Consider the following 57,671-nt stretch of genomic DNA (forward strand, 5'->3'; position numbering starts at 1 on the left):
CGCCCATGTATTCACGGGAAGTCGCGGCGTTCTGGATGCACAGCACGTCCAGACCCTGGTACTGACGGTCGATGCAGTAGTTGGCGCCGACGCATTGTTTGATCTGGTCAACCTGGCCCATTTTGATCTTGGCGATCAGATGAGGGTCGGCGATGTGGGCGCGGGTCATGCCGACCATGTCGACGTAACCACCTTCCAGAATGCGGGTCGCCTGGTTCGGGTCCTTGATGTTCTGCGCGTGCAGCACCGGTGCCTTCACCACTTCCTTGATACCGGCGGCCAGATGCAGGAACGGCTCCGGTGGATAACTCATGTTCGGAATAACGTTGGCCAGGGTGTTGTGGGTGTCGCAACCCGAACCCACCACGCCGATGAAGTCGATCATGCCGGTGTCGTCGTAGTACTTGGCGATCTGCTTCATGTCTTCGTGGGACAAGCCGTCCGGGTGGAATTCGTCACCGCACAGACGGATGCCGACGCAGAAATCCGGGCCGACTTCAGCCCGCACAGCCTTCAGCACTTCCAGGCCGAAACGCATGCGGTTCTCGAAGCTGCCGCCCCATTCGTCGGTACGCTTGTTGACTCGCGGGCTCCAGAATTGGTCGATCATGTGCTGGTGCACCGCCGACAGTTCAACGCCGTCCAGGCCACCGGCCTTGGCGCGGCCAGCTGCGGTGGCATAGTTGCCGATTACCCGCCAGATTTCTTCCGGCTCAATGGTTTTGCAGGTCGCGCGGTGCACCGGTTCACGGATGCCCGACGGCGACAGCAGGGTTGGCCAATGCTCGCCATCCCAGCGGGAGCGACGGCCCATGTGGGTTATCTGGATCATGATCTTGGCGCCATGCTTGTGCATGGCATCGGCCAGGTTCTGAAAGTGCGGAATGATCCGGTCGTCGGCCAGGTTGACCGACTTCCACCAGCCTTGCGGGCTGTCGATGGCCACGCTGGAGGAACCGCCGCAAATCGCCAGGCCGATCCCGCCCTTGGCTTTCTCTTCGTAATACTTGACGTACCGGTCGGTGGTCATGCCGCCGTCGGTGGCATAGACCTCGGCGTGCGCGGTGCTGAGCACGCGGTTGCGGATGGTCAGTTTGCCGATCTGGATCGGCTGGAACATTGCTTCGAAAGCCATGGCGGGTTCCTCGACTTACAACGGCTTGACGGTGAACAAACCGTCGTCGTGGCCTTCTTCGGAGCCACCGTAGACTTGTTCGGCAACGGTGCGAATCTTGCTGCCGCGGGCGTGCAGAATCTGGTCCATCGCGCCGGCGAACCAGCCCGTGAACATGTAGTCGACCTTGCGCCCGACCTTGCCGTAGACGTAGACGAATGCCGAGTGTTCGAGCTTGACGCTGGCGGTGCCTTTGTCGAGGTCGATATCCTGGATCTTGAACAGGCCCCAGCCGCGTTGCGACAGGCGCTTCATGTAGTGTTCGAACACCGCGACGCCTTCCAGGCCGTGGCATTCCGCTTCTTTTTCACACCAGTGCCAGGCGGACTTGTAGCCGGCCTTGTAGAGGATTTCAGCGTAGGCGTCAGCGCCCAGCACTTCCTCGATGCCCATGTGGTTGTTGACGAAGAAATGACGTGGCACGTACAGCATCGGCAGGGCGTCGGAGGTCCAGACACCGGTTTCGCTGTCGACTTCGATTGGCAATTGCGGGGCGATCTTGGCCATGGAAACTTAACTCCAGAAAATTCGTGGTGTGTTTTGCGTAGCAGCTGCCGAGGTACGAGGCTGCGTTGCGTGTCCGTAGGACCGCCCTCGGGGGCCGCTTCGCAGCCCGACGCAGCCTCGTACCTCGGCAGCTGCTACAAGGGATCGTTGTTCAAAGTGGGCTTATTCGCCCCAGACGTCTTTCAAGACGTTGACCCAGTTCTCGCCCATGATCTTGCGGACCACGCGCTCGGAATGGCCACGCTTGAGCAGCGTCTCGGTCAGGTTCGGGAACTCGCCGACGGTGCGGATGCCCAGCGGGTTGATGATCTTGCCGAAGCTGGTCAGACGACGGGCGTAGCCCTTGTCGTGGGTCAGGTATTCGAAGAAGTCCTGGCCATGACCCTGGGTGAAGTCGGTACCGATGCCGATGGCGTCTTCACCAACGATGTTCATGGTGTATTCGATGGCTTCGGCGTAATCGTCGATGGTCGAATCGATGCCCTTGGCCAGGAACGGCGCGAACATGGTCACACCGACGAAACCGCCGTGATCGGCAATGAATTTCAGCTCTTCATCGGATTTGTTGCGCGGGTGAATTTTCAGACCCGACGGCAGGCAATGGGAGTAGCAGACCGGCTTCTTCGATTCGAGAATGACTTCTTCCGAAGTTTTCGAGCCAACGTGGGACAGGTCGCACATGACGCCGACACGGTTCATCTCGGCGACGATCTCACGACCGAAGCCCGACAGGCCGCCATCGCGCTCGTAGCAGCCGGTGCCTACCAGATTCTGGGTGTTGTAGCACATCTGTACGATACCGACGCCCAGCTGCTTGAAGACTTCGACATAGCCGATCTGGTCTTCAAAAGCGTGAGCATTCTGGAAACCGAAGAGGATGCCGGTCTTGCCCTGCTCCTTGGCTTTGCGGATATCGGCGGTGGTGCGCACCGGAATCACCAGGTCGCTGTTCTCGCGGATCAGCTTCTGGCTGGCGGCGATGTTGTTGACGGTGGCCTGGAAGCCCTCCCACACCGACACGGTGCAGTTGGCTGCGGTCAAACCGCCCTTGCGCATGTCTTCAAACAGCTCACGGTTCCACTTGGCAATAATCAGCCCGTCGATAACGATGCTGTCGGCGTGCAATTCGGCTGGGCTCATCAGGCTGTCCCCTATTAGCGATTCATGCGCCGAATCATGTGCCGGCGCTTTGGGGCCAGCATATGCCTGAGGGACGGGGCAGCCGGGTGCAAAAACGACAGGGGGTTTGCCGAAAGCGTCAATCCGCGACAAAGGGTCGTCGATGGGGGTGATCGCCCTCCTGTTCAAGGGCCGCCGCATGAGCCAGAATTCGCCGCATTACTGAATAAGCACTGAAAAAAGGGGCTGTGGCGCAATGAGAACGATCTTCCTGGCTTTGGCACTAATAGCGACCGGCGTACACGCGGCTGAAGAGTCCGACGACAACCCCTGCGACAAAGTCGAAAACGACGTCCAGACCCTGGAATGCTCGGTCTTCAGCAAAACCACCGCCGAGCAATTGCTCAAAGAAAACTACCAGGGCCTGAACGAGCGCATGCAAACGGCCTATGGCAAGAACCCGGCCCAACTGGCCGACATCACCGCCAAGCTGAAGGTTGCTCAACAGCAATGGTTGAAGACACGGGATGCCGATTGCGCAGTTGAAGCGTTTCCAGCGACGAGCGGTAGCAAGGCGTTCACCATTGCGCAGAATGATTGCGTGGCAAGAATGAGTGATGAGCGGTCGGAGTTTTTGGAGTCGATATTGCAGGAGTGATCCTGCGCCGATCAGCTTGAGCTGTAAGCTGCACGCCATCAGCCTGTTAAGGAATTCCAATGAACATCTGCGGCATCGAAATCAAAGGCAGCGAAGCGATCATCGCCGTGGCCACTCTCGACGGTCAGGCCCTGAGCCACGTCGCCTTGACCACCAAGAAAATCGCCCTGGACGATGACGACGAAGCCGCGAACGTCAAAGTCTTTGCCGCTCAGGTGGCGTCGTTTGTACGCGAGAATTCCATCGACCGGATTGCAATCAAGAAGCGCAGCAAGAAAGGCGAATTCGCGGGTGGGCCAACCACGTTCAAGATCGAAGGGGTTTTTCAGTTGCTGGAGAATTGCGAGGTCACGCTGCTGTCGCCGCAAACCATCAATGCGCAGAACAAGAAGTTCGACTTTGAACTGCCGGCGACGCTGAACAAGTATCAGCATGAGGCTTACAAAGCGGCTTGTTCAGCATTGATGAAGAAGTAGCCTCCAGTCAACGCAGATCAACTGTGGGAGCGAGCCTGCTCGCGATGGCGGTGTGTCAGCCAGCATCAATATTGAATGTGCCGGCCTCTTCGCGAGCAGGCTCGCTCCCACAGGGGTCCATGGTGCTGTCGAAATCTGCGTTTAGACCAACTCCCGCCCATCCCCCAACCGCCGCCGGTCCTCACGCGGGCACCGCTCAAACTTCGCCCGGTAACTGCGGGTGAAATACGACGGTGATTCAAACCCGCACGCAATACTCACTTCCAGCACACTCATGTCCGTCTGTCGCAGCAACTGCCGCGCCTTCTCCAGTCGCAAGCGCAGGTAGAAGTTGCTCGGGGTGTCGTGCAAATGCAGACGAAACAAACGCTCAAGCTGGCGCCGCGTCACTTTGATCGATTCTGCCAATTGCAGCGTGCTCAGCGGCGGTTCGCTGTGCTGCTCCATTTCACCAATCACCTGCACCAACTTCTTGTTGTTGATGCCATAACGCGTGGCGACTTCCATGCGCTGGTGGTCTTTGCGTGGGCGGATGCGGCCGAGCACGAATTGTTCGCTGACCTGGATCGCCAGTTCCGGCCCGTGGGCCTGGGCGATGAGGTCGAGCATCAGGTCGATGGAAGCGGTGCCGCCGGCAGAGGTGATGCGGCGGCGGTCGATCTCGAACAGCTCCTGGGTGACGCTGAGCTGTGGGTAAGACTCCTTGAAGGCGTCGATGGCTTCCCAGTGCAAGGTCAGGCGATGGCCGTCGAGCAGGCCGGATTCAGCGAGGATGAAGCTGCCCGTGTCGATGGCGCCGAGGGTCACGCCCTCGTTGTCCAGCCGGCGCAGCCAGTGTTCCAGCGCCGGGGTGGCGAACTTCAGCGGCTCGAACCCGGCGACGACCAATAAGGTTGCGCCTTTCTTCAGCGGTTCGAGCGCCGCGTCGGCGTTGACCGACATGCCGTTGCTGGCCAGCACCGCCCCGCCATCGGCGCTTAGCACATGCCAACGATACAGTTCGCCGCGAAAGCGATTGGCGACCCGTAGCGGCTCGATGGCCGAAATGAAACCGATGGCCGAGAAACCCGGCATCAACATGAAGTAGAAATCCTGGGACATGGAGCGCCCTCGGTTGACGGGTAGCGTGTGGACGTTGATACGCCAGTTGCAACCAGCATTCAAGAGGACAGGTCGCTACAGTGCAAGAGCTGGTCGCCGCCGTGCGCTTTATACCGCGTATAGCTGCGTAACTTGGCATCACCGGCGCACGAAGACGCCCGGACCCACAATAATGAACTGCCGAGGAACCCGAGATGAAACGACTGATCAGCAGCTATGTTCTTGCACTCAGCGGTACCGCTTTCCTGAGCGCCAGTGTCATGGCAGCCGAACCCGCGTCCTGCCAGAACGTGCGCATGGGCGTAGTCAACTGGACTGACGTAATCGCCACCAGCGCAATGACCCAGGTCCTGCTCGATGGCCTCGGCTACAACACCAAACAAACCAGCGCGTCCCAGCAAATCATTTTCGCCGGGATCCGCGATCAGCGCCTGGACCTGTTCCTCGGCTACTGGAACCCGCTGATGACTCAGACCATCACGCCATTCGTGACTGGCAACCAGGTCAAAGTGCTTCAGGCACCCAGCCTCAAAGACGCCCGCGCCACCCTCGCCGTACCGACTTACCTCGCCGACAAAGGCCTGAAAACCTTCGCCGACATCGCCAAATTCGAAAAAGAACTGGGCGGCAAGATCTACGGCATTGAGCCGGGTTCGGGCGCCAACACCCAGATCAAGGCAATGATCGCCAAGAACCAGTTTGGCCTCGGCAAGTTCCAGTTGGTCGAGTCCAGCGAAGCCGGCATGCTCGCGGCGGTGGATCGTGCCGTTCGACGCAACGAAGCGGTGGTGTTCTTCGGTTGGGCGCCGCACCCGATGAATGTCAACGTGAAGATGACGTACCTCACCGGCAGCGACGACGCCCTCGGCCCGAACGAAGGCATGGCCACGGTCTGGACCGTCACATCGCCGAACTACGCGCAGCAATGCCCGAACATTGGCCGGTTGCTGAGCAACCTGACCTACACCGCCGAAGACGAGAGCCGGATGATGCAGCCGCTGCTGGATCACAAGGACGCACTCGCGTCGGCCAGGCAATGGCTCCAGGATCATCCGCAAGACAAGCAACGCTGGCTCGAAGGCGTGACCACCTTCGATGGCAAACCGGCTGCTGACAATCTGAAACTGACCAGTAAATAAACCTCGACTGAATCACCGATTCGCAGCCCGTAACGGGCTGCGAACAGACTCATCACGCCTGCAAGGAACCGCCTCATGAACCACGACGTCATCATCACCTGCGCACTCACCGGTGCTGGCGACACGACCGCCAAGAGCCCACACGTGCCGGTCACCCCGAAACAAATCGCCGCTGCCGCCGTGGAAGCCGCCAAGGCCGGCGCCACCGTAGTCCACTGCCACGTGCGTAACCCCGAAACCGGCAAGTTCAGCCGCGACGTGGCGCTGTACCGCGAAGTGATGGAGCGCATCCGCGAGGCGGACGTCGACATCATCGTCAACCTCACCGCCGGCATGGGTGGCGACCTGGAAATCGGCGCGGGCGAGAATCCGATGGAGTTCGGCCCGAACACCGACCTGGTCGGCCCGTTGACCCGCCTGGCCCATGTCGAAGCGTTGCTGCCGGAAATCTGCACCCTCGATTGCGGCACCCTGAACTTCGGCGATGGCGACACCATTTACGTCTCCACCCCGGCCCAGCTGCGCGCTGGCGCCAAACGCATTCAAGAGCTGGGCGTGAAGGCCGAACTGGAGATTTTCGACACCGGTCACCTGTGGTTCGCCAAACAGATGATCAAGGAAGGCCTGCTCGATGACCCGCTGTTCCAGCTCTGCCTGGGCATCCCGTGGGGCGCGCCGGCCGACACCACCACCATGAAAGCCATGGTCGACAACTTGCCAGCCAACGCGGTATGGGCCGGCTTCGGCATCGGTCGCATGCAGATGCCGATGGCGGCGCAAGCGGTGCTGCTGGGCGGCAACGTGCGGGTTGGCCTGGAAGACAATATCTGGTTGGACAAAGGCGTGCTGGCGACCAATGGCCAACTGGTCGAACGCGCCTCGGAAATCCTCAGCCGTCTCGGCGCCCGCGTTCTGACACCGGCTGAAGGTCGGGCAAAAATGGGCCTGACCAAGCGCGGTTAAACCCACACATAACCCTGTAGGAGCGAGCTCGCTCGCGAAAAAGGTACAGCCGACGCCACTCAGCGCCTGGAATACCCTCGCGAGCAAGCTCGCTCCTACAGGGATTACCGAATTCCTTTAGGACGTCGCCATGACTTTCATCACCGAAATCAAAACCTTCGCCGCCCTGGGCAGCGGTGTCATCGGCAGTGGCTGGGTATCCCGCGCCCTCGCCCACGGCCTCGATGTCGTGGCCTGGGACCCGGCGCCAGGCGCCGAAGCCGCGCTGCGCAAACGCGTCGCCAATGCCTGGGGCGCGCTGGAAAAACAAGGGCTGGCGCCTGGCGCTTCGCAGGATCGGCTGCGCTTTGTCGCGACCATTGAAGAATGCGTTCGCGATGCCGACTTCATTCAGGAAAGCGCTCCGGAACGCCTCGATCTGAAACTTGAGCTGCACGCCAAAATCAGCGCGGCGGCCAAGCCCGATGCACTCATCGGTTCCAGCACTTCCGGGCTGTTGCCGAGTGAGTTTTACGAGAGTTCGACGCACCCGGAACGCTGTGTGGTCGGGCACCCGTTCAACCCGGTTTATCTGCTGCCCTTGGTGGAAGTGGTGGGTGGCAAGAACACCGCCCCGGAAGCCATTCAAGCGGCGATTAAAGTTTACGAATCCCTGGGCATGCGCCCGCTGCATGTGCGCAAAGAAGTGCCGGGGTTTATCGCCGACCGTTTGCTCGAAGCGCTGTGGCGTGAGGCGCTGCACCTGGTCAACGACGGTGTGGCGACGACCGGTGAAATCGACGACGCGATTCGTTTTGGCGCGGGCCTGCGCTGGTCGTTCATGGGTACGTTCTTGACCTACACCCTGGCGGGTGGCGATGCGGGCATGCGCCACTTCATGGCGCAATTTGGACCGGCATTGCAACTGCCGTGGACTTATCTGCCAGCGCCGGAGCTGACCGACAAGTTGATTGATGATGTGGTGGATGGCACCAGCGATCAGCTGGGCAAACACAGCATTTCTGCACTGGAACGCTATCGTGATGATTGTTTGCTGGCGGTGCTGGAGGCGGTGAAAACCACCAAAGAGAAGCATGGGATGGCCTTCAGCGAGTAATGAGTCAACAGGTCTGGCCCCATCGCGAGCAAGCTCACTCCCACAAGTTTTGCGCGGTCCCTGTGGGAGCGAGCTTGCTCGCGATGACGGCAGCCCAGTCACTACACATCATGGATCCTCATCATGCCCACCCTCACCACCTACCAAACCAAAATCATCCCCGACTGGGTCGACTACAACGGCCACCTGCGCGACGCCTTCTATCTGCTGATTTTCAGCTACGCTACCGACGCGTTGATGGACCGGCTGGGCATGGACAGCAACAACCGCGAAGCCAGCGGCAACTCACTGTTCACCCTCGAACTGCACCTCAACTACCTCCACGAAGTGAAACTCGACGCGGATGTAGAAGTGCACACCCAAATCATCGCTCACGACAGCAAACGCCTGCACCTCTATCACAGCCTGCACGTGCCGGGCGACGACAAGGAACTGGCGGGCAATGAACAAATGCTGTTGCACGTCGACCTCGCCGGCCCGCGATCCGCGCCGTTCAGCGAAGACACCTTGAGCAAGCTCCAGGCCATCGTTGCCGAGCAAGCCGACCTGCCCCTCCCCGACTACATTGGCCGAGTGATTGCGTTACCTTCAAAAAAATAAAAAGGAGATCGTCATGAACACCGCTGCCGCTTTCGCCGACTTCCGTACTTATCCGTTGATCAGCGCACTGACAGGCGTGCAGGCGCTGGCGGATCGCGTACTGGTGACGTGGGCCGACCATCGCATCAGCCCCTTTCATCATCAATGGCTGCGGGACAACTGCCCGTGTCCGTCGTGCGTCTACACCGTGACCCGCGAACAGGTACTGGAAATTGTCGACGTCCCGGAAAATCTGATGACGACACAGACCAGAGTCGATAGTGAAGGTTGCCTGTGCGTTCAGTGGCAGGACGGTCACCTCAGCCGCTTCGACCCGGGCTGGCTGCGCGCCCACGCCTATGACGACGAGTCCCGCGCCGAACGTCGCGCGGGCAAACCAAAAGCCAGTCTCTGGAACAGCGATTTAACGCTGCCAGTGTTCGAATACCAGGCGCTGATGAACGATGCCGAGGCCTTGTTGCAATGGCTGCTGGCGGTGCGCGATATCGGCTTGACCCAAGTCCGTGGCGTGCCCACCGAGCCCGGCTCGCTGAAGCTGATCGCCCAGCGCATTTCCTTTATCCGCGAGAGCAATTTCGGCGTGCTGTTCAATGTGCAATCCAAGGCCGACGCCGACAGCAACGCCTACACCGCGTTCAACCTGCCATTGCACAGCGACCTGCCGACTCGGGAGTTGCAACCGGGGCTGCAATTTCTGCATTGCCTGGTCAATGACGCCGACGGTGGCGAGAGTATTTTCGTCGACGGTTTTGCCATCGCCGAGGCCTTGCGCCGGGAAGACCCCGAGGCGTTTCAAGCCTTGTGTGAAATCCCCGTGGAATTCCGCAACAAGGACCGCCACAGCGACTACCGTTGCCTGGCGCCGATCATCGCGCTGGATGCTGTGGGGCAGGTCTCGGAAATCCGCATGGCGAACTTCTTGCGCGGCCCGTTCGATGCCTCAGTGGAACAAATGCCCAGGCTGTATCGCGCTTATCGTCGCTTTATTGCCATGACCCGCGAGGCGCGATTCCGGGTGATGACCCGCCTCAACCCCGGCGAATTGTGGTGCTTCGACAACCGCCGCACCCTCCACGCCCGCAACGCCTTCGACCCCGCCAGCGGTGCCCGGCACTTCCAGGGTTGCTATGTTGATCGTGATGAATTGCTGTCGCGTATTTTGGTTTTGCAAAGGTAAACCGCGTCATCGTTCATCGCGAGCAAGCTCGCTCCCACAGGGTTTACGTGACCCAATGTGGGAGCGAGCTTGCTCGCGATGGCATCAGCCCAAACACCACACTCCTTCCTGATTCACAGGCAAAAAAAACCCCGATCAAGCCGTGACAGGATCGGGGCAGAAGGTACTGTTGAGGAGCCGATGCGCGAGGGTGACCAAACCTTCGTGAAGCCAGCTGAATCCAGTGTGCCCACTCTCTCCTCTCTCAAGTTAGTCGAAAACGACCTGTTCATAGGTATAGCGGCCATTGCGACAAATCGCCCTTGCCGCCACCCCGCACCCCTACCAGAATCGAGCCACGACACCGTTCCCTGAAGAAGGATTGCGTCATGATGTACGCCGATTTGATAGACCAGGAAGACCTGTTGGGCCAGCTTAAGGCGTTGGGATTTGCAGTGCCCCCTGGCGCCACCGCTGAGCAGGCCTGCGAATGCGCGGTACGGGGTTTGAACAACGAACGGGCGATGGAACTGCGGACCATGGTGAAGCAGATGTACACCAGCAGTGCGACCATCCTGCCGGCCGTGCGCCAGGCCATTGATAGGCAGTTGTTGCCGGCATTGGCGGAGTATCAGCAGAGCCGTAGCGCCTGATAAATCGCCTTCGCGAGCAGGCTCGCTCCCACAGGGAATCGCATACCCCTGTGGGAGCGAGCCTGCTCGCGAATGGAGCGCCTCGGTTTAAAGCCTTACGCTAGCGAAAGTCGACTCATTGCGCGCCTGACTCAGCGCCGACAACGGCCCGGACAACGGCGACAGCACCAGTGCTTGCGGCAGCGGCATCATCGCCACTTGTTGAGTGGTGTTGGAACCTACGCGCTCGTCACGCGGCGGAATGCCGAAGTATTCGCGGTAGCACTTGGAGAAGTGCGGCGTAGAAACAAAGCCACACACCGACGCCACTTCGATGATCGACATCGGCGTTTGCTTGAGCAGTTGCCGGGCGCGGATCAAGCGCAGTTTCAGGTAGTAACGGGACGGCGAGCAATGCAGGTATTTCTGGAACAGCCGCTCCAGCTGACGACGGGACACGGCGACGTACACCGCCAGTTCGTCGAGGTCGATCGGCTCTTCGAGGTTGGCCTCCATCAGCGCCACGATTTCCTGCAATTTCGGCTGGTTGGTGCCAAGCATGTGCTTGAGCGGCACACGCTGGTGATCCTGCTCGTTGCGGATGCGCTCGTAGACGAACATTTCCGAAATCGCGGCGGACAGTTCACGGCCGTGATCGCGGCTGATCAAGTGCAGCATCATGTCGAGCGGCGCGGTGCCACCGGAGCTGGTGAAACGGTTTCGGTCGAGGGTAAACAGCCGGGTGCTCATGGCCACACGCGGGAACGCTTCCTGCATCGAGGCCAGGCATTCCCAGTGTACGCTGCAATCGAAACCGTCCAGCAGGCCGGCACAGGCCAGGGCCCAGCTGCCAGTGCAGACCGCGCCGAGACGGCGGGATTGGCGCGCCTGGCTTTGCAGCCATGAAACGTGTTCGCGAGTAACCGTGCGCTGGATACCGATACCGCCACAGACAATCACGGTGTCCAGGGGCGGGGCTTTGTGCATGGAGCAGTCGGGAGTGATCTGCAGGCCGTCACTGGCCCAGACCTGACCGCCATCGACGGTGAGTGTGGTCCAGCGATACAGCTCGCGGCCGGACAATTGGTTGGCCATACGCAGGGGTTCGACTGCGGAGGCCAGAGAAATCAGCGTGAAATTGTCCAGCAGCAAAAAGCCGATGGATTGAGGCGCACGGTTCTGGGGTTGGGCCCCGGAGTTGAACGACGTCATCGCGGTATCTCCTCACACAAAGCGGGTGATGGCCTCAGGCGGAGGCTCTTGTTATTGCCATCGTTCTCGCGTGGGAGACGGGCTTTGTTATGACAGAGCAATTGCCATGCCTAAATTGAATGCGCGTTCAATAACTCCTGAAAACGACGTCGCGGCGCGTCTATATAAGCCGCGTCGAGAGGGGGAGTTATCAGTAGCAGGAAGGGCAGCAAGCGCTCTGTCCCGTTGCGTGTGAGCAAATCGGTAGCACTTGTGGGAACAGGGCTGCGAAGCCCTTGAAAGAGTGTCACCGCAAGCACGGGTGACGGACGGTCAGGGCTCGGTTGGATCCCTGACCCGCGGGTTAGTCGCTTACCTGTGAGCGACGCGCCAAAACGTGGCGTGTTTTGAATCGGGTGTTCATTTAGCGCGCAGTTTTGACTGGTCTGACGCTATCGCGAGCAGGCTCGCTCCCACAGGTGACCGAGTACTTTCAGGAGAACCGAGTCAAATGTGGGAGCGAGCTTGCTCGCGATGGGCTCAACTCGGTCTCAGCACTCAACCGCGCTGACAGCCAACCCACCCCGCGATGTCTCTTTATATTTGTCGTGCATGTCGGCACCGGTATCGCGCATGGTGCGGATCACCCGATCCAGCGAGATAAAGTGCTGGCCATCACCCCGTAGCGCCATCTGCGCCGCATTGATCGCTTTCACTGCCGCAATCGCATTGCGCTCGATGCAGGGCACTTGCACCAACCCGCCTACCGGGTCGCAGGTCAGACCGAGGTTGTGTTCCAGGCCGATCTCCGCCGCGTTGCACAATTGCTCCGGTGTGGCGCCGAGGATCTCCGCCAATCCGGCCGCCGCCATGGCGCAGGCCGAACCGACTTCGCCCTGGCAACCGACTTCGGCACCGGAGATCGAGGCGTTTTTCTTGCACAGGATCCCGACCGCCGCCGCACTGAGGAAATAGTCGACGACATTAGCGTCGGTGACTGCTTCGCTGAACTTCATAAAGTAGTGCAACACCGCTGGAATGATCCCGGCCGCGCCGTTGGTCGGTGCCGTTACCATGCGCCCGCCGGCGGCGTTTTCCTCGTTGACCGCCAAGGCGAACAGGTTGACCCATTCCATGGCGCTCAGCGTCGAGCCAATCACATTAGGCTTACCAAGCTCCTGCAGGCTGCGGTGCAACTTGGCCGCACGGCGGCGCACATTCAGGCCGCCGGGCAGGATGCCTTCATGTTTCAGGCCCTGGTCGACGCAATCCTGCATGGCGCGCCAAAGTTTCATCAGGCCGCTGCGAATCTCCTCCTCACTGCGCCAGACCCGCTCGTTAGCCATCATCAATTCAGACACGCGCAGGTTGTGCTGCTTGCAGAGGCTGAGCAGTTCGGCCGCACTGGAAAAATCGTAAGGCAACTCGGTGCGATCCAGATCGAGCACGCCGCTGGACGCTTGCGCCTCATCGACGACAAAACCGCCGCCGATGGAGTAGTAAGTGTCGCGATGCAACTCACCGTCCTCACCTTCGACAATCAGGGTCATGGCATTGGGATGGAACGGCAGGTTTTCGTCGATCAGGCGCATGTCGCGAGCCCAGATGAACGGGACCGACAAACGCCCATCGAGCAACAGCATGTGGGTTTCACGCAGGGTTTCGATACGCAGGCCGATTTGCGACGGGTCGATCGCATCCGGCCACTCGCCCATCAGGCCCATGATCACCGCGTTGTCGCTGCCGTGACCGATGCCGGTGGCCGACAACGAACCATACAGCTGAACTTCGATGCGCCGCACTTGCTCCAAAAGACCCTGTTCACGCAAACCTTGCACAAACAGCGCCGCGGCGCGCATGGGCCCTACGGTGTGCGAACTGGAAGGGCCGATGCCGATTTTGAACAGGTCGAAAACGCTGATAGCCATTACTGCCGAACTCCTGGATGTGCCAACTCCAGACGCAAAAGCGCCCAGTGACGGAGCTGCTACGCTCAAGCTGCAATCCGCCGATATGGCTGCATCATCAGTCTTTTACCGTGTCGTTCGACGTCTCACACCGACGTACTCTTGTCCACAAACGCCGCGGGCGTTTCACGCAGCGTTTTCGCCGTTTTTTTGCGGCTCAGAGGGGGAAATGGGGCTGAAAAAATCTGTATACGACGTCACCGACACTGGATGCGACCCTCCCTGTACTGGTTACGACGCACCCTGTAGGCGTCAGATTTTCACTGGTACATGATCGTATCGACTCGATTGCAAGGCGCCGTGGTAGAGCTGTCTCCAAAACGCCGTCCAACCGCAACTCATAAGTGCGGTGGTCCAGTCGGAACACTGCCAAAAAAAACACCAAGGAGTCCACCCATGAAAGGTTCCCCGTCGTTGTTGTTGGCCGCCATGCTGAGTCTGCCGTTACTGGCTCAAGCTGCAGAACCCGCTCAGTGCAGCACCGTAAACTTCTCTGATGTCGGCTGGACTGACATTACTGCAACAACCGCCACCACCAGCGTTGTGCTCGACGCCCTGGGCTACAAGACCAAAACCACGATGATTTCCGTGCCGGTGACCTACAAGTCCCTGGCCGACGGCAAGAATATGGACGTCTTCCTGGGTAACTGGATGCCGACCATGGAAAACGACATCAAGGCTTACCGTGATGCCGGCACCGTGGACGTCGTACGTACCAACCTCACTGGCGCCAAATACACCCTCGCCGTACCGCAAGCGCTGTACGACAAAGGGCTGCATGATTTCGCCGACATTGCCAAATTCAAAAAAGAACTCGACGGCAAGATCTACGGCATCGAGCCGGGTAACGACGGTAACCGTCTGATCCAGACCATGATTGACAAGAACGCCTTCGGTCTCAAAGACGCCGGCTTCAAAGTCGTCGAGTCCAGCGAAGCGGGCATGCTGTCGCAAGTCGACCGCGCTCAGAAACGCGATACCGCCGTGGTGTTCCTCGGCTGGGCACCGCATCCGATGAACAAGCGCTTCAAAATCCAGTACCTGACTGGGGGTGACGATTTCTTCGGTCCGGACTTCGGTGCCGCGACCGTTGCGACCAACACTCGCAAGGGGTATACCCAAGAGTGCAGCAACGTTGGTCAACTGCTGAAAAACCTGGAATTCACCGTCGACATGGAAAGCTCGCTGATGGGCAACATCCTGGACGACAAGATGAAGCCTGACGCGGCCGCCAAGGCCTGGCTCAAAAAGAACCCACAGGTGCTCGATACCTGGCTCGCTGGCGTGACCACCATTGACGGTAAACCAGGCCTGGAGGCCGTTAAAGCCAAGCTCGCGAAGTAATCGCTTACGCCGGGCGAGCTCGCTCCTCGCTCGCCCGGGCTGTTAATTTCCTTGCATGCGGACGTTCACTACCATGCTGATTGATCAGAAAATACCCTTAGGCCAGTACATCGCGAGCTTCGTTGAATGGTTGACGCAACACGGCGCCAGCACCTTCGACGCAATCGCCGTGACACTGGAAACGATGATCCACGGCGTGACTTTTGCGCTGACCTGGTTCAACCCGCTGGCATTGATCGGCCTCATCGCGCTACTGGCACATTTCATTCAACGCAAATGGGGCCTGACCGTTTTCGTCATCGCCTCCTTCCTGCTGATCCTCAATCTGGGGTACTGGCAGGAAACCATGGAAACCCTCGCCCAGGTGCTGTTTGCTACCTTTGTCTGCGTGATCATCGGCGTGCCATTGGGCATCGTCGCCGCGCACAAACCGATGTTCTACACACTGATGCGTCCGGTGCTCGATCTGATGCAGACCGTGCCGACCTTCGTGTACCTCATTCCTACCCTGACCCTCTTCGGGCTGGGTGTGGTCCCAGGTCTGATCTCGACGGTAGTGTTCGCGATTGCCGCGCCTATCCGCCTGACCTACCTGGGTATCCGCGATGTGCCCGCAGAATTGATGGACGCCGGTAAAGCCTTTGGCTGTTCGCGCCGTCAACTGCTCTCACGTATCGAACTGCCCCACGCCATGCCAAGCATCGCGGCCGGTATTACCCAGTGCATCATGCTGTCGTTGTCGATGGTGGTGATCGCGGCACTGGTGGGCGCCGACGGCCTGGGCAAACCCGTGGTCAACGCACTGAACACTGCTGATATCGCCCTGGGCTTCGAAGCTGGCCTGGCGATCGTACTGCTGGCGATCATGCTCGACCGTATCTGCAAACAACCCGACGCCAAAGTAGGGGGTGACGCATGAGCATTATTCGGTTCGAAGACGTCGACGTAATATTCTCGAAAGACCCGCGCGAGGCGCTCAAGCTCCTCGATCAGGGCATGACCCGCGACCAGATCCTGAAAAAGACCGGGCAGATCGTCGGCGTTGAAAAAGCCAGCCTGGACATCGAAAAAGGCGAAATCTGCGTGCTGATGGGCCTGTCCGGCTCCGGAAAATCCAGCCTGCTGCGCTGCATCAACGGCCTCAACACCGTCAGCCGTGGCAAGTTGTTCGTCGAGCATGAAGGCAAGCAGATCGATATCGCTTCCTGCACCCCGGCAGAACTGAAAATGATGCGCACCAAGCGCATCGCGATGGTGTTCCAGAAGTTCGCCCTGATGCCTTGGCTGACCGTGCGCGAGAACATCAGTTTCGGTCTGGAAATGCAGGGTCGCCCTGAGAAAGAGCGGCGCAAACTGGTGGACGACAAGCTTGAGCTGGTGGGCTTGGCCCAGTGGCGCAACAAGAAACCCGACGAGCTCTCCGGCGGTATGCAGCAACGTGTGGGCCTGGCCCGTGCGCTGGCGATGGACGCCGACATCCTGCTGATGGATGAACCGTTCTCGGCCCTCGACCCGCTGATCCGCCAAGGCCTGCAAGACGAACTGCTGGAGCTGCAAAGCAAGCTCAACAAGACCATCGTTTTCGTCAGTCACGACCTCGATGAGGCGCTGAAACTCGGCAGCCGCATCGCAATCATGAAAGACGGCCGCATCGTTCAGTACAGCGTGCCGGAAGAGATCGTGCTGAACCCTGCAGACGACTACGTGCGGACCTTCGTGGCCCACACCAATCCGCTGAACGTGCTGTGCGGTCGCAGCCTGATGCGCACGCTGGACAACTGTAAACGCATCAACGGTTCGGTGTGCCTCGATCCCGGTGGCGATTCGTGGCTGGACCTGGCCGAAGGCAACACCATCAAAGGCGCACGCCAGAACGGCGCAAGTCTGGACCTGCAGAACTGGGTGCCAGGGCAAGCGGTTGAAGGTCTGGGTCGTCGACCAACGCTGGTGGACTCGAACATCGGCATGCGCGATGCGCTGCAGATTCGATATCACACCGGCAATAAACTGGTGCTGCACGACAACAACAACAAAGTGGTCGGGATACTCGGGGACAGCGAGCTCTATCACGCATTGCTCGGCAAGAATCTGGGCTAAGACAGCAGACACAAAAACGCCGCGAGAGGATCGCGGCGTTTTTGTTAGTGCGCAGAACTTAATGTGGGAGCGAGCTTGCTCGCGATAGCGGTGGTTCAGTCAACATTGATGCTGACTGCTATGCCCTCATCGCGAGCAAGCTCGCTCCCACAGGGGTATGTCTCAGCTATAGACACGGCCAAGGAGCTGCCGATGGCTTTCAAACTGATCGAGCACATCTCGGGTGATCTGGTCCTGAGTGAAGCCCATCAAGTCGTAGTCCTGGCTGCCGTTGTGCAAGTACACCTCGGCGCGGTAGTAGCGTGCGCGGGGTTCATCAACACTTTCAGCCGACACCGTTTCGCTCGCCGCGGCCAGATAACCATCCAGGCTCACTTCGTAGACAAAAGGGTTGCCCTCTTCCCTGTCGATCCGCACGCCCATGCAACGCTTCGATTTACCCAGCAACGTTTGCACGTCCAGACCCTGGGCACGCAATTGCGCCGCCGCCGCTTCCAGCGCCGGGCTGACTTGCTTGTCCATAAATCGCTGAACAATCGACTGATTCGGCTGCAGGTCCAATTGAGTCAAACGCTCGCTGAAACCACGACGACCGCGCGCGGCCAACTCCGCCTGCTCCTGTTCGATCTGCACGTCCTGGCGCATGGCCTTGTGCAAGCCGAACATGAAGAACACCAGCACCACCGAGAATGGCAGGCCCGCCAGTACCACCATGGTTTGCATGGCTTCGAAGTTACCGGCGAACAGCAGGCCGATGGTGACCAGCGTGATCACCGCCGACCAGAAGATCCGCAGCCAATGCGGGGCATCTTCGTCGACGTTACCGCCCTTGCACGAAAGGTTGGCCATCATCACCGCGCCAGAGTCCGCCGGGGTCAGGAACAGCACGAAACCGACAAAGATCGACACGCCGATCACCACTTTCGACGCCGGGTAATGCTCAAGCAATTGGTAGATCGCCATGGACGGCTGTTCGAGTGCCGTCTTCCCAAGCTCCACCGCCCCATGGTTCATCACCAGGTCCAGCGCCGAGTTACCGAAGATCGACAGCCACGCCAGGGTGAAGCCCAGTGGAATCAGCAGCACACCGGCGACCAGTTCACGCACGGTACGACCACGGGAAATACGCGCGATGAACATGCCCACGAATGGCGCCCAGGAAATCCACCAGGCCCAGTAGAACAGAGTCCACAGGCCCAGCCAGCGGTCGGACTTCTCACTGTCGCCTTCGTACACATAGAGGTCGAACGTCTTCAGCACCACGCCATTGAGGTAGTCACCGACGTTCTGCACAAAGCCGTTGAGCAGGTGCAACGTCGGGCCGAACAGCAGCACGAATATCAACAGGCCGCTGAACAACACGATGTTCAGGTTGGACAGACGGCGAATGCCGTTTTCCACGCCAGACACGGCAGCGATGGTCGCCACCGTGCTCATCACGATAATCACGATCAGCAGGTTGGTGTTGCTGTGTTGCATACCGAACAGGTTTTCCAGCCCGGAAGACACTTGCAGCGAACCAATCCCCAGGTTCGTTACCAGCCCCAGCAGGGTCACGAACATGCCGAAGCCGTCCACCGCATGACCCGCCGCGCCTTTGACCCAACGCTCGCCGACCAGCGGATACAGCGCCGAGCGCAACGCCAGCGGCTGGTTGTGACGGTAGGCAAAATAAGCAACGGCCAGGCCGACCAGTGCGTAGATCGCCCAGCCATGCAGGCCCCAGTGCAGGAATGTCAGCTGCACCGCCTGACGCGCGGCCATGTTGCTGGCCGAGACGCCTTCCGGCGGATTGAAGTAATGGTCCAGCGGCTCGGAAGCACCGAAGTACAGCAGCGAGATGCCGATACCCGACGAGAACAGCATCCCCGCCCAGGCGCCGTAGCTGAAGTCCGGGGTATCGTCCTTGCTGCCCAGTTTGAGCTTGCCGTAGGACGAAAACGCCAGGCCGACCACGAAGACAAGGTAAGCGGCGATCACCACCATGTAGTACCAGCCGAAGCTGCGGGACAACCAGGCCTGGGCAATTCCGAGCAATCTGCCAGCCTCTTGCGGGGCAATGATCAGAATGGCGGTCAGCAACAGAATCAGCGCGGTAGAGGTGTAGAACACCCAACCGTTGACCGTCACCTTATCGGGTGGGGTCTTTATAAGAGAGGCAGAACTCATGGCACAGAGGCTCCGGGCAGTGCGGGAGAAGAACACAAGGCAAGGCATTACCCGACCAATCGGTTAGTGGGCAGCCGACCGGTGGGTGATATAAAGACACCCCGAAAAAAGCCCGAATCCCCAGGGACGCCAGCGCGTATGGGCTTCGAGCCGTTTCAGATGTCGGTTTATCGTCATTTACACGTAGGAAAACACTGTAAACAGCGACGATTTGTCGCAGATCTTATTCTTTGTTTATTGAACGTTCAATCAAAACAAAATAGACTGGCCTTCAACCCGGTAGCCGTTTGACGTCTGCCGGTAGGCCTAAGGAGATGTGCAAGATGCCCAAGGTCGGTATGCAACCCATCCGCCGCCAGCAGTTGATCGAAGCCACATTGCAGGCCGTTGATCAGGTCGGAATGGGGGACGCCAGCATTGCGCTGATCGCCCGTTTGGCCGGTGTCTCGAATGGCATCATCAGTCACTATTTTCAGGACAAGAACGGCCTGATCGCTGCTACGGCGCAGTACCTGATGAGTGTCCTCAGCGAGAACGTCACCGCACGCCGTCAGGCGCTGGAGGACAACAGCCCAAGGGCCCACCTCCAGGTGATTATCGAAGGCAACTTCGACGCCAGCCAGGTCAATGGCCCGGCAATGAAAACCTGGTTGGCCTTCTGGGCCACCAGCATGCATCACCCGTCTTTGCACAGGTTGCAGCGGATCAACGATCACCGTCTGTATTCCAACCTGTGCTGCCAGTTCCGCCGCGTATTGCCGCTTGATCAAGCGCGCAGTGCAGCCCGGGGCCTGGCAGCCCTCATCGACGGTTTGTGGTTGCGCGGCGCGTTGTCGGGAGATGCTTTCGACACCGAGCAAGCGCACCGGATCGCTTACGAATACATGGATTTCCAACTGGCCAAGCAGGTGAGTTAGAGCACACATAACCGCTCAACCCCTGAACCGCCACTGACCAGCGCGCCCAAGCGACACGGCACGCCCAGTGGTTACCGCCAACCCACTTATGCTCTTGCGAGGACTATATGGCCCGTTTCGAACTGCAAAAACTCTACATCGATGGCGGCTACAGCGACGCCAGCAGCGACGCCACCTTCGAAGCCATCAACCCGGCTAACGGTGAAGTCCTCGCAACAGTACAGCGTGCGTCCAAGGACGACGTCGAGCGCGCGGTGGTCAGCGCCGAAAAGGGCCAGAAAATCTGGGCGGCAATGACGGCCATGGAGCGTTCGCGCATCCTGCGTCGTGCCGTGGACATCCTGCGCGAGCGCAATGATGAACTGGCCGCCCTGGAAACCCTGGACACCGGCAAGGCGTACTCCGAAACCCGCTACGTTGACATCGTCACCGGCGCTGACGTGCTGGAATACTACGCAGGCCTGATTCCCGCCATCGAAGGCGAACAGATCCCGCTGCGCACCACGTCGTTCGTCTACACCCGTCGCGAGCCGCTGGGCATCGTGGCCGGTATCGGCGCGTGGAACTACCCGATCCAGATCGCCCTGTGGAAATCCGCACCCGCCCTGGCGGCCGGTAACGCGATGATCTTCAAACCAAGCGAAGTCACGTCCCTGACCACGCTGAAACTGGCCGAGATCTACACCGAAGCCGGCGTTCCGGCGGGCGTGTTCAACGTACTGACCGGCAGCGGCCGTGAAGTCGGCACCTGGCTGACCGAGCACCCACGCATCGAAAAAGTCTCCTTTACCGGCGGCACCGATACCGGCAAGAAGGTCATGGCCAGCGCGTCCGCCTCGTCGCTGAAAGATGTGACCATGGAACTGGGCGGCAAATCCCCGCTGATCATTTTCGACGACGCCGACCTCGATCGCGCCGCCGACACCGCGATGATGGCCAACTTCTACAGCTCCGGCCAGGTCTGCACCAACGGCACTCGCGTGTTCATCCCGAGCCACCTGAAAGCCGCGTTCGAAGCCAAGATCGTTGAGCGCGTTGCGCGCATCCGCATCGGCAACCCGGAAGACGAAAACACCAACTTCGGCCCGCTGGTCAGCTTTGCCCACATGGAAAGCGTGCTGGGTTACATCGCCAAAGGCAAGGAAGAAGGCGCTCGCGTGCTGTGCGGCGGTAAACGCCTGACCGACGGCGAGTTCGCCAAAGGCGCGTTCGTGGCACCGACCGTGTTCACCGACTGCACCGACGAGATGACCATCGTCCGCGAAGAAATCTTCGGCCCGGTCATGAGCATCCTGACCTACGAAACCGAAGACGAAGTGATCCGTCGTGCCAACGACACCGACTTTGGTCTGGCCGCAGGCGTCGTCACCAAGGACCTGAACCGCGCTCACCGCGTGATTCATCAACTGGAAGCCGGTATCTGCTGGATCAACGCCTGGGGCGAGTCCGACGCCAAGATGCCGGTCGGCGGCTACAAGCAGTCGGGCGTGGGTCGTGAGAACGGCATCAGCTCGCTGAACAACTTCACACGCATCAAATCGGTACAGGTCGAACTGGGCGATTACGCCTCGGTTTTCTAAGCCTCGGCTGTTAATCCCCCGTAGCAGCTGCCGAGGCACGAGGCTGCGTTGCGTGTCCGCAGGACCGCCCTCAGGGGGTCGCTGCGCGACCCAACGCAGCCTCGTGCCTCGGCAGCTGCTACAGGTGACCTGACCAACTTCAAAGAGGGTGCATTCAATGTCCCAAGTATTCGATTACATCATCATCGGTGCCGGCTCGGCCGGTAACACCCTGGCGACCCGTCTGACTGAAGATGAAGGCGTCACCGTCCTGCTGCTCGAAGCCGGCGGCCCGGACTACCGTTTCGACTTCCGCACACAAATGCCGGCCGCCCTGGCGTTCCCGCTGCAAGGTCGTCGCTACAACTGGGCGTACGAAACCGATCCAGAACCACACATGGACGGTCGCCGGATGGAATGCGGTCGCGGCAAAGGCCTGGGTGGCTCTTCGCTGATCAACGGCATGTGCTACATCCGTGGCAATGCGATGGACTACGACAACTGGGCCAAACTGCCGGGTCTTGAAGACTGGGACTACCTGAACTGCCTGCCCTATTTCCGCAAAGCCGAAACCCGTGACATCGGCCCGAACGACTACCACGGTGGCGACGGTCCGGTCAGCGTGACCACGCCCAAAGCCGGCAACAACCCACTGTTCCACGCCATGGTTGAAGCCGGCGTACAGGCCGGTTACCCCGCTACCTCCGACCTCAACGGTTATCAACAAGAAGGCTTCGGCCCGATGGACCGTACCGTTACGCCGAAGGGCCGTCGCGCCAGTACCGCTCGCGGTTACCTGGACGTCGCCAAGAAGCGCTCGACCCTGACCATCGTCACCCACGCCCTGACCGACAAGATCCTGTTCGAAGGCAAGCGTGCGGTCGGCGTGCGTTACCTGATCGGCGCCGCTGAAGAGCGCGTTGAAGTCCGTGCGCGCAAAGAAGTACTGCTGTGCTCCGGTGCCATCGCTTCGCCGCAGATTTTGCAACGCTCCGGTGTCGGCCCTGCCGAACTGCTGAACAAGCTCGACATCCCGGTGGTCCACGACCTGCCAGGCGTCGGTGAAAACCTGCAGGACCACCTTGAGCTGTACCTGCAATACGCCTGCACCCAACCGGTCTCGCTGTACCCGTCGCTGCTCTTGCACAACCAGCCGGCCATCGGTGCCGAGTGGCTGTTCAATGGCACCGGTATCGGCGCCAGCAACCAGTTCGAAGCCGGCGGCTTCATCCGTACCCGCCCGGAATTCGAATGGCCGAACATTCAGTACCACTTCCTACCGGTTGCCATTAATTACAACGGCAGCAACGGTGTGAAAGAACACGGCTTCCAGGCGCACATGGGTTCCATGCGTTCGCCGAGTCGCGGTCGCATCCAGGCCAAGTCGAAGGACCCGCGGGAGTACCCGAGCATCCTGTTCAACTACATGGCCACCGAACAGGACTGGCAGGAGTTCCGTGACGGCATTCGCCTGACCCGTGAAATCATGCAACAGCCTGCACTGGATGCCTTCCGTGGCCGTGAAATCAGCCCGGGCATTGACGTGCAAACCGATGAGCAACTGGACAAGTTCATCCGCGAACACGCCGAAACCGCGTTCCACCCGTCCTGCTCCTGCAAGATGGGCACCGACGAAATGGCCGTGGTCGATGCCGAAGGCCGTGTACATGGCCTGCAAGCCCTGCGCGTCGTCGATGCGTCGATCATGCCGATCATCACCACCGGCAACCTGAATGCCCCAACGATCATGATCGCCGAGAAAATCGCCGACAAGATCCGTGGTCGCAAGCCATTGCCGCGCAGCAAGGCCGCCTACTACGTGGCCGGTGATGCACCGGTGCGTGGCAAGCCGTTGCGGGATGTGAGCGCTACTGCTCAGTAAGCCGTAACACCGCGTCACGGCCAATCGCGAGCAAGCTCGCTCCCACAGGTTTTGGGTTGGATTGCAGATGTGTGATCTACCCGCCCCATGTGGGAGCGAGCTTGCTCGCGATGGGGCCCGACCAGACAACACACCTCCAGTATTCACTCACCGCACCGTTCCACGCTTGATCCTTCCCCCCGCACAAGCCTAATCTAGCGCCACGCAAACGTTTCACCTCCCCATTCGCAACACCGCTGCACCCCCCACTCCATTCCAAGGAGGTTCCCGAATGTTCGATTTCCACCCCCAGCTCAAGCAGCGTTTTGCTGCCTTGCGCACGGGCGCTGAATTCTTTTCGCTGCGTTATGTGCGCGAGTCCGGCCAGTACCTGTCGGTGCGCAAGAATGTGGCCGAACCTCCGAGTTTCAACCGTGACGAAGGCGCCATGCTGACCGTTCGAGTCAACGGCGTCGAAGCCTACGCCGCGACCAGCGACCTGTCTGCGCACGGCTTGCAAGCCGCCCTCGAGCGTGCCGAACACCAAGCCCGACGGCTCAAACCCCACGCCTTGCTCGACCTGCGCGACCACGCCGTGACCAGCGACCGCGCCGACTACTTTTCACCGCACATCGACCAGCCCTTCCCATCCCTGAGCGACTGCTACCAACTGCTCGGTGCCGAGTCCGCCGCGGTGCCCAAAGACGAGCGACTGGTGAACTGGCAAGTCAGCATCGGCATCACTCACGTTGAGCAAATCTACCTCAACAGTGCCGGTGCCGAGTTGCGCCAGGCCCAACGTTTCGTCTACCCGAGCCTGGAAGTCACCGCCTACGACGGCAGCGACAGCCAGACCCGCACTCTGGGCCGCGAGAACTTCGGCCAGCAGGGTGGCTTTGATGTGATCAGCCGCTGCGGCCTGGTCGGCGCTGGTCCGAAAATCGCCGATCAGGCGCTGCAATTGTTGTTGGCGCCGAACACCCCGCAAGGGCCGCGCGACCTGCTGCTGATGCCCGATCAGATGATGCTGCAGATCCACGAATCCATCGGTCACCCGCTGGAGCTGGACCGCATCCTCGGCGACGAACGCAATTACGCCGGCACCAGTTTCGTCAAAGCCGACGATTTCGGCAGCCTGCAATACGGCTCCAAACTCCTCAACGTGACGTTCGACCCGGACATTCCCGAACAGCTTGCCAGCTACGGTCACGACGACGACGGCACCGCTGCGAGCAAGCAATTCCTGATTCGCGAAGGTTTGTTGCTGCGCCCACTGGGCGGTGCTCTGTCGCAATTCCGTACCGGCATGGATGGCGTCGCCAACAGCCGCGCCTGCGGCTGGAACCGTCCGCCAATCGACCGCATGGCCAACCTCAACATCGAGCCCGGCGATCAGCCGCTGGAGCAACTGATCGGCAACATCGAGCATGGAATCATGATGTCGACCAACCGCTCATGGTCCATCGACGATGCGCGCAACAAATTCCAGTTCGGTTGCGAATGGGCTCAGTTGATCGAAAACGGCGAGTTCAAAGGCGTGGTGAAGAACCCCAACTACCGGGCGATTTCCGCGCAGTTCTGGAAAAGCCTCAGCGCCGTTGGTGATGCCAGTACCGTCAAGGTCCTGGGCACACCGAACTGCGGCAAGGGAGAACCGAATCAGGTGATTCGCGTCGGCCACGCGTCGCCAGCCTGCGTGTTCAGCAACGTTGATGTGTTTGGGGGAGACGCCTGATGAGTACGTCGAAAAGTCAGGCCGATGCGTTCAAGGCCTTGGTCAACGGGTTGCGCGACGCGATTCGCGAACCGGAACAGTTCACCCTCAGCTACGCCGCCGAATCGTCGGCCTTCGTGCGATTCAATCACGCCAAGGTTCGCCAGGCCGGTCAGGTACAACAGGCAAGCATCGGTTTGAAACTGATCAACGATGGCCGTCATGCCGACCTCAACATCACGCTGGCAGGCGACCCTGAAGTTGACCTTCAGCGGCTGGCCGAAGGCCTGCAACAGTTGCGTGAAACCCTGCCACTGCTGCCGCAGGATCCGTACTTGTTGCTCAACTACAACGGCTGGCAGAGCAAGAACGTGCAGGAACATCCGTTGCCGGACACCGAGCAGGTGATCGCTGAAATCAGCCAGGCCGCTGAAGGGCTGGACCTGGTGGGTTTCTACGCCGCAGGCCCGATCAGTCGCGGCTTCGCCAGTTCTTCGGGCGCGTTCGGCTGGCACCAGGCGAACAGCTTCAACTTCGACTTCAGTCTGTTTCATGAAAACGGCCAGGCGGTGAAATCCAGCTACGCCGGGCACGACTGGAGCAGCGACGGGTTTGCCAAGCGCTTCGCGCAGGCACGCGAGCAGCTGGCGTTTCTAGGTAGACCGCAACGCACCCTGGCGCCGGGTCAATACCGCGCCTATCTGGCGCCGGCAGCCCTGGGCGAAATCATGGACATGCTGGGCTGGGGCGGTTTCTCGGCGCAGTCGATTGCCAGCAAAAACAGTCCGCTGCAGAAGCTCTACGCAGGTGACAGCTCGTTCAGCCCATTGGTCTCGCTGGATGAAAAAGTCAGTGGATCGTTAAGCCCGGCGTTTTCCGGTGAAGGTTATCCACGCAGTGATTTGGGGCTGATTGTGGGCGGTAAAGCGGGCGCGCAAATGGTCAGCTCGCGCAGCGCTGCCGAATACGGTCTGACGGCCAACGGTGCCAGTGGGGGTGAAATGCCAAGCGCATTGAACATGGCGGCCGGCACCTTGCCCGATGCAGCGATTCTCAAGCAGCTGGGCACCGGTTTGTACATCAGCAATCTGTGGTACCTGAACTACTCGGACCAACCGGCCGCACGCCTGACCGGCATGACGCGGTTTGCGACCTTCTGGGTCGAGAATGGCGAGATCCAGGCGCCGGTGAGCACCATGCGCTTTGATGACAGTGCCTACAGTTTGCTGGGTTCGCAGTTGGAGGCGTTGACCGAAGAACGCGAGTTGCTGTTGTCGGCCAGTACCTACAGTCAGCGAGCGACGGCCTCGGCGTTGTTGCCGGGTGCGCTGGTCAGCAAACTGACTTTAACGCTGTAAATACGCATATCCCTGTAGGAGCGAGCTTGCTCGCGATGAATGTGAAGGCGGCGCATTTTTCCAGGCAGCACGCGTCATCGTTCACGTCCATCGCGAGCAAGCTCGCTCCTACAGCGATCGGTGAAATGCCCACACTGACAAGGGGTCCCATGCCCAACCGCCCGTCTCTCGACGCTCTCACCGCCCGCTGGGTGCCGTGGGTCGTTGCCATTGCCTTCTTCATGCAGTCCCTCGACGGGACGATCCTCAACACCGCGCTGCCGGCCATGGCCAGTGACCTGGCGGAAGACCCGTTGCGCATGCAGGGCGTGATCATCGCCTACATGCTCACCGTCGCGTTGCTGATTCCGGCCTCGGGCTGGATCGCTGACCGTTTCGGCACCAAGAAAATCTTCTTCGGCGCGATTCTGCTGTTCAGCATCGGCTCGCTGCTCTGTTCGTTGTCGAACACACTCAGCCTGCTGATCGGCGCTCGTGTGATTCAAGGTCTGGGCGGCGCGCTGATGCTGCCGGTCGGTCGACTCGTGGTGCTGCGCGCTTACCCGCGCTCGGAACTGGTGCGAATCATGGGCTTCATCACCATTCCCGGTCTGCTCGGCCCCTTGATCGGCCCGACCATGGGCGGCTGGATGGTGCAATACCTGACCTGGCACTGGATCTTCCTGATCAACCTGCCGGTAGGCGCCATCGGGTGCTACGCCGTATGGAAGTTCATCCCCGACCTGCGCGGCAGTGAACGCACGCGCTTCGACAGCCTGGGTTTTCTGATGTTTGGCGCAGCGATGGTGCTGATCACCATCGCCATGGAAGGCCTCGGGGAACTGCACCTGCCGCACTTGCGGGTGATGTTGTTGCTGTTCGGCGGCATGGCGTGTCTGGCGGCATATTGGTTGCGGGCCGGGCACATCGAAAATCCGCTGTTCGCACCCTCCCTGTTCAAGACCCGAACCTTTGCCGTGGGTATCCTCGGCAACTTGTTCGCCCGTTTGGGCAGCGGCGCGTTGCCGTTCCTCGTGCCATTGCTGCTGCAAGTGGCGCTGGGTTATTCACCGTCCCAGGCAGGGATGAGCATGCTGCCCCTGGCCGCCGCAGCGATGGTCGCCAAGTCCATCGCGCGACCGTTGATCGAGCGACTGGGCTACCGAATCGTGCTGACCGGCAATACGCTGGCGCTGGGACTGATGCTGGCGAGCATGGGCCTGGTCAGCGAGCACACGCCGTACTGGTTGCTGTTGGTGATGCTGTCGATTCTGGGGGCGATCAACTCCTTGCAGTTCACGGCGATGAACACCGTAACGCTGATCGATCTCGACGACGCCAGCGCCAGCAGCGGCAACAGCCTGCTGTCGGTGGTCGCGCAATTGTCCCTGAGCCTCGGCGTTGCCTGCGCCGGCGCCTTGCTCGGCGGCTTTACCGCCGAGATCGGAAATGATGGCGTGGACACGGTTTTGGGCGCGTTCCAACTGACCTTCGTCACCGTCGGCATCATGGCGATGCTGGCCGCGACGATCTTTTCCCAGCTTTCCCCCACGGATGGCCGACGGACGGTCAGCCGCGAGCACGATATAGAACACTGACTTGTAGCAGCTGCCGAGGCACGAGGCTGCGTTGCGTGTCCGCAGGACCGCCCTCGGGGGCCGCTTCGCAGCCCAACGCAGCCTCGTGCCTCGGCAGCTGCTACGACTTCTCGTCTGGAAACTACGGGCGAATGGCCATGGGGCTGGTACACTGCGCGACATTTTGTTTTGCAGGCCAGTCCCGTGACCACCATCGCCACCGCTTTTAATACTTTGCCGCTGTCCGCCGCCATGCTGGCTAACCTCGACTCTTTGGGTTATGCCGAGATGACGCCGATCCAGGCGCAAAGCTTGCCGGTGATCCTCAAGGGGATGGACCTGATCGCCCAGGCCAAGACCGGCAGCGGCAAGACCGCGGCCTTCGGTATCGGCCTGCTGAACCCGATCAATCCGCGCTTCTTCGGTTGCCAGGCACTGGTCATTTGCCCGACTCGCGAACTGGCTGACCAGGTTGCCAAGGAAATCCGTCGCCTGGCCCGCGCCGAAGACAACATCAAGGTCCTGACCCTGTGCGGCGGCGTGTCGTTCGGCCCGCAAATCGGCTCGCTGGAGCACGGCGCACACATCATCGTTGGCACCCCCGGCCGGATTCAGCAGCACCTGCGCAAAGGTTCGCTGGTGCTCCACGGCCTGAATACCCTGATCCTCGACGAAGCCGACCGTATGCTCGACATGGGTTTCTACGATTCCATCGAAGAAATCATCGCCCAGTGCCCGGAGCGCCGCCAGACCCTGCTGTTCTCGGCCACGTACCCGGTGGGCATCAAGCAGTTGGCATCGAAATTCATGCGCAACCCGCAGCAGGTGAAGGCCGAGGCGTTCCACGACGACACGCAGATCGAGCAGCGTTTCTACGAGATCTCCCCGGAAGAGCGCATGGACGCCGTGGTCAAAGTCCTCGCGCATCACCGTCCGGCCTCCTGCGTCGCGTTCTGCTTCACCAAGCAGCAGGTCCAGGAAACTGTCGATCACCTGACCGCCAAAGGCATCTCCGCCGTCGGCCTGCACGGCGATCTGGAACAGCGTGACCGCGACCAGGTGCTGGCCATGTTCGCCAACCGCAGTACATCGGTACTGGTTGCCACCGACGTCGCCGCGCGCGGTCTGGACATCGATGCGCTGGACATGGTGATCAACGTCGAACTGGCCCGTGATTCGGAAATCCACATTCACCGCGTTGGCCGTACCGGCCGTGCCGGTGAGAAAGGGATCGCGATCAGCCTGGTCGCCCCCTCCGAAGCGCACCGCGCCCAAGCCATCGAGCAACTGCAGAATTCGCCGTTGAGCTGGGATCAGCTGGACAACCTCAAGTCCCAGGGCGGCGCACCGCTGCTGCCGGCGATGAGCACGCTGGTCATCGGTGCTGGCCGTAAAGACAAGGTGCGTCCGGGCGACATTCTGGGTGCTTTGACGGGCGATGCCGGCATTCCGGGCGCTCAGGTCGGCAAGATCGCGATTTTCGACTTCCAGGCCTATGTGGCTGTTGAACGCGGGATCGCCAAGCAAGCCTTGCAGCGCCTGAACGACGGCAAGATCAAAGGCCGTTCGTTGCGCGTTCGTATCCTGTAAGAACACCACCGCCCCTGTAGGAGCGAGCTTGCTCGCGAAAAACCTGAGCTCACCGCGTTGAGCCAGGTTACCCGCATTATCGTTAACGTCCTTCGCGAGCAAGCTCGCTCCTACAGGGACCGCAACTGTTCTGAGATTTGTGTGAGGACACCGTTTTGCGCTCTACCGAAGTCGTGATCATTGGCGCTGGCGCCGCAGGTTTGATGTGTGCGCTGACCGCCGCCGGGCGCGGGCGCAAAGTGATATTGCTCGACCATGCGAACAAGGCCGGCAAGAAAATCCTGATGTCGGGCGGTGGTCGCTGCAACTTCACCAACATGTACACCGAACCGGGCAATTTTCTCTCGCGCAACGAGCACTTCTGCAAATCCGCACTGGCTCGCTATACCCAGTGGGATTTCATCGGCATGGTCGCCAAACACGGCGTGCCGTACCACGAAAAAAAACTCGGGCAGTTGTTCTGCGATAACAAATCCAGCGACATCCTTGAGATGCTGCTCAACGAGTGCGATCAGGTGGGCGTGAGCCTGCACCTGGACACCTCGATCCAGACCATCGAGAAGCTCGAGAGCGGTTATCTACTGGACACCACGCTGGGCCAGATCACCTGTGAATCGCTGGTCATCGCCACCGGCGGCCTGTCGATTCCAACCTTGGGCGCCACCGGTTTCGGTTATCAGGTTGCCAGGCAGTTCGGCCATGATCTGCTGCCGACACGAGCCGGGCTGGTGCCATTCACCATCACCGATCAGCTCAAGGAGCTTTGCACCGAGCTGTCCGGTACGTCGGTAGATTGTCTGGTGAGCTGCAACGATCAGAGCTTTCGCGAGAACATTCTCTTCACTCATCGCGGCCTCAGTGGCCCGGCGATTTTGCAGATTTCTTCGTTCTGGGAGTCCGGCGACACGGTCGAGATCAACTTGATGCCGGACCACGACGTGCCGAGCTGGCTGCAACAGCAGCAAGCCGAACGTCCGAACAGTGAGTTGAAAACCCTGTTGGGGGAAATCTTCACCAAGAAGATGGCCAACTTGCTGGCGGATAACTGGTTCGCTTCCAAACCGATGAAGCAATACACCCACGGGGAAATTGCCGACATCGCCGAAAAACTGGCGAGCTGGAAAGTCGTACCGGCCGGCACCGAAGGCTACCGCACCGCAGAAGTGACCCTGGGCGGCGTCGACACTAACGAGGTGTCATCCAAGACCATGGAATCACTGAAAAGCCCTGGCCTGTATTTCATCGGCGAAGTGCTCGACGTCACCGGACACCTGGGTGGCTTCAACTTCCAGTGGGCCTGGGCCTCCGGCTACGCCGCCGCGCAGTACGTCTAACGAAACGCAAAACAAACTGTGGGAGCGAGCTTGCTCGCGATGAGGCCAACACATCCAACCTCTACGTTGAATGTAGGACCGCTATCGCGAGCAAGCTCGCTCCCACAGGTCTTTTGGCTGGCCACCTCAACACAGCTCCCCAGTTGGTTATGTGTTGATCTATAAGGAACAGATTTTGCTGTCAGATGTGATCGGCGCCATTGCGTCGACGTCATTACTGGCTCAATTTAGCGTCATTGCCTCGGAAGGCCTTCACACTTCATGCCATCGACTCCGTTTCGTCAGTCTCTGCGCCGCCTTTGGGCGCTGGATAAATTCAGCTACAGCGTGCGGGTGTTCATCGCCCTGACCGGCACCATGGCGGTCTGTTGGTATCAGGATGAAATGGGGTTGTTGATCCCGTTGTTCCTCGGGATCATTGCCAGCGCCCTGGCTGAAACCGACGACAGTTGGCAGGGCCGCCTCAATGCGCTGGCCGTGACGCTGGTGTGCTTCAGCGTCGCCGCGCTCTCGGTCGAATTGCTCTTCCCCTACCCCGTGATCTTTATTATCGCCCTGGCCTTGGCCAGTTTTGGCCTGACCATGCTCGGCGCCCTCGGCGAGCGCTATGGCGCGATTGCTTCGGCAACGTTGATTCTGTCGGTCTACACCGTGATCGGCGTGGACCAGCGCGGTGGCGCGGTGACCGATTTCTGGCATGAGCCCGTGCTGCTGGTGGCCGGTGCGGCCTGGTACGGTTTGCTCTCGGTGGTGTGGCAAGCGCTGTTTTCCAACCAGCCGGTGCAGCAGAGCCTGGCGCGCCTGTTCCGCGAGCTGGGTTATTACTTGAAATTGAAATCGTCGCTGTTCGAGCCTATCCGACAGATAGACGTAGAGTCGCGCCGCCTGGAACTGGCCCAGCAGAACGGCCGGGTGGTCGCCGCACTGAACGCGGCCAAGGAAATCATCCTGCACCGGGTCGGCAACGGTCGGCCAGGCTCGAAAGTCAGCCGCTACCTGAAGCTGTACTTCCTCGCCCAGGACATCCACGAGCGCGCCAGTTCCTCGCACTACCCTTACAACGCGCTGGCCGAGGCGTTCTTCCACAGCGACGTGCTGTTCCGCTGCCAGCGCCTGCTGCGTCAGCAAGGCAAGGCCTGCCGCGCGCTGGCCGAATCGATTCAGATGCGCCAGCCATTCATCTATGACGCGAGCTTCGCCGAAGCATTGAGCGATCTGCACGCCTCCCTCGAACACCTGCGCATTCAGAGCAACCCGGCCTGGCGCGGCTTGCTCCGGTCATTGCGAGCACTGGCCGCCAACCTTGGCACACTCGACCACTTGCTCAGCGACGCCAGTAACCCCGACACCCTGGCCGATGCCACCGACAGCAGTTTGCTCGACCGCTCTCCGCGCAACCTCAAGGATGTCTGGATACGCCTGCGCACCCAATTGACGCCAACGTCATTGCTGTTCCGACATGCCCTGCGCTTGCCCATGGCCTTGAGCATCGGCTATGGGATGGTGCATTTGATCCACCCGTCCCAGGGTTACTGGATCGTCCTCACCACCCTGTTCGTCTGCCAACCGAACTACGGTGCCACGCGACGCAAACTCGGCCAGCGCATCGTCGGTACCGCCATCGGCCTGACCGCGGCCTGGGCGCTGTTCGATCTGTTCCCGAACCCGGTGATCCAGTCATGCTTCGCGATTGCCGCCGGTGTTGTGTTCTTTATCAACCGCACCACGCGCTACACCCTGGCCACGGCCGCGATCACCCTGATGATACTGTTCTGCTTCAACCAGGTAGGTGACGGATACGGGCTGTTCCTGCCACGGCTGCTCGATACCTTGCTGGGCAGTCTGATCGCGGGGCTGGCAGTGTTCTTCTTCCTGCCGGACTGGCAGGGCCGTCGTCTGAACAAAGTGCTGGCCAACACCCTGACCTGCAACAGCATCTACCTGCGCCAAATCATGCAGCAATACGCCATCGGCAAAAGCGACGACCTGGCCTATCGCCTTGCCCGGCGCAACGCCCATAACGCCGACGCCGCGCTGTCGACGACGCTGGCCAACATGCTGATGGAGCCGGGGCACTTCCGTAAGGAAGCAGACGTCGGATTCCGTTTCCTGGTGCTGTCGCATACGTTACTCAGCTACTTGTCAGGCCTGGGCGCACATCGGGAAACCCAGCTGCCGCCGGACGTGCGCGAGCACTTGATCGACGGTGCCGGAGCAAAACTGGCCACCAGCATCGACGAAATCGCCCAAGGACTGGCGAGCAAACTGCCGATTGCGATTCAGAGCGACGAGGAAGAGGCACTGGCCAATGCGCTGGAACAGATGCCGGATGAAATCGATGAAGGCCAACGGTTGGTGCAGACGCAGTTGGCGTTGATCTGCCGGCAGTTGGGGCCGTTACGGACATTGGCGGCGCATCTCATTAAAGACACCAGCGAAACCTGAGAGGTGTGTTGTCTGGGCAGGCCTCATCGCGAGCAAGCTCGCTCCCACAGTGGATCTCCGGTGTACCAACGATCAGTGTGGGAGCGAGCTTGCTCGCGATGAGGCCATCAATCACACCGCAAACTCACATCCCATGCTGTTGCATCAACCGCTCATAACTCCCATCCGCCTTCATCGCCGCGATCTCGCGGTCGAAACCGGCGACGATTTGTTCATGCCTCGGGTTCTTCAGGCTGACCAGGATGTGCAGGCTGTTCTCGCTCAGCGGCTTGGGCAAAAACTCCACGGCATTGCGCACTTTGGATGATTCCCGGGCCAGGTAGTAACGAGCGACGTATTCGTCTTCCAGGGTCAGCTTGACCCGATCGGCCGCGACCATGCGCACAGCCATGGCAAAGTTGTGCACCGGAATCTTCTGCAGCGACACATCTTCATCGAACTCCTGCGAATAGGCATACCCACGCACCACCGCGATCGGATAAGTGTGCAGTTGTTGCAGATTGTTGTATTCGATAGGTGCATCTTTGCGCTTGAGGAAGCGCACACGGTTGAGTAGGTATTCACCGGAAAACATCCCGATTTTTGTGCGCTCGTCGGTGTACCAGGCGTTGACCAACACGTCGTATCGACCCTCGCTCACCCCCAGCAAGGCGCGTGCCCAAGGCACCTGCTCAAAATCACTGGCATAGCCTGCCCGGGCCAGCGCGGTGCTGACAATGTCCGTGGCCAACCCGCCGTTGACCAACGTGGCGTCGGTAAAGGGCGGCCAGGCATCGGCGACCAGGCGCAGCTTTTCCGCTGCCGCGTTTTGAGTCAGCAACAGCAATCCAATCAAAGCAAAAGCTCGATGCAATCGCGGCATGCTAGAAAATCCTTAGCGGGCGGGCTGCCCAGTGTGTTTTCAGCCAAAACTCCAAGGCCCTGTACCGACATAGCTCCGGTCTAACCTTAGCTCATTGACGCTATTGCATTGCGCGTCTTCAAAGATTACACAAAGAAGACAACGCCGCGCGAAATGAATGATGGCATTTTGGCTTCTACCACAGAATTCTGCGGCATACAGACATCTTTCATCCGTGCGCTTAGTATCGGAGCGACTTGGTCAAGGAAGTGTGAAGATGACAATCGATTGGATCTGCAAACACCATAGCGATCTAGGCAAAGAGCAGCTGTACACCATTCTGCAGTTACGGGCAGAGGTGTTCGTCGTTGAGCAGAAATGCGTGTATCAGGACATCGACGGCCAGGATCTGGAGGGCGACACCCGCCATTTGATGGCCTGGGACGGCGACCAGCTGGTGGCATACCTGCGGATGCTCGACCCGGAGCTACAGGGCGGCGATGTGGTTATTGGCCGAGTGATCATTGCCCCGCAGGCGCGAGGCACCGGGCTTGGTCATGAGTTGATGGCCCAAGCGCTGAAGCACGCTGAAAAGCACTGGCCTGAAGTGCCGATTTATCTTTCGGCCCAGGCGCATTTGCAGGGGTATTACGGGCGGTACGGGTTTGTCGTGGCGGGTGAGGTATATATGGAAGATGGCATTGCGCATATCGGGATGCGTCGGCCCTGAGGGCCCCATCGCGAGCAGGCTCGCTCCCACAGGGATCGTGGTTGGATAACACACTTTCAATCCAGCCCGAAACCTGTGGGAGCGAGCTTGCTCGCGATGACGCAGGCTCAGTCACCGCAGGAGCTAGGGATATTCCAGCACCGCTTTAATCTGCTGAAGATTTCGCTCTATCCACCCGCGATCAATCGCCCCCCACTCGCGAATCCTATAGCGTCCCGCATGATTGCGTGCGCCTTCTTCCTGCTCGAATTCGCAAATAATATCCAGGTCCACCAATGCCGCAATGGTGTCCTGAGCCGTACGCCGTGGCATGCCGGTGACTTCAGTCAGCGCCGGCACGCTGCTGGCTCGCCCGCTGTCGATCAAGTACGCCACGTATAACCGGCGGTAGAAACTGCTCTTGGTCTTGCTCACGTCCATCCATGCGTTCCTTATCAATTAGAAGATCAAAAGATCGTCCGAACGTGGCCCGGGTTGTCGGCAGCTACTACGCGCCTGAGCGCGCAGACATGTCCCGCCACGTCAGGTACACCCGCAAATCGAACTCCACCTGGTGATACCCCGGCAACATGTGTTCGCACAGCTTGTAGAACGCCTTGTTGTGATCCGACTCTTTGAAGTGTGCCAGTTCATGCACCACGATCATTTTCAGAAACCCGGAGGGTGCTTCCTTGAACAGGGCCGCCACACGAATTTCTTTCTTGGCCTTGAGCTTGCCGCCCTGCACCCGGGAAATCGTGGTGTGCAGGCCGAGGGCGCGGTGGGTCAAATCCAGGCGGTTATCGAACAACACCTTGTCGATGGCCGGGGCATTACGCAGGTATTCCTGTTTGAGTTCCAACGCATAGGTGTACAGCGCCTTGTCGCTCTGCACGCCATGTTTTTCCGGGTAACGCTGGTCCAGGTAATCACCCAGCCGACCTTCATTGATCAGCTGGCGCACCTGGTCCTGCAATGCAGCGGGATAGGCCTGAAGGTATTTCAACACGGTCATTTGGGCGGCAACACGAGTCACGAAAAGGTCGTCAGTGTAGCGAATTCAGCCAGCCAGCGCGCTCCAGTCGAACGGCTGCACAAAGTCGCCGACGTCCTCGGCCATCATCGGCCGCGCCACCAGAAAACCTTGCACATAACCGCAGCCATTAGCGCGTAGCCACTCATACTGAGCAACGGTTTCCACCCCTTCGGCAATGACCAGCATTCCGTATTGCTGACACAGTTCGATCACCATGCGCACCAGCGCCGCATCCCGGGATGATTCTGGCAGGCGGGCGATCAGATGCCGATCAAGCTTGAGGGTATCCAGCTCAAGGTCGCGCAGATGCGACAGCGAACAAGGTCCGACACCAAAGTCATCCAACGCTACCCGCACCCCGAGATGACGCAGCAAACGCAGCTGCTTGCGGGTTTCCTCGGGATTTTTCGCCAAGGCGTCTTCAGTGACCTCGACCTCCAGATGACGCGGCTGCAAGCCATGACGCTCCAGCACCTGGCGCAGCTCGGTCACCAGATTCGGCATGCCGAACTGGGTACTGCTCAAACTGACGCCCAGCACCAGGTCCTCGGCAAACAGGGTTTCCCAGGCTTTGCGCTGCCCGGCGCCGCGGTGGTAAATCCAGCTGCCCAGACGACTGATCAACCGCGCCTCCTCCAGCAGCGGTAAAAACAGCCCTGGCGGTACGTCGCCGACACTCGGATGCTGCCAGCGCAATAACGCCTCGAACCCGCGAATCCGCCCATCGGCGATGGCCACCTGAGGTTGATACACCAGATTGAAATCACGATTCTCGATGGCCGAGCGCACGCTGTCTTCGAGCATCAATCGCGAGCGCGCCCGGCCGTTCATTTCGTGATCGTAGAAGCGATACTGCTGACGGCCGGCACGCTTGGCTTCGTACATGGCAATGTCGGACGCTCGCAGCAAGCCATCGAGATTGGCACCGCCATCCGGGTACGTGGCGATGCCGATGCTGGCACCCAAGGCGATATCCAGACCATCAATCTGCTGACAGATCGACACGCGCTCAATGAGTTTCTCGGCAATCTTCGCCGCTTGCTCAGGGAATTCCAGGTCCAGCAACGCCGTGAACTCGTCACCGCCCATGCGCGCCAGAATATCGAAGGGCCGCAAGCAGGCTTTCAATTGCTCGGAAACCCAGCGCAACACACGGTCACCGGCATCATGGCCGAGGGAATCGTTGACCCGCTTGAAGCCGTCGAGATCGAGGTACAACAAGACCCACGCACCGTCTGAACGTTCGCCGCGCAGCAACAGGTTTTCCACCGTCTGATAGAAACCCCGTCGGTTGAGCAGCCCGGTCAGCGGATCAGTCACCGCCTGGAACTCCAGCTGCTGGTGCAAGTGGCGCACCACAGACATGTCCAACACCGTCACCACCATGGCCTGTTGCTCGGAGGGTAACGGTGCGCAGGACAGCGCAACCGGCACCTGCTGGCCGGGTGCGGTTCGCAGCGATGCATCGTGCAGGCGCAGGGTTTCACCGCGTTTGTAGCCGGCCAATAGCGCTGAATCGGCCCAGATCGGGATATGCGGTTTTTGCAGGAAGTCCAGAAACTCCCTGCCTTGCAGGTTCTGCACCGTGGCATTGAGCAGCCGCGACATCGCCGGGTTGGCAAAGCGGATCACGCCGCCCTCATCGACCACCAGGATGCCTTCGGCCGCGTTATCCAGCACCGAGGCATTAAACGCGCGAGCAGCCTCCAGATCATGGCTCAGGCGCTGCAACGCACGGCGATTACGCTGATGTTCGAGCAGCGCCTGGACTTTGGGTTTGAGAATCTGCGGGTCAAACGGTTTGAACAGGTAATCCACCGCACCGCTGGCGTAACCTTTGATTACGGCGTCCTGGGACTGCTCGTTGGCAGTGAGGAAAATGATCGGCGTAAGACGGGTTCGCTGACTGCCGCGCATCAGTCGCGCCACTTCAAAACCATCCATGCCCGGCATCTGCACATCCAGCAGTACCAGGTCGATATCATGTTCGAGTAACAGGCTCAGCGCCTCGAAACCCGAGGCGGCGGTCATGACCTGCCAGTCCTGGCGCTGCAACAGTGCGCGCATGCTGATCAGGTTTTCAGGGTAATCATCAACGATTAAAAGGATTGAGTTGGCTTCAGCTGGCGGGGGGTGCGCGCATTCCATGCTGCTTCTCTTGTTCGGGACCTCAGGCCGGTTTCTCGTGAAAACCGGACAAATACCAAGCCATCACTCTAGACCGGGTTCCGTGAAAGCAGAAGGTGTCAGTACGCCATCATTAACCAATACGTCCATTTACCGACTAACGGTCACGCCTACAGGCCGCTAAAAACGCGAAAGATGGCCTTTTAACAGGATATTGACGCCATCCATTTGTCAGTGAGCCGTTAACAAATTTGCCTTTCGCGTTTATAAAGACCGCCCTCCAATGCGCGTGCTAGAGCTTCTGGCACGTGTGTGCGGTAAAAATTGTGGAAGCTTTTGCCTATGATCGATCTCGCAACCTGGAACCTCAGCGTTCCCGTCGGCAATCCGCCGTACACCGTTGACACGCCAAAACTGGTGAATGGCTTCAAGGATCAGTACTTCCACTCCGACACCGGCACCTTGTTTTTCTGGGCCCCGGTCACCGGTTCTAAAACGGCAAACGCAAAGTATCCCCGCACCGAACTTCGCGAAACCTACAGCAACGGCACCTTGCGCAACTGGCTTTACCCGGAGGCTGACAACGCCCTGCGTGCCACCCTGGCGGTCAACCAGGTGCCCAGCTCCGGCAAGATCGTCATCGGTCAGATCCACGCCTACAACAGCCAGAAGCCCTTGGTGAAGGTCGAATATCAGTACAAGACCACTACACAGACAGGCAACATCGTGGCCAAGGTGCGCATGCACCCCGACGATGGCGAAGGCCGGGTGATCACCATCGCCACTGGCGTGAAACTGGATCAGCAATTCTCCTACCTGATTCACCTCAGCCCTGGCGGCGCGCTGGGCATCAGCGCCGCAGGCTACCAGTGGGATACTGACATCAGCGCTACCTGGCGCGACAAGCCGCTGTACTTCAAGGCCGGGGTATATGTGCAGGACAATACCGGGTACACCAGCGAAGGCGGGAAAGTAACGTTTAGCAAGCTGGATATTGATCACGATAAGCAAGGCTGATTACTCCGTAGCAGCTGCTACGGGTTGCGGTTGCGGGAGTGGGAAATGAACCGAGCATTCGCCCACAAAAAAACCCGCATCTCTGCGGGTTTTTTAGTGGTTCTTGAAACGCTGAAGGCTTAGTTGACCTTGGCGTTCAACTCACCTTTGAGGTAACGCTGGTACATCCCTTCCAACGAGATCGGCTTGATCTTCGAAGCGTTGCCTGCGGTACCAAACGCTTCATAACGAGCGATACACACATCACGCATGGCGGTCACGGTGGCGCCGAAGAATTTACGTGGGTCGAATTCGCTCGGGTGGGTAGCCATCAGACGACGCATCGCACCGGTGGATGCCAGGCGCAGGTCGGTATCGATGTTGACCTTGCGCACGCCGTGCTTGATGCCTTCGACGATTTCTTCAACCGGTACGCCGTAGGTTTCTTTGATGTCGCCACCGTACTGGTTGATGATCGCCAGCCAGTCTTGTGGCACCGAAGACGAACCGTGCATCACCAGGTGGGTGTTCGGGATGCGTTTGTGGATTTCTTTGATACGGTCGATGGCCAGTACGTCGCCAGTAGGCGGCTTGGTAAACTTGTATGCGCCGTGGCTGGTGCCAATGGCGATGGCCAGGGCGTCGACCTGAGTGCGCTTGACGAAGTCAGCGGCTTCTTCCGGGTCGGTCAGCATCTGGCTGTGATCCAGAACGCCTTCGGCGCCGATGCCGTCTTCTTCACCGGCCATGCCGGTTTCCAGCGAACCCAGGCAGCCCAGCTCGCCTTCTACCGATACGCCGCAGGCGTGAGCCATGGCCACGGTTTGTTGGGTGACACGAATGTTGTAGTCGTAGTCGGTCGGAGTCTTGCCGTCTTCGCCCAGGGAACCGTCCATCATCACCGAGCTGAAGCCCAGCTGGATGGAACGCTGGCAGACGTCAGGGCTGGTGCCGTGGTCCTGGTGCATGCATACCGGGATGTGCGGGAACTCTTCGATGGCTGCGAGGATCAGGTGACGCAGGAACGGCGCGCCGGCGTATTTGCGAGCACCGGCCGAAGCCTGGACGATCACCGGGGAGTCAGTCTTGTCAGCCGCTTCCATGATGGCGCGCATCTGCTCAAGGTTGTTGACGTTGAAGGCTGGAACGCCGTAGCCGAACTCGGCTGCGTGGTCCAGCATCTGGCGCATGCTGATAAGTGCCATTGTGTGTGTCTCTCCCGGTTGAGGGTCGTTAATCGTGCCAGCCTGCCGTAGCGGCGGCGGCTATTCAAGTTATTGCAGATCGGGGGTTGGCCCGTGCTGCGAATTCGGTGCTACCAAAATCTGAAGAACTACACAGCACCCTGTGGGAGCGAGCCTGCTTGCGAATGCGGTTTCACATTCAATATTGATGCAAGCTGATCCACCGCTTTCGCGAGCAGGCTCGCTCCCACATTAGGTCTGTGGTGTGTCAATTACTGCGCTTTACAACCGCGGCCAATCAAATCATTGGTGGCGACCCAATACACCAGGCCTTCCTCACCTTTTACGTGAAACGCCAGCATGTCGTTGCTGTACAGCGTACCTTCGGCGCCCGGCTCAAGTTTCAAGCGGTAGACCTGATCGGCCCCACCCAGGCGAACATCGACTTCCTTGTGGCTGTCGTCACTGTAGCGCCAAACCACTTTGGCCTGGCTGTCGCAGGTCCAGGTGGTCCAACTGTCCGTCGAATCAGCGGGCTTGAACAGGTTCAAACTGGAGCAACCTGCCAGCAGTGCCAACGCCGTAACGGCGATAAAACCTTTCATCCGTGTTCCTCGACTGGCGGCGCATGCTACCAGCCCTGAGTAAAGAGTCAGACCCGTCAAGGGCAGCCACGTTCCTTGGCCGGCGTCGGTGTCTCGTATTTGTCCAGACCTTCCGGCCCGGAACGCTTGTTGATCACCGGGTTGGTTTCCGCCTGCCAGTCGGCCTGGTAACAGTCGTTCTGCGGAGCAGTCGGCGCCGGCTCCGGCGTGGCTTTCGGGTTACTCCCGCAAGCCGCCAGCATACCCGCGACGATCAACAGCGCGAACGTCTTGACCATCTCAACACTCCTTTGCCTGGTCAATTGGGTAGCCTCAGGCCTTGGCCCGGCTTTCCAGGACTTCGACAGCGGGCAGAACCTTGCCTTCGACGAACTCAAGGAATGCGCCGCCGCCAGTAGAAATGTAGGAGATTTGATCAGCAACGCCATACTTATCGATAGCGGCCAGGGTGTCGCCGCCGCCAGCGATCGAGAACGCCGAGCTTTCGGCGATGGCCTGGGCCAGCACTTTGGTGCCGTTACCGAACTGATCGAATTCGAACACGCCTACCGGGCCGTTCCACAGAATGGTCTTGGACGACTTCAACAGCTCGGCGAAATTCGCCGCGGTCTGTGGGCCGATGTCCAAAATCATGTCGTCTGCCGCCACGTCAGCAATCAACTTGACGGTTGCGGTGGCGCTTTCAGCGAATTCCTTGGCGACCACAACGTCGACCGGCAAAGGCACACTCACCTTGGCGGCGATGGCACGAGCGGTCTCCAGCAGGTCCGGTTCGTACAGGGACTTGCCGACCGGGTGACCGGCAGCGGCCAGGAAGGTGTTGGCAATGCCGCCGCCGACGATCAGCTGGTTGCAGATCTGGCTCAGGCTGTTGAGCACATCGAGTTTGGTCGAGACCTTGGAGCCGGCAACAATGGCGGCCATTGGTTGAGCCGGGGCGCCAAGGGCTTTGCCCAGTGCATCCAGCTCGGCAGCCAGCAACGGGCCAGCCGCCGCGACTTTGGCAAACTTGGCCACGCCGTGGGTCGAACCTTCGGCGCGGTGAGCGGTGCCGAAGGCATCCATCACGAATACGTCGCACAGGGCGGCGTATTGCTGGGCCAGTTCGTCAGCGTTCTTTTTCTCGCCCTTGTTGAAGCGCACGTTTTCGAACAGCACGATGTCGCCGGCTTTCACGTCGACGCCGCCCAGGTAATCGGCCACCAGCGGCACTTCGCGACCCAGCGCCTTGCTCAGGTAGTCAGCGACTGGCTTGAGGCTGTTCTCGGCAGAAAACTCGCCTTCGGTCGGACGGCCAAGGTGGGAGCAGACCATCACGGCCGCGCCTTTTTCCAGGGCCAGCTTGATGGTCGGCAGCGAAGCCAGGATTCGCGCATCGCTGGTGACAACACCGTCCTTGACTGGGACGTTGAGGTCTTCGCGGATCAGTACGCGCTTACCTTGCAGATCGAGGTCGGTCATCTTCAACACGGTCATGGGTCGCAATTCCTGAGTTACTGTTCTTTAGAGACAAGGGGTGAAGTAGCTGTTTGCAGATAGTGTTCTGCAACGTCCAGCATGCGGTTGGCAAAACCCCATTCGTTGTCGAACCAGGCCAGGATGTTCACCAGCCGCGGGCCGGAAACTCGAGTCTGACTGGCATCGACGATCGCCGAATGTGGGTCATGGTTGAAATCACAGCTTGCGTGGGGGAGCTCGGTGTAGGCCAGAAGGCCTTTGAGCGGGCCGCTGGTGGCGGCCTCGCGCAGAATCCGGTTGACCTCGGCAGCATCGGTGTCGCTCACGGTCTGCATCGTAATGTCGAGGCAAGACACATTAACCGTCGGCACCCGTACGGCTTTGGCCTGAATTCGCCCGGCAAGTTCCGGCAGCAGGCGTTCGATGCCGCGCGCCAGACCAGTGGACACCGGAATCACCGACTGGAACGCCGAACGGGTGCGGCGCAGGTCTTCGTGGTGATAGGCATCGATGACTGGCTGATCGTTCATTGCCGAGTGAATGGTGGTAATCGACACGTACTCCAGGCCAATGGCCTGATCCAGCAGGCGCAACAGCGGCACGCCGCAGTTGGTGGTACAGGACGCGTTGGACACCAGCAACTCGTCACCGGTCAGGCAATCCTGGTTCACGCCGTAGACGATGGTGGCGTCGACATCCGCCTCGCTGGCCATCGGCTGGGAAAACAGCACGCGCGGTGCGCCGGCGTCGAGGAACCGCTGGCCGTCTTCACGTGTGTGGTAAGCGCCGGAGCACTCCAGCACCAGATCGACGCCCAGCGATGCCCAATCGATGCCTTCGGGGGTGGCACTGCGCAAGACCTTCACGCAGTTGCCATTAATATGCAGACAATCGCCGTCGACCCTCACTTCGCCGGGAAAGCGCCCGTGAGTGGAGTCAAAGCGTGTCAGGTATTCGATGCTGGCCATGTCCGCCAGATCGTTGATCGCGACAATTTCAAACCCGGCTGTCGAGCCTCGCTCAAACAACGCACGCAAGACGCAACGACCAATCCGGCCGTAGCCGTTGAGTGCAACTTTGTAAGGACGCGGTTGAGGCATGGGGAGTCTCGATAGACGCAGGCAGACGAATTCTTGCTAACAACACGCCCCTTGTAGGAGCGAGCTTGCTCGCGATGGACGTTAACGATAACGCGCGCTATCTGAATAAACGCGGTGCCGTCACGTTTTTCGCGAGCAAGCTCGCTCCTGCAGGGGAACGCGGCGGTCATGAAACCGCCGCGCCGTGTATTAGTCTTCCAGCAGTTCTTCAGCCTGACCCAGGATGTTTTCCAGGGTAAAGCCGAACTCTTCGAACAAGGCAGGCGCAGGCGCCGACTCGCCGTAGGTGGTCATGCCGATCACGCGACCTTCCAGGCCCACGTACTTGTACCAATAGTCCGCGTGAGCGGCTTCGATGGCGATACGGGCGCTGACTTGCAACGGCAGAACCGATTGCTTGTAGTCGGCGTCCTGGGCATCGAACACGCTGGTGCAAGGCATCGAAACAACGCGCACTTTGCGACCCTGTTCGGTCAGCTTGTCGTAAGCCTGAACCGCCAGGCCCACTTCCGAACCGGTGGAGATCAGGATCAGCTCAGGCTCGCCCGCGCAGTCCTTCAACACGTAACCGCCACGGGCGATCTCGGCGATCTGGATCGCATTGCGGGTTTGGTGCTGCAGGTTCTGACGCGAGAAGATCAGCGCCGACGGGCCGTCTTTACGCTCCAACGCATACTTCCAGCACACTGCCGATTCAACGGCATCGGCCGGGCGCCAGGTGTCGAGGTTCGGTGTGCAACGCAGGCTGGCCAGTTGCTCGATTGGCTGGTGAGTCGGGCCGTCTTCGCCCAGACCGATGGAGTCGTGGGTGTAGACGTGAATCACACGCTGCTTCATCAAGGCCGACATGCGCACTGCGTTACGGGCGTATTCCATGAACATCAGGAAGGTCGCGCCGTAAGGCACCAGGCCGCCGTGCAGCGCCACGCCGTTCATGATGGCAGTCATGCCGAATTCGCGAACGCCGTAGTACATGTAGTTGCCGCTGGCGTCTTGCGCCGTAACACCTTTGCAGCCTTTCCACAGGGTCAGGTTGGAACCGGCCAGGTCAGCCGAGCCACCGAGGAACTCAGGCAGCAATGGACCGAACGCGTTCAGGGCGTTCTGGCTGGCCTTACGGCTGGCGATGGTTTCGCCCTTGGCAGCGACTTCAGCGATGTACGCCGAGGCTTTTTCCGAGAAGTCGGCTGGCAGGTCACCGCTCAAACGACGGACCAGTTCGTTGGCCAGCTCAGGGAATTGCGCAGAGTAAGCGGCGAAACGCTGATCCCACTCGGCTTCGGCCGCGCGGCCGGCTTCCTTGGCGTCCCACTCGGCGTAGATGTCGGCCGGGATTTCGAACGGACCGTAGTTCCATTTCAGTGCAGCACGGGTCAGAGCGATTTCCGCTTCACCCAACGGGGCGCCGTGGCAGTCTTCTTTACCTTGCTTGTTCGGCGAACCGAAACCGATGGTGGTCTTGCAGCAGATCAGGGTTGGCTGATCGCTTTTGCGCGCGGTGTCGATCGCCGTCTTGATTTCTTCCGGGTCGTGACCGTCAACGTTGCGGATCACCTGCCAGTTGTAGGCTTCGAAACGCTTCGGGGTGTCGTCGGTGAACCAGCCTTCGACTTCGCCGTCGATGGAGATGCCATTGTCATCGTAGAAAGCGATCAGCTTGCCCAGGCCCAAAGTACCGGCGAGCGAGCTGACTTCGTGGGAAATGCCTTCCATCATGCAGCCATCACCCAGGAACACGTAGGTGTGGTGATCGACAACATTATGGCCAGGACGGTTGAACTGCGCCGCCAGGACTTTTTCAGCCAGGGCAAAACCTACCGCGTTGGCCAGGCCTTGGCCCAGCGGACCGGTGGTGGTTTCAACGCCCGGGGTATAACCCAGTTCCGGGTGACCCGGGGTGCGGCTGTGCAGCTGGCGGAACTGTTTCAGGTCATCGATCGACAGGTCGTAGCCGGTCAGGTGCAGCAGCGAGTAAATCAACATCGAGCCGTGACCGTTGGACAGCACGAAGCGGTCGCGGTCGGCAAACGATGGATTGCTCGGGTTGTGCTTCAGGTAGTCACGCCAAAGTACTTCGGCGATATCCGCCATACCCATAGGGGCACCGGGATGGCCGCTGTTGGCTTTTTGCACGGCATCCATGCTGAGGGCACGAATGGCGTTGGCACGCTCACGACGGCTGGGCATCGCTGATCTCCTGGGGGTTAGATAAAACGAAACGGAAAAAAGGCGAGCATTTTCCCTCACCGGGCCGCCTCGGGGCAATGACAGATAGTCATCTGGAGACGTTTTTCCCATGGATAGCGACGGTTTCGCCTGATGAAACCTTTCTGCTATTCGTTTGTAGAGGGGAACAAGGCTTCAGAAGTGCCATCTATCGAGCAATATCAAAACTTTTTGATATTGCTCTTGCGATGATTTCTGACCGTCACTAGACTGCTGGCCTTATGAATCTACGTGTGCCCTCCATTCAACATGACGATTGCGATGAGCTGGCGGCCTTGTGCAAGGCCGGTGGCGATCCTCTACGGCTGAATGTATTGCGCGCGCTGGCCAACGATTCGTTTGGCGTACTGGAACTGGCACAGATTTTCGGCATCGGCCAGTCGGGGATGAGTCACCACCTCAAGGTATTGGCACAGGCCGACCTGGTGGCGACTCGCCGTGAAGGCAACGCGATTTTCTACCGTCGCGCCCTGCCCCATACCGATTTGCTGGGTGGCAAGCTGCACGCCGCGTTACTGGAAGAAGTGGACAACCTGAACCTGCCTGCCGACGTGCAGTCGCGGATCGGTCAGGTTCATGGACAACGAGCGGCGGCCAGCCAAGACTTTTTCTCACGGGTCGCGGAAAAATTCCGCGCCCAGCAAGACTTGATCGCCGGCTTGCCGCAATACCGCGAAAGCGTGGTGGCGCTGCTCGATAAGCTGAGTTTCAACGCAGGTGCCACAGCTATCGAAGTCGGCCCTGGCGACGGTGCATTTTTGCCGGAACTGGCACACCGCTTCACTCAGGTGACGGCGCTGGACAATAGCCCGGCGATGCTCGAACTGGCGCGCCAGGTCTGCGAACGTGAAACGCTCACTAACGTCAGTCTGCAATTGGCCGATGCATTGAACGGTGTAAGCCTCAAGGCTGACTGCGTTGTACTGAACATGGTGCTGCACCATTTCGCCGCGCCGGCCGAAGCGCTCAAGCACATGGCCCAATTGCTGCAACCGGGCGGTAGCCTGCTCGTGACAGAGTTATGTAGCCACAACCAGAGTTGGGCCAGGGAGGCCTGCGGTGATCTCTGGTTGGGGTTTGAACAGGACGATTTGGCCCGTTGGGCCACCGCTGCGGGACTCGTTCCCGGGGAAAGCCTCTATGTAGGCTTACGTAATGGTTTCCAGATTCAGGTCCGCCACTTTCAGCGGCCAACTGGCGACACTCACCATCGGTAAATTCAGGAAAAAATCGAGATGAGCGAATACTCCCTCTTCACCTCAGAGTCCGTGTCCGAAGGGCATCCGGACAAAATCGCCGACCAGATTTCCGATGCGGTGCTGGACGCCATCATTGCTGAAGACAAGTTCGCCCGCGTGGCGTGCGAGACCCTGGTAAAAACCGGTGTGGCAATCATCGCCGGCGAAGTCACCACGTCGGCCTGGGTCGATCTGGAAGAGATCGTGCGTAACGTCATTCTGGATATCGGCTACAACAGCTCCGATGTCGGCTTCGACGGTGCCACTTGCGGCGTGATGAACATCATCGGCAAGCAGTCCCCTGACATCAACCAGGGCGTTGACCGTGCCAAGCCTGAAGATCAGGGCGCCGGCGACCAGGGCCTGATGTTCGGCTACGCCAGTAACGAAACCGACGTGCTGATGCCAGCACCGATCACCTTCTCGCACCAGCTGGTTCAGCGTCAGGCCGAAGCCCGTAAATCCGGCCTGCTGCCTTGGCTGCGCCCGGACGCCAAGTCGCAAGTGACTTGCCGTTACGAAGGCGGCAAGGTTGTCGGTATCGACGCCGTTGTTCTGTCGACCCAGCACAACCCTGAAGTGTCCTACAAAGACCTGCGCGAAGGCGTGATGGAGCTGATCGTCAAGCACGTACTGCCTGCCGAACTGCTGACCAAAGACACCCAGTTCCACATCAACCCGACCGGCCAGTTCATCATCGGCGGCCCGGTAGGCGACTGCGGTCTGACCGGCCGCAAGATCATCGTCGACAGCTACGGCGGCATGGCCCGTCACGGCGGTGGCGCATTCTCCGGTAAAGATCCATCGAAGGTTGACCGTTCGGCAGCCTACGCCGGTCGTTACGTGGCCAAGAACATCGTCGCTGCCGGCCTGGCCGAGCGCTGCGAGATTCAGGTTTCCTACGCGATCGGTGTCGCTCAACCGACTTCGATCTCGTTGAACACCTTCGGCACCGGCAAAATCAGCGACGACAAAATCGTCAAGCTGGTTCGTGAAGTGTTCGACCTGCGTCCATACGCGATCACCACCATGCTCGACCTGCTGCACCCGATGTACCAGGAAACCGCGGCGTACGGCCACTTCGGTCGTACCCCGGCCACCAAGACTGTGGGCGACGACACGTTCACCACCTTCACCTGGGAAAAAACCGACCGCGCCGACGACCTGCGTTCGGCTGCCGGCCTGTAATACCTCCCCGGCGGTACCAAAAGCCCTGCACGGTTCTCCGTGCGGGGTTTTTTATTGGTCTCGCCTTACACCGTGTCGCCGCCTTCGCGAGTAGGCTCGCTCCCACAGGGGAATGCGGTCAAATGTGGGAGCGAGCCTGCTCGCGAAGAGGCTCGCCCAGTCATCTGCCACATCCAGCAAAACACCTACACTTTGCACCACCCAATACTGACCTAGCCTTTAAGCACCTACCTGAGCAAGGACGCTCTCGATGCTCCCCTACCTTCGCCTGTTTTTCGCCCTTCTGCTGACATCGCAAACCGCCAACGCCACCGACTGTCCCGACTGGCCACCCGCCAGGGCTCTGGACGAAATCAAAGCCCTGCAAAAGCAAATCGACATTTGGGACGACAGTTATCACCACCGTGGCCGCTCATTGGTCGCCGACGAACTCTACGATCAGTCCCGCGCACGGCTGACCGAATGGCGTGAGTGTTTTGACTTGGGTCTGGCGCCTGAACCATTGCGCACGGCTGCCGGCAACATCACCCACCCCATCGCTCACACAGGTCTGGAAAAACTGCGCGATGGTCCAGCGGTCGAGCACTGGCTGCGTGGCCGCAAGGACATCTGGGTACAACCCAAGGTCGACGGCGTGGCCGTGACGCTGGTCTATCGCCACGGCTTGCTGCACCAAGCCATCAGTCGCGGTGACGGGGTGAAAGGACAAGACTGGACCACCTCGGCGCTGCTCATCCCGACCATCCCCCGGCAACTGGCGCAACCGCTGGACTTACTGGTGCAAGGTGAACTCTATTGGCGCCTGACCGACCATGTACAAGCCGCGGCCGGCAGCCTCAACGCCCGCTCCACGGTGGCCGGCCTGATGGCCCGCAAGCGACTCAACGCTGAGCAAGCCGCCGGTATCGGGTTGTTTATCTGGGATTGGCCACAAGGCCCGGCCCATTTGCCCGCCCGGCTGGTGAGACTGGATGAACTGGGCTTCCCGAGTACCGTTGCGTACAGTCAGCCGATCAAGGCATTTGCCGAGGCTGAACACTGGCGCGATCACTGGTATCGCTCACCCCTGCCCTTTGCCAGTGACGGTGTGGTCCTGCGCCAGAGCCAGCGCCCCTTGGCTGAACGCTGGCAGGCGAAAGCACCTTACTGGGCCATCGCCTGGAAATACCCCTTTGCCCAGGCGCTGGCCGAGGTGCGCAACGTTGACTTCAAGATCGGTCGTACCGGACGGATCACACCGGTGCTGGACCTCAAACCTGTAACGCTCGATGACCGACAGATCAAGCGTGTCAGCGTCAGCTCCCTGCAACGCTGGAAGGCCTTGGATATCCGTCCCGGTGATCAGGTGTCGATCAGCCTGGCGGGACTGACCATTCCAACGCTTGACGGGGTCGTTCTACGCGCCACCGAGCGCCCTGAATTGAACGTCCCCGTGGCCGCCGACTTTCATCATTTAAGCTGTTGGCAGCCGACACCCGGGTGCGAGAGCCAATTTCTTGCGCGACTGACCTGGCTCAGCGGTAAACAGGGGCTGGCTTTGCCTCATGTCGGCCCCGGTACGTGGGAGAAACTTTTCGCAACAGGCCATCTGAATGGCCTGCTGGATTGGTTGACCCTCGATGCTCAAGAGCTTGGTAACATTGACGGCTTCGGCGAACGCAGTACCGCTCGCCTTTTGAACAGTTTCAACAGTGCCCGACAACGCCCATTCATTCGCTGGCTCAAAGCCTTGGGTTTGCCACCGACGGGTCAGGCACAGCTTGCCGATTCCTGGCAGGCGCTGGCGCAACGAAACACCGAACAATGGCAGGCTGAAGCCGGCATCGGTCCTGGACGCGCGGCGCAATTGAGCGCATTTTTCCGCGACCCACAGGTCCTGGCCTTTAGTGAAATATTGCGTGTGGCGGGTGTCGACGGTTTTAGCGATCGATGATGCCCGCTTACCCGGGAACCCAATGGTAGCGATGGGCTCAAACAGCTCATCGCCCTATCGACCTGATTGCCTTTTCACATGGAGCTTTTATGAAATTTCTTTCACCGCTCGCCCTGCTGGCTCTTTGCAGTGTGATAGCCGCACCGCTGATGGCCGGCGAAGAGGCTCCGGGGCTGACCGGGTGTGCTGCCAAGAAGCAGGGCATCATCAATCAGATCGAACTGGCCAAATCCCACGACAACGCCGATCAGCAGGCAGGCCTGGAAAAGGCCCTGAGTGAGGTGACCGCCCACTGCACCGACGCTTCCCTGAAAAAAGAACGGGAAAACAACGTGCTTGATGCCAAGCACGACGTCAGCAAGCGTCAGGCGGATCTCGACAAGGCCATGAAAAAAGGCGACCCCGACAAGATCAACATGCGCAAAGACAAACTCGCCGAGGCCCGTAAGGAGTTGCAGGACGCGCTGGATGAGCTGGATAAGTAACCTTTAAAAGATCGCAGCCTGCGGCAGCTCATGTCATGCGTACCCCTGTAGGAGCGAGCTTGCTCGCGAAGGGCTTGAGATCAATGCGTTTACTCAGGAAGAACGCATTATGGTTAACGACCCTCGCGAGCAAGCTCGCTCCTACAGGGGTACGCATGACATGTAGGAGCTGCCGAAGGTTCGGGCCGCGCTCGGACGATCTTTTAGCAATCAATGATCCCGAAACTGTTTATGGCACGCACTGCAGGCATCTTCGACCTTCTGCACCGCAGGCCCCAGATTACTGGCCTTGTAAGGCTCCACTTTGCTGGTCATCACCAACTCACCGGTAGCGCCTTCAAGGTTGCGGGCCATTTCCTGGAAGCGTGCCTGTTGCTGCCACACGTTATCCTTGGCGCTGGTGTGATCTTCTTCGCGCACCTGCGGGAAATGTTTCCAGGGTTCATGGGACAAGGCGTCAAGTTTCTCGGCGCCTGCTGCGAATTTCGGGCCGTCGAACGGAATGCGGCCACGTAACATGCCGCCAAGGTCTTCACCGGTCTTGAGCATTTGCTTGAAAATAGCCTTGCGCTGACCCAACGGCGAATTAGGGTCGACGCCGCCGCAAGCAGACAATGTCAGGCAGGCCAGCAATACAACAGAAAGTTTTTTAAGAGTCATGGCGGCTTCAGGTCACGGGAACGGCGATCAGTATCCCCGCGTCATCGGCAAAGACCAATAGCCCTATTAACAACACGGGTTGTTTGAACGCATGGAGCACTCAGGCAACCGACAAAGGAATTACTCCATGAACAGCCGTCTCAAGGCATGGCGTCACAGCCTGGCCTGGACCCTCCCGATGGTAGCCGTGCTTGCAGGCTGCACCGGTGGTGACAACAACAAACCCAAAACCCACGCCCTGGCCACCTACTCCAGCGCCACGTGGGAAGCGCTTCCGACCGTATCCGACAATGACCTGGTGGCTGGCTTCGGCTCATGGCGCAGTGCCTGCGCCCGACTCAAGGCCGACCCGGTCTGGGGCTCGACCTGCGCAGCGGCCGCCAATGTGCCGCAAACCGCCAATGACATTCGCGGCTTCCTCAAACAGAACCTCGACGTCTACGGCCTGCGAGCCGCCAACGACAATCCCAACGGGTTGATCACCGGTTACTACGAGCCGGTCTACCCCGGCAGCCTGACGCAGACCAATGTCGCGAATATCCCGGTGTACGGCGTTCCAGAGGACATGATCATTGTCTCGCTGGACAGCCTCTACCCCGAACTCAAGGGCAAACGCCTGCGCGGTCGACTCGAAGGTCGTGTGCTCAAGCCTTACGACGATGCGGCAACGATTGAGTCCAAAGGGGTCAAGGCCCCGGTCGTGGCCTGGCTGACCGATCCGATGAACCTACAATTCCTGCAGATCCAGGGCTCGGGGCGCATCCAGCTCGACGATGGTCATCAGTTGCGCATTGCGTATGCCGATCAAAACGGACATCCGTATCGACCGATTGGTCGCTGGCTGGTGGACCAGGGTGAACTGAAGAAAGAAGACGTGACCATGGGCGCTATCAGCGCCTGGGCCAAAGCCAATCCGACGCGCATCCCGGAACTGCTCGGCAGCAACCCGAGTTACGTGTTTTTCACCCGCAATCCCGACAGCAACGAAGGGCCGCGCGGTTCGCTGAACGTTCCACTGACCGCCGGTTATAGCGCGGCCGTGGATCGCAAAGTGATTCCGCTCGGCAGTCTGTTGTGGTTATCCACAACTCGCCCGGACGGTACTGCACTGGTTCGCCCCGTAGCGGCTCAAGACACCGGCGGCGCGATTGCTGGCGAAGTACGAGCGGATCTGTTCTGGGGCACGGGTGAGGCGGCCGGGCAATTGGCCGGAGACATGAAACAGCAGGGGCAGATCTGGATGTTGTGGCCCAAAGGTTCGGCATTGCCGCAAGTGCCGCAGGTGGCTGACAAGCTTTAAAGTCAAAAGATCGCAGGCTGCGCCAGCTCCTACAGGGATCGAAGTGACGACACGATCCCTGTAGGAGCTGACGAGTGAAACGAGGCTGCGATCTTTTGATCTTAAATAGACACAAAGAAGAAACAGACAATCAACCCCAGCCCCACACCCCACACCAGCGACCGCAAAATCGCCCAGTCCGCCAGGTAGCAAATGATGTACAGCAACCGGCTGGTGATGAACAACACCGACAACACATTGATCGTCACCAACTCGGCATTGCCGGCCAGATGCGCGACGATCACTGCCGCCGCGAACGCCGGGGTCACTTCAAAACTGTTCAGTTGCGCCGCATGTGCGCGTCGACCCCAACCATTCAGTGACTCGAGAAAGTCCCGGGGGTCATGGTTGTCTTTCAGCCCAAACCCGCCATTGACCCTGGCGATGACCGCGCAGAGGTAGGGCAGGAAAATCGCGATCAAAATGCACCACAGAGCAACCGTCATAAAGCCGTCCTTTCTTCACGTTTAGACATTCGAATTCAAGTCAAAACTTCATCACCAGCATGCCAACCAGCACCAGCCCACAGGCTAAGAGCCGTGGTCGGCCGAAAGGTTCTTTCAGGAAGCGCATGCCGAACAGCACCACCAGGATCACGCTGATCTCGCGCAATGCCGCCGCTTCGGCAATCGAGCCCAACTGCATGGCCCATAGCACCAGAGCGTAGCTGAACAACACGCAAAACCCGACCGCCAACCCCAATCGCCACTGCTCACGCCAAAACAACATGAAGGCCGGGCGCTTGCTCACCCATGCCAGCAACGGGAACGGCCAGGCACTCAGCAGCGTGACCCAGACCAGATAGTCCAGCGGGTGCGACCAGCGCCGCAACGCCTGGCCATCGATGAAGGTGTAGCAGCCAATGCACAAGCCGATCAGTGCCACCACCGGCAGCATCGACCATGGCAAGCGCGCACCGCCGCCGCCCTGCCAGAGCAGGCACAACATGCCGAAGGGAATCAGCAGAATTCCGAAGATCTGCTGATTCGTCAGCACTTCCCCGGCAAAGACCAGCGTCAGCGCCAGCACCACCAAGGGCGACAAACCACGCATCAGCGGATAGACCAGCCCAAGGTCGCCAACCCGATACGCCTGGATCAGCAAATAGCGATAGAGCAACTCGAACGCCGCCGAAGCTAGAATCCACGGCCATATGTCGATTGGCGGCAACGCCACGAACGGCAACATCACGGCGACGAAGAGCATCGCCACCGTGTCCATGCAGGCCACCACCAGCAGCCGCTCGGCGCTGAATTTGATCAGGGTATTCCACGCCGCGTGCAACAGCGCCGCCACCAACACCAATGCTGTTGCAAGCACGGCACACTCCTTTTATGTCCCCACAATCCCCCCTTGTAGGAGCGAGCTTGCTCGCGATGGACGTCAGCGCGCCGCGTTCAAACAGCAAACACGCGTAATCGTTGACGCCCATCGCGAGCAAGCTCGCTCCTACAGGGACCGTGTGGAGAATTGATTCGCCATAAGTCAGTAGCTGTTTATACTGCACGCGACCACGCCGCACTCAGTTGCACACAGACTAATTCCAATAATTTTTGCCCCTGCCCGCTCTCGTCGAGAAGGGGCAATGGCATGCGTATGCCTGATCAAAGCGTCAAGACTACCGACAGAGACCTCTCGCATGCCACTCGCTTTGCTTGCCCTCGCTGTTGCCGCGTTCGGCATCGGCACCACTGAATTCGTCATCATGGGCTTGCTGCCCGATGTCGCCCGCGACCTTGCGGTGAGCATTCCTCACGCCGGACTGCTGATTACCGGCTACGCCCTGGGCGTGGTGTTCGGCGCGCCAATCCTCGCGATCGGCACCGCCAACATGCCGCGCAAAGCGACGCTGCTGGGCATGACACTGATGTTCATCCTCGGCAACATCCTGTGCGCCCTGGCCCCCAACTACGCCACGCTGATGGCCGCGCGAGTGGTCACCGCGCTGTGTCACGGCGCATTCTTCGGCATCGGCTCGGTGGTCGCCGCCGGCTTGGTGGCGCCGAACAAGCGGGCCCAGGCGATTGCCATGATGTTCACCGGCCTGACCCTGGCCAACGTGCTCGGCGTGCCATTGGGCACGGCGCTTGGACAATACGCAGGCTGGCGTTCGACGTTCTGGGCAGTGTCAGTGATTGGTGTGATTGCGGCGATCGCGCAGTGGGCCTGGCTGCCAAAGGACATTGCGATGGACAAAGCCAACCTGGCCAGCGAGTTCAAGGTCCTGGGCAAGGTCAACGTGTTATTGGCGCTGGGCATGAGCGTGCTGGCGTCGACGAGCCTGTTCAGCGTGTTCACGTATATCGCGCCGATCCTGCAGGACATCACCGGCGTCAGTCCCCATGGCGTGACCATTATGCTGCTGTTGTTCGGCGTGGGTTTGACGGCGGGCAGCATGCTGGGCGGACGACTGGCGGACAGTCGGCTGCTGCCTTCGCTGGTGGGCATGGCGCTGGCCGTGATGGTGGTGTTGGCCGCGTTCACGCAGACCAGTCACTCGGTCATTCCGGCAGCAATCACCCTGGTGCTGTGGGGGATTTTCGCCTTCGCCCTGTGCCCGATCCTGCAGCTGCTGATCATCGATCAGGCCCACGAGGCGCCGAACCTAGGCTCGACGTTGAATCAGAGTGCCTTCAACCTCGGTAATGCCGCAGGTGCGTGGATCGGCGGATTGGTCGTCGCCAGTGGCGCGGACCTGGCGGACTTGCCCTGGACCGGCGCGCTGGTCAGTGGATTGACCGTACTGAGCGCGCTGTACTTTATCTATCGGCAACGTCGCGTTGTAACGTTGGCCGAGATGCCCGGCTGAACCGGGAGGCAGAACCCGGTTCAGAAATCTGCTTTGAGAGTCTGGGCATCGGAGACACGTGTTGTGCGAATACTTTCCGGACCGTATAGCCGATTAGCCAACACTTCCTAAAAGGTTCGAGCTAGAGCCTTTTAGATCATTCCCCAAGTATCTTGCGCGAGTTCATTGCCAAATGCTGCGCAAAGCTCAGACGCTCCCGAACTCGCCTAAAGTGTCGCTTCCCCGATATTCCTCAAGGAAGAGACAACCATGATCACTCCCACCAGCAGCCAACCGATTTCGACGCGCCTTTTGACCGTCCCGAACCATAGGGCTCAAGCGTCATCTGCCGATCCGGCAGGCGATGATTGGGGTGATTTCATGAAGGGAACATCACACGTCGGTCAGGGCCGGTCTGAAACGCTCGTGAACTCGCTGACGGAACGAGGGTTGTCGATCCACCGTTACGAAAACGGCGTAGTCGATGTAAGCGTAGAGAACCCGAAATTCAAGGTTGTCATCTGCGGAGGTGGCGGCAAAGGGGCTGCCCTTTCAGGATTCCCGGGCGCGGCAAAAGCACATCAGGCCCATATTGAGAGTTACTCCGGCTCGTCGGCAGGAGCCATTGCCGCCGCCTTTCTGGCCAGCGGCATGGACGACGCCAGCTTCGATAAAATGTCGGACGAAACCAACCTACTAAAACTGCTCGACAGTCCCAACAAGATTCTGGGGACGATTCAGGATGTCAGCACCGCCGTGGGTAAGGGCTTGGCGAAGATCCCCGGCAAAGCGGGTTCCATCGCCCAACTGCTGTTCGACCTGATACCTCGGCTTAACTCTGAAGCCGTGCCACTCGAAATACTGATCCGGGAAAAGACCGTTGAATCGATCAATACGCTCTACAGCGACGCCCTCAATGATCCACAGCGACAGCTTTCGGATGCCACCCATGCGAGAGTCAAAGAATTAACAACCAGAGGTCATGTCACGTTCGCCGACCTCGCGGCATTGAGCCGGGACATGCCTGAAATCAAGCCGCTGCACATCACTGGCACGGCCATGTTCGACGGGCGAACTCAACTGGTGGTGTTCAACGCCGATTTAACCCCGGACATGGATATTGCACGTGCGGCCCATATTTCAGGTTCGTTACCCATCGTTTTCCATAGCCCTTCACAAGATGAACTGCCCTTCCAGGCTAATGGTGAGCACACCCGCTTCAAAGATGGCGGAATCATGCTCAACACCCCAGTTCCGGAGATCTACGAACCTCAATTTCCCATGAGCGCAATTCCCGAAAGCGAACTGTTGATTCTCAAGTTCCAGACCGAGAATGGCGGCGAGAAAAAAGATCGAGGTACGTCTTTTTCCGTCTTGGTCGACAAGTTTCTCGGCGCGCCTTACAAGGCTCGGGACGCACAGGAAGCTGATCGCCTCAAGTCGCTTGAAAAGTACACCGTCACCGTTCCCCTGAAGACCGAAAAAGGGAACTTCACCGGCATGTTGAATGGCACAGTCAACTTCAACATGCCGCCGGACATCAAAAACCATCTTCAGCAGGAACTGAATATCGAAGTCGACATGCACCTGGCCAGTCGTAAACGAAATCACGAAACTTACAGTTTCAACTCTATCGTCGGTGCACTTTTGGCCCTCGATGATCAATTGTTTGACGTTGCGGTACTTGAACTGAAAGACGATCCAGCCTCTGAAGCTGTCATCACCTTCCGCCAGCAAGCTCAAGTCGCACTCGCGGATTTGCAGCAAGAGCTAGTACACGCAAAAGCCCTGTCGCCGGACAAGCTGGAACTTACCAAAGACATGATTCAGGCAATCCGTCGCCTGGATGACCTCGGCAACACTTCGGGGAAAATCGATTGGCTGGCGAAAAAACTCAACCATGGAAACGTCCCGGATTACATGGAGCTGCTTCAGGCCGTTAAACGCATGGATGCCGGAACAACAGAGTCAAGGTCCGCTGTTTTGACCAAGGCGATCGAAGAAATGGGCACCCGCGACATCATCACCAAAAGCG

49 protein-coding genes (2 of these 49 running past the window's edge) are annotated in these 57,671 nt (G+C 59.5%); 29 read left to right on the forward strand and 20 right to left on the reverse strand.

Going from position 1 to position 57,671, the window contains the following annotated elements:
• The 3 genes from dgcA to AC1MDT_RS19930 all read right to left on the reverse strand — a co-directional run.
• Nucleotides 1-1,135: the 5' portion of a dimethylglycine demethylation protein DgcA gene (gene dgcA / locus AC1MDT_RS19920; protein ID WP_480418604.1), read on the reverse strand. Its footprint begins 926 nt before the window's first position; the window shows 1,135 of its 2,061 coding nt (coding positions 1-1,135); it begins with the start codon at nucleotides 1,133-1,135; its stop codon lies off the left edge, out of view.
• A 15-nt stretch (nucleotides 1,136-1,150) separates the two neighbouring features.
• Nucleotides 1,151-1,681: a DUF5943 domain-containing protein gene (locus AC1MDT_RS19925; protein WP_201115942.1), complete on the reverse strand. Its 531-nt coding sequence runs from the start codon at nucleotides 1,679-1,681 to the stop codon at nucleotides 1,151-1,153.
• Nucleotides 1,682-1,843: 162 nt separating this feature from the next.
• On the reverse strand, nucleotides 1,844-2,821 hold the full coding sequence (locus tag AC1MDT_RS19930) for a dipeptidase (protein ID WP_008033250.1): 978 nt from the start codon (nucleotides 2,819-2,821) through the stop codon (nucleotides 1,844-1,846).
• Between the two features lie 235 nt (nucleotides 2,822-3,056).
• On the opposite strand from AC1MDT_RS19930, the gene AC1MDT_RS19935 reads away from it, so the two are divergent.
• Complete coding sequence (locus AC1MDT_RS19935; RefSeq protein WP_480418605.1) at nucleotides 3,057-3,458, forward strand: lysozyme inhibitor LprI family protein; 402 nt, start codon at nucleotides 3,057-3,059, stop codon at nucleotides 3,456-3,458.
• Nucleotides 3,459-3,517: 59 nt separating this feature from the next.
• Nucleotides 3,518-3,934: a DUF3010 family protein gene (locus tag AC1MDT_RS19940; protein ID WP_480418606.1), complete on the forward strand. Its 417-nt coding sequence runs from the start codon at nucleotides 3,518-3,520 to the stop codon at nucleotides 3,932-3,934.
• Between the two features lie 141 nt (nucleotides 3,935-4,075).
• Here AC1MDT_RS19940 and AC1MDT_RS19945 read toward each other — a convergent pair whose 3' ends face one another.
• A complete protein-coding gene (locus AC1MDT_RS19945) occupies nucleotides 4,076-5,035 on the reverse strand; it encodes a GlxA family transcriptional regulator (RefSeq protein ID WP_201115939.1) in 960 nt (319 codons plus the stop codon).
• A 194-nt stretch (nucleotides 5,036-5,229) separates the two neighbouring features.
• On the opposite strand from AC1MDT_RS19945, the gene choX reads away from it, so the two are divergent.
• The 6 genes from choX to AC1MDT_RS19975 all read left to right on the forward strand — a co-directional run bounded on the left by choX (nucleotide 5,230) and on the right by AC1MDT_RS19975 (nucleotide 10,642).
• On the forward strand, nucleotides 5,230-6,174 hold the full coding sequence (gene choX, locus AC1MDT_RS19950) for a choline ABC transporter substrate-binding protein (RefSeq protein WP_480418607.1): 945 nt from the start codon (nucleotides 5,230-5,232) through the stop codon (nucleotides 6,172-6,174).
• A 75-nt stretch (nucleotides 6,175-6,249) separates the two neighbouring features.
• Nucleotides 6,250-7,137: a 3-dehydrocarnitine:acetyl-CoA trimethylamine transferase CdhC gene (gene cdhC / locus AC1MDT_RS19955; protein ID WP_480418608.1), complete on the forward strand. Its 888-nt coding sequence runs from the start codon at nucleotides 6,250-6,252 to the stop codon at nucleotides 7,135-7,137.
• Nucleotides 7,138-7,267: 130 nt separating this feature from the next.
• Nucleotides 7,268-8,233 (forward strand): L-carnitine dehydrogenase, encoded by a 966-nt coding sequence (locus tag AC1MDT_RS19960; RefSeq protein WP_480418609.1) that lies wholly within the window; start codon nucleotides 7,268-7,270, stop codon nucleotides 8,231-8,233.
• A 123-nt stretch (nucleotides 8,234-8,356) separates the two neighbouring features.
• Entirely contained in the window at nucleotides 8,357-8,833 is a 477-nt protein-coding gene (locus tag AC1MDT_RS19965) for a thioesterase family protein (RefSeq protein WP_480418610.1), read from the forward strand.
• 13 nt (nucleotides 8,834-8,846) lie between these two features.
• Entirely contained in the window at nucleotides 8,847-10,010 is a 1,164-nt protein-coding gene (locus AC1MDT_RS19970; protein WP_480418611.1) for a gamma-butyrobetaine dioxygenase, read from the forward strand.
• Nucleotides 10,011-10,378: 368 nt separating this feature from the next.
• Entirely contained in the window at nucleotides 10,379-10,642 is a 264-nt protein-coding gene (locus AC1MDT_RS19975; RefSeq protein ID WP_046045296.1) for a hypothetical protein, read from the forward strand.
• Between the two features lie 87 nt (nucleotides 10,643-10,729).
• Here AC1MDT_RS19975 and gbdR read toward each other — a convergent pair whose 3' ends face one another.
• Both gbdR and AC1MDT_RS19985 read right to left on the reverse strand, forming a co-directional pair.
• On the reverse strand, nucleotides 10,730-11,833 hold the full coding sequence (gbdR, locus tag AC1MDT_RS19980; protein WP_480418612.1) for a choline metabolism transcriptional regulator GbdR: 1,104 nt from the start codon (nucleotides 11,831-11,833) through the stop codon (nucleotides 10,730-10,732).
• Between the two features lie 530 nt (nucleotides 11,834-12,363).
• On the reverse strand, nucleotides 12,364-13,740 hold the full coding sequence (locus AC1MDT_RS19985; protein WP_480418613.1) for an L-serine ammonia-lyase: 1,377 nt from the start codon (nucleotides 13,738-13,740) through the stop codon (nucleotides 12,364-12,366).
• Nucleotides 13,741-14,175: 435 nt separating this feature from the next.
• On the opposite strand from AC1MDT_RS19985, the gene AC1MDT_RS19990 reads away from it, so the two are divergent.
• The 3 genes from AC1MDT_RS19990 (at nucleotide 14,176) to choV (ending at nucleotide 17,220) form a co-directional block, all read left to right on the forward strand.
• Nucleotides 14,176-15,123: a choline ABC transporter substrate-binding protein gene (locus AC1MDT_RS19990; protein WP_201115931.1), complete on the forward strand. Its 948-nt coding sequence runs from the start codon at nucleotides 14,176-14,178 to the stop codon at nucleotides 15,121-15,123.
• Nucleotides 15,124-15,196: 73 nt separating this feature from the next.
• Nucleotides 15,197-16,042, forward strand: a complete 846-nt coding sequence (gene choW / locus AC1MDT_RS19995) for a choline ABC transporter permease subunit (RefSeq protein ID WP_123513218.1) — start codon at nucleotides 15,197-15,199, stop codon at nucleotides 16,040-16,042.
• Nucleotides 16,039-17,220, forward strand: a complete 1,182-nt coding sequence (choV, locus tag AC1MDT_RS20000; protein ID WP_414906205.1) for a choline ABC transporter ATP-binding protein — start codon at nucleotides 16,039-16,041, stop codon at nucleotides 17,218-17,220. The genes choW and choV overlap by 4 nt, the downstream gene beginning before the upstream one ends.
• Before the next feature lie 162 nt (nucleotides 17,221-17,382).
• Here the strand turns inward: choV and AC1MDT_RS20005 are convergent, their stop codons facing one another.
• Complete coding sequence (locus AC1MDT_RS20005; RefSeq protein WP_480422832.1) at nucleotides 17,383-19,332, reverse strand: BCCT family transporter; 1,950 nt, start codon at nucleotides 19,330-19,332, stop codon at nucleotides 17,383-17,385.
• Between the two features lie 380 nt (nucleotides 19,333-19,712).
• Between AC1MDT_RS20005 and betI the strand changes: the two genes are divergently transcribed.
• The 9 genes from betI (at nucleotide 19,713) to yccS (ending at nucleotide 33,723) form a co-directional block, all read left to right on the forward strand.
• Nucleotides 19,713-20,306, forward strand: a complete 594-nt coding sequence (betI, locus tag AC1MDT_RS20010; protein WP_480418616.1) for a transcriptional regulator BetI — start codon at nucleotides 19,713-19,715, stop codon at nucleotides 20,304-20,306.
• Nucleotides 20,307-20,413: 107 nt separating this feature from the next.
• Nucleotides 20,414-21,886, forward strand: coding sequence for a betaine-aldehyde dehydrogenase (gene betB / locus AC1MDT_RS20015; protein ID WP_480418617.1), 1,473 nt, complete (start codon nucleotides 20,414-20,416; stop codon nucleotides 21,884-21,886).
• Nucleotides 21,887-22,043: 157 nt separating this feature from the next.
• Nucleotides 22,044-23,747 (forward strand): choline dehydrogenase, encoded by a 1,704-nt coding sequence (betA, locus tag AC1MDT_RS20020; protein ID WP_480418618.1) that lies wholly within the window; start codon nucleotides 22,044-22,046, stop codon nucleotides 23,745-23,747.
• Nucleotides 23,748-24,018: 271 nt separating this feature from the next.
• Complete coding sequence (locus AC1MDT_RS20025) at nucleotides 24,019-25,461, forward strand: TldD/PmbA family protein (protein WP_480418619.1); 1,443 nt, start codon at nucleotides 24,019-24,021, stop codon at nucleotides 25,459-25,461.
• Complete coding sequence (locus AC1MDT_RS20030; RefSeq protein ID WP_480418620.1) at nucleotides 25,461-26,798, forward strand: TldD/PmbA family protein; 1,338 nt, start codon at nucleotides 25,461-25,463, stop codon at nucleotides 26,796-26,798. The genes AC1MDT_RS20025 and AC1MDT_RS20030 overlap by 1 nt, the downstream gene beginning before the upstream one ends.
• Nucleotides 26,799-26,947: 149 nt before the next feature.
• The gene (mdtD, locus tag AC1MDT_RS20035; protein WP_480418621.1) at nucleotides 26,948-28,375 is read left to right on the forward strand and encodes a multidrug transporter subunit MdtD; all 1,428 of its coding nucleotides are present in this window, start codon (nucleotides 26,948-26,950) and stop codon (nucleotides 28,373-28,375) included.
• Nucleotides 28,376-28,606: 231 nt separating this feature from the next.
• On the forward strand, nucleotides 28,607-29,944 hold the full coding sequence (gene dbpA / locus AC1MDT_RS20040; protein WP_480422833.1) for an ATP-dependent RNA helicase DbpA: 1,338 nt from the start codon (nucleotides 28,607-28,609) through the stop codon (nucleotides 29,942-29,944).
• A 155-nt stretch (nucleotides 29,945-30,099) separates the two neighbouring features.
• Nucleotides 30,100-31,278 (forward strand): BaiN/RdsA family NAD(P)/FAD-dependent oxidoreductase, encoded by a 1,179-nt coding sequence (locus tag AC1MDT_RS20045; protein ID WP_480418622.1) that lies wholly within the window; start codon nucleotides 30,100-30,102, stop codon nucleotides 31,276-31,278.
• 261 nt (nucleotides 31,279-31,539) lie between these two features.
• Nucleotides 31,540-33,723 carry a YccS family putative transporter gene (gene yccS, locus AC1MDT_RS20050; protein WP_480418623.1) on the forward strand — a complete coding sequence of 728 codons (2,184 nt, stop codon included), beginning with the start codon at nucleotides 31,540-31,542 and terminating at the stop codon, nucleotides 33,721-33,723.
• Between the two features lie 124 nt (nucleotides 33,724-33,847).
• Here the strand turns inward: yccS and AC1MDT_RS20055 are convergent, their stop codons facing one another.
• The gene (locus AC1MDT_RS20055; protein WP_480418624.1) at nucleotides 33,848-34,585 is read right to left on the reverse strand and encodes a substrate-binding periplasmic protein; all 738 of its coding nucleotides are present in this window, start codon (nucleotides 34,583-34,585) and stop codon (nucleotides 33,848-33,850) included.
• A gap of 256 nt (nucleotides 34,586-34,841) precedes the next feature.
• Between AC1MDT_RS20055 and AC1MDT_RS20060 the strand changes: the two genes are divergently transcribed.
• Complete coding sequence (locus tag AC1MDT_RS20060) at nucleotides 34,842-35,294, forward strand: GNAT family N-acetyltransferase (RefSeq protein ID WP_480418625.1); 453 nt, start codon at nucleotides 34,842-34,844, stop codon at nucleotides 35,292-35,294.
• A 123-nt stretch (nucleotides 35,295-35,417) separates the two neighbouring features.
• Here AC1MDT_RS20060 and AC1MDT_RS20065 read toward each other — a convergent pair whose 3' ends face one another.
• The 3 genes from AC1MDT_RS20065 to AC1MDT_RS20075 all read right to left on the reverse strand — a co-directional run bounded on the left by AC1MDT_RS20065 (nucleotide 35,418) and on the right by AC1MDT_RS20075 (nucleotide 38,457).
• Nucleotides 35,418-35,714: a winged helix-turn-helix domain-containing protein gene (locus tag AC1MDT_RS20065; RefSeq protein WP_480418626.1), complete on the reverse strand. Its 297-nt coding sequence runs from the start codon at nucleotides 35,712-35,714 to the stop codon at nucleotides 35,418-35,420.
• A gap of 67 nt (nucleotides 35,715-35,781) precedes the next feature.
• Nucleotides 35,782-36,288, reverse strand: coding sequence for a M48 metallopeptidase family protein (locus AC1MDT_RS20070; protein ID WP_480422834.1), 507 nt, complete (start codon nucleotides 36,286-36,288; stop codon nucleotides 35,782-35,784).
• A gap of 45 nt (nucleotides 36,289-36,333) precedes the next feature.
• A complete protein-coding gene (locus tag AC1MDT_RS20075; protein ID WP_480418627.1) occupies nucleotides 36,334-38,457 on the reverse strand; it encodes a putative bifunctional diguanylate cyclase/phosphodiesterase in 2,124 nt (707 codons plus the stop codon).
• A gap of 321 nt (nucleotides 38,458-38,778) precedes the next feature.
• On the opposite strand from AC1MDT_RS20075, the gene AC1MDT_RS20080 reads away from it, so the two are divergent.
• Nucleotides 38,779-39,453: a polysaccharide lyase family 7 protein gene (locus AC1MDT_RS20080; protein WP_480418628.1), complete on the forward strand. Its 675-nt coding sequence runs from the start codon at nucleotides 38,779-38,781 to the stop codon at nucleotides 39,451-39,453.
• Between the two features lie 119 nt (nucleotides 39,454-39,572).
• Here AC1MDT_RS20080 and fba read toward each other — a convergent pair whose 3' ends face one another.
• The 6 genes from fba to tkt form a co-directional block, all read right to left on the reverse strand.
• Nucleotides 39,573-40,637 carry a class II fructose-bisphosphate aldolase gene (gene fba / locus AC1MDT_RS20085; RefSeq protein ID WP_480418629.1) on the reverse strand — a complete coding sequence of 355 codons (1,065 nt, stop codon included), beginning with the start codon at nucleotides 40,635-40,637 and terminating at the stop codon, nucleotides 39,573-39,575.
• Between the two features lie 251 nt (nucleotides 40,638-40,888).
• Nucleotides 40,889-41,221 carry an MliC family protein gene (locus AC1MDT_RS20090; RefSeq protein WP_480418630.1) on the reverse strand — a complete coding sequence of 111 codons (333 nt, stop codon included), beginning with the start codon at nucleotides 41,219-41,221 and terminating at the stop codon, nucleotides 40,889-40,891.
• 56 nt (nucleotides 41,222-41,277) lie between these two features.
• Entirely contained in the window at nucleotides 41,278-41,499 is a 222-nt protein-coding gene (locus AC1MDT_RS20095) for a hypothetical protein (protein ID WP_480418631.1), read from the reverse strand.
• A gap of 34 nt (nucleotides 41,500-41,533) precedes the next feature.
• Entirely contained in the window at nucleotides 41,534-42,697 is a 1,164-nt protein-coding gene (locus AC1MDT_RS20100; RefSeq protein WP_480418632.1) for a phosphoglycerate kinase, read from the reverse strand.
• A gap of 17 nt (nucleotides 42,698-42,714) precedes the next feature.
• Nucleotides 42,715-43,779, reverse strand: coding sequence for an erythrose-4-phosphate dehydrogenase (gene epd / locus AC1MDT_RS20105; protein ID WP_480418633.1), 1,065 nt, complete (start codon nucleotides 43,777-43,779; stop codon nucleotides 42,715-42,717).
• Between the two features lie 189 nt (nucleotides 43,780-43,968).
• Complete coding sequence (tkt, locus tag AC1MDT_RS20110; RefSeq protein ID WP_480418634.1) at nucleotides 43,969-45,966, reverse strand: transketolase; 1,998 nt, start codon at nucleotides 45,964-45,966, stop codon at nucleotides 43,969-43,971.
• Between the two features lie 260 nt (nucleotides 45,967-46,226).
• Here tkt and AC1MDT_RS20115 point away from each other — a divergent pair, with 260 nt between their 5' ends.
• The 4 genes from AC1MDT_RS20115 to AC1MDT_RS20130 all read left to right on the forward strand — a co-directional run bounded on the left by AC1MDT_RS20115 (nucleotide 46,227) and on the right by AC1MDT_RS20130 (nucleotide 50,849).
• Nucleotides 46,227-47,222 (forward strand): ArsR/SmtB family transcription factor, encoded by a 996-nt coding sequence (locus tag AC1MDT_RS20115; RefSeq protein WP_480418635.1) that lies wholly within the window; start codon nucleotides 46,227-46,229, stop codon nucleotides 47,220-47,222.
• Between the two features lie 18 nt (nucleotides 47,223-47,240).
• The gene (gene metK, locus AC1MDT_RS20120; RefSeq protein ID WP_084318509.1) at nucleotides 47,241-48,431 is read left to right on the forward strand and encodes a methionine adenosyltransferase; all 1,191 of its coding nucleotides are present in this window, start codon (nucleotides 47,241-47,243) and stop codon (nucleotides 48,429-48,431) included.
• Between the two features lie 250 nt (nucleotides 48,432-48,681).
• Nucleotides 48,682-50,364, forward strand: a complete 1,683-nt coding sequence (gene ligB / locus AC1MDT_RS20125) for an NAD-dependent DNA ligase LigB (RefSeq protein ID WP_480418636.1) — start codon at nucleotides 48,682-48,684, stop codon at nucleotides 50,362-50,364.
• 89 nt (nucleotides 50,365-50,453) lie between these two features.
• Nucleotides 50,454-50,849 (forward strand): DUF1090 domain-containing protein, encoded by a 396-nt coding sequence (locus tag AC1MDT_RS20130; RefSeq protein WP_480418637.1) that lies wholly within the window; start codon nucleotides 50,454-50,456, stop codon nucleotides 50,847-50,849.
• Nucleotides 50,850-51,059: 210 nt separating this feature from the next.
• On the opposite strand, the gene AC1MDT_RS20135 is transcribed toward AC1MDT_RS20130, so the two are convergent.
• Complete coding sequence (locus tag AC1MDT_RS20135; RefSeq protein WP_480418638.1) at nucleotides 51,060-51,509, reverse strand: c-type cytochrome; 450 nt, start codon at nucleotides 51,507-51,509, stop codon at nucleotides 51,060-51,062.
• A 127-nt stretch (nucleotides 51,510-51,636) separates the two neighbouring features.
• Between AC1MDT_RS20135 and mltA the strand changes: the two genes are divergently transcribed.
• The gene (gene mltA, locus AC1MDT_RS20140) at nucleotides 51,637-52,809 is read left to right on the forward strand and encodes a murein transglycosylase A (RefSeq protein ID WP_480418639.1); all 1,173 of its coding nucleotides are present in this window, start codon (nucleotides 51,637-51,639) and stop codon (nucleotides 52,807-52,809) included.
• A gap of 101 nt (nucleotides 52,810-52,910) precedes the next feature.
• On the opposite strand, the gene AC1MDT_RS20145 is transcribed toward mltA, so the two are convergent.
• A complete protein-coding gene (locus tag AC1MDT_RS20145; RefSeq protein WP_480418640.1) occupies nucleotides 52,911-53,294 on the reverse strand; it encodes an MAPEG family protein in 384 nt (127 codons plus the stop codon).
• Between the two features lie 40 nt (nucleotides 53,295-53,334).
• Entirely contained in the window at nucleotides 53,335-54,168 is an 834-nt protein-coding gene (locus AC1MDT_RS20150) for an EamA family transporter (RefSeq protein WP_480418641.1), read from the reverse strand.
• A 319-nt stretch (nucleotides 54,169-54,487) separates the two neighbouring features.
• Here AC1MDT_RS20150 and AC1MDT_RS20155 point away from each other — a divergent pair, with 319 nt between their 5' ends.
• Both AC1MDT_RS20155 and AC1MDT_RS20160 read left to right on the forward strand, forming a co-directional pair.
• On the forward strand, nucleotides 54,488-55,657 hold the full coding sequence (locus AC1MDT_RS20155) for an MFS transporter (RefSeq protein ID WP_480418642.1): 1,170 nt from the start codon (nucleotides 54,488-54,490) through the stop codon (nucleotides 55,655-55,657).
• Between the two features lie 249 nt (nucleotides 55,658-55,906).
• Nucleotides 55,907-57,671: the 5' portion of a patatin-like phospholipase family protein gene (locus AC1MDT_RS20160; protein WP_480418643.1), read on the forward strand. Its footprint extends 239 nt past the window's final position; 1,765 of the gene's 2,004 nt are visible here — the first part of the coding sequence; its start codon is at nucleotides 55,907-55,909; its stop codon lies off the right edge, out of view.

This window comes from Pseudomonas sp. ASL7, assembly GCF_056680375.1.

Excerpts from the sequence above, each read along its gene's own strand:
- AC1MDT_RS20025 (WP_480418619.1), top strand. The coding sequence starts at position 24,019 with ATGTTCGATTTCCACCCCCAGCTCAAGCAGCGTTTTGCTGCCTTGCGC.
- choX (WP_480418607.1), top strand. The coding sequence starts at position 5,230 with ATGAAACGACTGATCAGCAGCTATGTTCTTGCACTCAGCGGTACCGCT.
- metK (WP_084318509.1), top strand. The coding sequence starts at position 47,241 with ATGAGCGAATACTCCCTCTTCACCTCAGAGTCCGTGTCCGAAGGGCAT.
- AC1MDT_RS20090 (WP_480418630.1), bottom strand. The coding sequence starts at position 41,221 with ATGAAAGGTTTTATCGCCGTTACGGCGTTGGCACTGCTGGCAGGTTGC.
- AC1MDT_RS20055 (WP_480418624.1), bottom strand. The coding sequence starts at position 34,585 with ATGCCGCGATTGCATCGAGCTTTTGCTTTGATTGGATTGCTGTTGCTG.
- tkt (WP_480418634.1), bottom strand. The coding sequence starts at position 45,966 with ATGCCCAGCCGTCGTGAGCGTGCCAACGCCATTCGTGCCCTCAGCATG.
- AC1MDT_RS19930 (WP_008033250.1), bottom strand. The coding sequence starts at position 2,821 with ATGAGCCCAGCCGAATTGCACGCCGACAGCATCGTTATCGACGGGCTG.
- AC1MDT_RS20130 (WP_480418637.1), top strand. The coding sequence starts at position 50,454 with ATGAAATTTCTTTCACCGCTCGCCCTGCTGGCTCTTTGCAGTGTGATA.
- choW (WP_123513218.1), top strand. The coding sequence starts at position 15,197 with ATGCTGATTGATCAGAAAATACCCTTAGGCCAGTACATCGCGAGCTTC.
- AC1MDT_RS20075 (WP_480418627.1), bottom strand. The coding sequence starts at position 38,457 with ATGGAATGCGCGCACCCCCCGCCAGCTGAAGCCAACTCAATCCTTTTA.
- AC1MDT_RS20030 (WP_480418620.1), top strand. The coding sequence starts at position 25,461 with ATGAGTACGTCGAAAAGTCAGGCCGATGCGTTCAAGGCCTTGGTCAAC.
- AC1MDT_RS19985 (WP_480418613.1), bottom strand. The coding sequence starts at position 13,740 with ATGGCTATCAGCGTTTTCGACCTGTTCAAAATCGGCATCGGCCCTTCC.
- mdtD (WP_480418621.1), top strand. The coding sequence starts at position 26,948 with ATGCCCAACCGCCCGTCTCTCGACGCTCTCACCGCCCGCTGGGTGCCG.
- AC1MDT_RS20060 (WP_480418625.1), top strand. The coding sequence starts at position 34,842 with ATGACAATCGATTGGATCTGCAAACACCATAGCGATCTAGGCAAAGAG.
- AC1MDT_RS19940 (WP_480418606.1), top strand. The coding sequence starts at position 3,518 with ATGAACATCTGCGGCATCGAAATCAAAGGCAGCGAAGCGATCATCGCC.
- epd (WP_480418633.1), bottom strand. The coding sequence starts at position 43,779 with ATGCCTCAACCGCGTCCTTACAAAGTTGCACTCAACGGCTACGGCCGG.
- mltA (WP_480418639.1), top strand. The coding sequence starts at position 51,637 with ATGAACAGCCGTCTCAAGGCATGGCGTCACAGCCTGGCCTGGACCCTC.
- AC1MDT_RS20080 (WP_480418628.1), top strand. The coding sequence starts at position 38,779 with ATGATCGATCTCGCAACCTGGAACCTCAGCGTTCCCGTCGGCAATCCG.
- dbpA (WP_480422833.1), top strand. The coding sequence starts at position 28,607 with ATGCTGGCTAACCTCGACTCTTTGGGTTATGCCGAGATGACGCCGATC.
- AC1MDT_RS19965 (WP_480418610.1), top strand. The coding sequence starts at position 8,357 with ATGCCCACCCTCACCACCTACCAAACCAAAATCATCCCCGACTGGGTC.
- AC1MDT_RS19935 (WP_480418605.1), top strand. The coding sequence starts at position 3,057 with ATGAGAACGATCTTCCTGGCTTTGGCACTAATAGCGACCGGCGTACAC.
- AC1MDT_RS20115 (WP_480418635.1), top strand. The coding sequence starts at position 46,227 with ATGAATCTACGTGTGCCCTCCATTCAACATGACGATTGCGATGAGCTG.
- AC1MDT_RS20155 (WP_480418642.1), top strand. The coding sequence starts at position 54,488 with ATGCCACTCGCTTTGCTTGCCCTCGCTGTTGCCGCGTTCGGCATCGGC.
- fba (WP_480418629.1), bottom strand. The coding sequence starts at position 40,637 with ATGGCACTTATCAGCATGCGCCAGATGCTGGACCACGCAGCCGAGTTC.
- AC1MDT_RS20100 (WP_480418632.1), bottom strand. The coding sequence starts at position 42,697 with ATGACCGTGTTGAAGATGACCGACCTCGATCTGCAAGGTAAGCGCGTA.
- choV (WP_414906205.1), top strand. The coding sequence starts at position 16,039 with ATGAGCATTATTCGGTTCGAAGACGTCGACGTAATATTCTCGAAAGAC.
- ligB (WP_480418636.1), top strand. The coding sequence starts at position 48,682 with ATGCTCCCCTACCTTCGCCTGTTTTTCGCCCTTCTGCTGACATCGCAA.
- betI (WP_480418616.1), top strand. The coding sequence starts at position 19,713 with ATGCCCAAGGTCGGTATGCAACCCATCCGCCGCCAGCAGTTGATCGAA.
- AC1MDT_RS19925 (WP_201115942.1), bottom strand. The coding sequence starts at position 1,681 with ATGGCCAAGATCGCCCCGCAATTGCCAATCGAAGTCGACAGCGAAACC.
- AC1MDT_RS20145 (WP_480418640.1), bottom strand. The coding sequence starts at position 53,294 with ATGACGGTTGCTCTGTGGTGCATTTTGATCGCGATTTTCCTGCCCTAC.
- AC1MDT_RS20095 (WP_480418631.1), bottom strand. The coding sequence starts at position 41,499 with ATGGTCAAGACGTTCGCGCTGTTGATCGTCGCGGGTATGCTGGCGGCT.
- cdhC (WP_480418608.1), top strand. The coding sequence starts at position 6,250 with ATGAACCACGACGTCATCATCACCTGCGCACTCACCGGTGCTGGCGAC.
- AC1MDT_RS19990 (WP_201115931.1), top strand. The coding sequence starts at position 14,176 with ATGAAAGGTTCCCCGTCGTTGTTGTTGGCCGCCATGCTGAGTCTGCCG.
- betB (WP_480418617.1), top strand. The coding sequence starts at position 20,414 with ATGGCCCGTTTCGAACTGCAAAAACTCTACATCGATGGCGGCTACAGC.
- AC1MDT_RS20070 (WP_480422834.1), bottom strand. The coding sequence starts at position 36,288 with ATGACCGTGTTGAAATACCTTCAGGCCTATCCCGCTGCATTGCAGGAC.
- AC1MDT_RS19975 (WP_046045296.1), top strand. The coding sequence starts at position 10,379 with ATGATGTACGCCGATTTGATAGACCAGGAAGACCTGTTGGGCCAGCTT.
- AC1MDT_RS20065 (WP_480418626.1), bottom strand. The coding sequence starts at position 35,714 with ATGGACGTGAGCAAGACCAAGAGCAGTTTCTACCGCCGGTTATACGTG.
- yccS (WP_480418623.1), top strand. The coding sequence starts at position 31,540 with ATGCCATCGACTCCGTTTCGTCAGTCTCTGCGCCGCCTTTGGGCGCTG.
- AC1MDT_RS20135 (WP_480418638.1), bottom strand. The coding sequence starts at position 51,509 with ATGACTCTTAAAAAACTTTCTGTTGTATTGCTGGCCTGCCTGACATTG.
- AC1MDT_RS19970 (WP_480418611.1), top strand. The coding sequence starts at position 8,847 with ATGAACACCGCTGCCGCTTTCGCCGACTTCCGTACTTATCCGTTGATC.
- betA (WP_480418618.1), top strand. The coding sequence starts at position 22,044 with ATGTCCCAAGTATTCGATTACATCATCATCGGTGCCGGCTCGGCCGGT.
- AC1MDT_RS19960 (WP_480418609.1), top strand. The coding sequence starts at position 7,268 with ATGACTTTCATCACCGAAATCAAAACCTTCGCCGCCCTGGGCAGCGGT.
- AC1MDT_RS19945 (WP_201115939.1), bottom strand. The coding sequence starts at position 5,035 with ATGTCCCAGGATTTCTACTTCATGTTGATGCCGGGTTTCTCGGCCATC.
- gbdR (WP_480418612.1), bottom strand. The coding sequence starts at position 11,833 with ATGACGTCGTTCAACTCCGGGGCCCAACCCCAGAACCGTGCGCCTCAA.